The organism is Xanthomonas sp. LMC-A-07, assembly GCF_030208825.1.
Classification (GTDB): Bacteria; Pseudomonadota; Gammaproteobacteria; order Xanthomonadales; family Xanthomonadaceae; genus Xanthomonas; species Xanthomonas campestris.
In genome coordinates this window covers 57,170-114,840 of record NZ_JARVTF010000017.1, presented here as the reverse complement: position 1 = coordinate 114,840, position 57,671 = coordinate 57,170, and the positions used below count along the sequence as shown (strand labels likewise).

Annotated in this window: 48 protein-coding genes, 1 other RNA gene, 1 pseudogene and 1 riboswitch (1 of these 51 cut by a window edge); of the genes and pseudogenes, 24 read left to right on the top strand and 26 right to left on the bottom strand. The window is 66.3% G+C overall.

Annotated features, from left to right (window positions below; all coding sequences use genetic code 11):
* From QRM89_RS18090 to QRM89_RS18050, 9 genes are all read left to right on the top strand, one after another.
* Positions 1–294, top strand: the 3' portion of a protein-coding gene (locus QRM89_RS18090; protein WP_116902993.1) for a hypothetical protein. Its footprint begins 285 nt before the window's first position; 294 of the gene's 579 nt are visible here — the last part of the coding sequence; its start codon lies beyond the left edge, outside the window; its stop codon occupies positions 292–294.
* Position 295: 1 nt separating this feature from the next.
* Positions 296–853: a cob(I)yrinic acid a,c-diamide adenosyltransferase gene (locus QRM89_RS18085; RefSeq protein ID WP_115572532.1), complete on the top strand. Its 558-nt coding sequence runs from the start codon at positions 296–298 to the stop codon at positions 851–853.
* Between the two features lie 38 nt (positions 854–891).
* Complete coding sequence (locus QRM89_RS18080; RefSeq protein ID WP_285448647.1) at positions 892–1,800, top strand: histone deacetylase family protein; 909 nt, start codon at positions 892–894, stop codon at positions 1,798–1,800.
* A gap of 131 nt (positions 1,801–1,931) precedes the next feature.
* Positions 1,932–4,364, top strand: coding sequence for an LPS-assembly protein LptD (gene lptD, locus QRM89_RS18075; RefSeq protein WP_076056475.1), 2,433 nt, complete (start codon positions 1,932–1,934; stop codon positions 4,362–4,364).
* On the top strand, positions 4,361–5,752 hold the full coding sequence (locus QRM89_RS18070) for a peptidylprolyl isomerase (RefSeq protein WP_285448646.1): 1,392 nt from the start codon (positions 4,361–4,363) through the stop codon (positions 5,750–5,752). Before lptD ends, QRM89_RS18070 begins: the two co-directional genes overlap by 4 nt.
* A gap of 4 nt (positions 5,753–5,756) precedes the next feature.
* Positions 5,757–6,725, top strand: coding sequence for a 4-hydroxythreonine-4-phosphate dehydrogenase PdxA (gene pdxA, locus QRM89_RS18065; RefSeq protein WP_285448645.1), 969 nt, complete (start codon positions 5,757–5,759; stop codon positions 6,723–6,725).
* Positions 6,726–7,287: 562 nt separating this feature from the next.
* A complete protein-coding gene (rsmA, locus tag QRM89_RS18060; protein WP_011036027.1) occupies positions 7,288–8,076 on the top strand; it encodes a 16S rRNA (adenine(1518)-N(6)/adenine(1519)-N(6))-dimethyltransferase RsmA in 789 nt (262 codons plus the stop codon).
* A gap of 77 nt (positions 8,077–8,153) precedes the next feature.
* Positions 8,154–8,537: a Co2+/Mg2+ efflux protein ApaG gene (gene apaG, locus QRM89_RS18055; protein ID WP_011036026.1), complete on the top strand. Its 384-nt coding sequence runs from the start codon at positions 8,154–8,156 to the stop codon at positions 8,535–8,537.
* A 28-nt stretch (positions 8,538–8,565) separates the two neighbouring features.
* Positions 8,566–9,552: a symmetrical bis(5'-nucleosyl)-tetraphosphatase gene (locus QRM89_RS18050; protein ID WP_116923406.1), complete on the top strand. Its 987-nt coding sequence runs from the start codon at positions 8,566–8,568 to the stop codon at positions 9,550–9,552.
* A 44-nt stretch (positions 9,553–9,596) separates the two neighbouring features.
* Here the strand turns inward: QRM89_RS18050 and QRM89_RS18045 are convergent, their stop codons facing one another.
* The 7 genes from QRM89_RS18045 to QRM89_RS18015 all read right to left on the bottom strand — a co-directional run bounded on the left by QRM89_RS18045 (position 9,597) and on the right by QRM89_RS18015 (position 14,765).
* Positions 9,597–10,091 carry a dihydrofolate reductase gene (locus QRM89_RS18045; protein ID WP_274391402.1) on the bottom strand — a complete coding sequence of 165 codons (495 nt, stop codon included), beginning with the start codon at positions 10,089–10,091 and terminating at the stop codon, positions 9,597–9,599.
* Positions 10,092–10,163: 72 nt separating this feature from the next.
* Entirely contained in the window at positions 10,164–10,958 is a 795-nt protein-coding gene (locus tag QRM89_RS18040; protein WP_274391401.1) for a thymidylate synthase, read from the bottom strand.
* Positions 10,955–11,845, bottom strand: coding sequence for a prolipoprotein diacylglyceryl transferase (gene lgt, locus QRM89_RS18035; protein WP_040941750.1), 891 nt, complete (start codon positions 11,843–11,845; stop codon positions 10,955–10,957). The genes QRM89_RS18040 and lgt overlap by 4 nt, the downstream gene beginning before the upstream one ends.
* Before the next feature lie 53 nt (positions 11,846–11,898).
* Entirely contained in the window at positions 11,899–12,390 is a 492-nt protein-coding gene (locus QRM89_RS18030; RefSeq protein WP_274391400.1) for a TPM domain-containing protein, read from the bottom strand.
* Positions 12,390–13,295 carry a TPM domain-containing protein gene (locus tag QRM89_RS18025; protein ID WP_274391399.1) on the bottom strand — a complete coding sequence of 302 codons (906 nt, stop codon included), beginning with the start codon at positions 13,293–13,295 and terminating at the stop codon, positions 12,390–12,392. Before QRM89_RS18025 ends, QRM89_RS18030 begins: the two co-directional genes overlap by 1 nt.
* Positions 13,296–13,647: 352 nt before the next feature.
* A complete protein-coding gene (locus QRM89_RS18020) occupies positions 13,648–14,268 on the bottom strand; it encodes a LemA family protein (protein WP_011036019.1) in 621 nt (206 codons plus the stop codon).
* 116 nt (positions 14,269–14,384) lie between these two features.
* The gene (locus tag QRM89_RS18015) at positions 14,385–14,765 is read right to left on the bottom strand and encodes a diacylglycerol kinase (RefSeq protein WP_057673203.1); all 381 of its coding nucleotides are present in this window, start codon (positions 14,763–14,765) and stop codon (positions 14,385–14,387) included.
* Positions 14,766–14,949: 184 nt separating this feature from the next.
* On the opposite strand from QRM89_RS18015, the gene QRM89_RS18010 reads away from it, so the two are divergent.
* A complete protein-coding gene (locus QRM89_RS18010; RefSeq protein ID WP_285448644.1) occupies positions 14,950–15,651 on the top strand; it encodes an SGNH/GDSL hydrolase family protein in 702 nt (233 codons plus the stop codon).
* 359 nt (positions 15,652–16,010) lie between these two features.
* Here the strand turns inward: QRM89_RS18010 and QRM89_RS18005 are convergent, their stop codons facing one another.
* The 3 genes from QRM89_RS18005 to QRM89_RS17995 all read right to left on the bottom strand — a co-directional run bounded on the left by QRM89_RS18005 (position 16,011) and on the right by QRM89_RS17995 (position 18,905).
* Positions 16,011–17,282, bottom strand: coding sequence for a HAMP domain-containing sensor histidine kinase (locus QRM89_RS18005; RefSeq protein ID WP_012439181.1), 1,272 nt, complete (start codon positions 17,280–17,282; stop codon positions 16,011–16,013).
* 141 nt (positions 17,283–17,423) lie between these two features.
* Positions 17,424–18,137 (bottom strand): response regulator transcription factor, encoded by a 714-nt coding sequence (locus QRM89_RS18000; RefSeq protein ID WP_014506728.1) that lies wholly within the window; start codon positions 18,135–18,137, stop codon positions 17,424–17,426.
* Positions 18,138–18,236: 99 nt separating this feature from the next.
* Positions 18,237–18,905, bottom strand: a complete 669-nt coding sequence (locus tag QRM89_RS17995; protein WP_285448643.1) for an arylesterase — start codon at positions 18,903–18,905, stop codon at positions 18,237–18,239.
* Between the two features lie 103 nt (positions 18,906–19,008).
* On the opposite strand from QRM89_RS17995, the gene QRM89_RS17990 reads away from it, so the two are divergent.
* From QRM89_RS17990 to QRM89_RS17960, 7 genes are all read left to right on the top strand, one after another.
* Positions 19,009–19,617 carry an ATP-binding cassette domain-containing protein gene (locus tag QRM89_RS17990; RefSeq protein ID WP_256267867.1) on the top strand — a complete coding sequence of 203 codons (609 nt, stop codon included), beginning with the start codon at positions 19,009–19,011 and terminating at the stop codon, positions 19,615–19,617.
* Positions 19,614–22,097 carry an FtsX-like permease family protein gene (locus QRM89_RS17985; RefSeq protein WP_014506726.1) on the top strand — a complete coding sequence of 828 codons (2,484 nt, stop codon included), beginning with the start codon at positions 19,614–19,616 and terminating at the stop codon, positions 22,095–22,097. Before QRM89_RS17990 ends, QRM89_RS17985 begins: the two co-directional genes overlap by 4 nt.
* 148 nt (positions 22,098–22,245) lie before the next feature.
* Positions 22,246–23,148: a TauD/TfdA family dioxygenase gene (locus QRM89_RS17980; RefSeq protein WP_285448642.1), complete on the top strand. Its 903-nt coding sequence runs from the start codon at positions 22,246–22,248 to the stop codon at positions 23,146–23,148.
* A 45-nt stretch (positions 23,149–23,193) separates the two neighbouring features.
* A complete protein-coding gene (locus QRM89_RS17975) occupies positions 23,194–24,237 on the top strand; it encodes an ABC transporter substrate-binding protein (protein ID WP_285448641.1) in 1,044 nt (347 codons plus the stop codon).
* Between the two features lie 3 nt (positions 24,238–24,240).
* Positions 24,241–25,080 (top strand): ABC transporter ATP-binding protein, encoded by an 840-nt coding sequence (locus tag QRM89_RS17970; protein ID WP_285448640.1) that lies wholly within the window; start codon positions 24,241–24,243, stop codon positions 25,078–25,080.
* Positions 25,077–25,958: an ABC transporter permease gene (locus QRM89_RS17965; RefSeq protein WP_285448639.1), complete on the top strand. Its 882-nt coding sequence runs from the start codon at positions 25,077–25,079 to the stop codon at positions 25,956–25,958. The genes QRM89_RS17970 and QRM89_RS17965 overlap by 4 nt, the downstream gene beginning before the upstream one ends.
* A gap of 88 nt (positions 25,959–26,046) precedes the next feature.
* Positions 26,047–26,400, top strand: coding sequence for a DMT family protein (locus tag QRM89_RS17960; RefSeq protein WP_011036007.1), 354 nt, complete (start codon positions 26,047–26,049; stop codon positions 26,398–26,400).
* Positions 26,401–26,642: 242 nt separating this feature from the next.
* Here QRM89_RS17960 and QRM89_RS17955 read toward each other — a convergent pair.
* The 4 genes and pseudogenes from QRM89_RS17955 to QRM89_RS17940 form a co-directional block, all read right to left on the bottom strand.
* A pseudogene (locus tag QRM89_RS17955) lies at positions 26,643–27,509 on the bottom strand (DUF6607 family protein); the annotation flags it as partial.
* Positions 27,510–27,537: 28 nt separating this feature from the next.
* Complete coding sequence (locus tag QRM89_RS17950) at positions 27,538–28,179, bottom strand: Hemin transport protein (RefSeq protein ID WP_285448638.1); 642 nt, start codon at positions 28,177–28,179, stop codon at positions 27,538–27,540.
* A 5-nt stretch (positions 28,180–28,184) separates the two neighbouring features.
* Positions 28,185–30,416 carry a TonB-dependent hemoglobin/transferrin/lactoferrin family receptor gene (locus QRM89_RS17945; RefSeq protein ID WP_285448637.1) on the bottom strand — a complete coding sequence of 744 codons (2,232 nt, stop codon included), beginning with the start codon at positions 30,414–30,416 and terminating at the stop codon, positions 28,185–28,187.
* 144 nt (positions 30,417–30,560) lie between these two features.
* Positions 30,561–30,800, bottom strand: coding sequence for a hemin uptake protein HemP (locus tag QRM89_RS17940; protein WP_172666304.1), 240 nt, complete (start codon positions 30,798–30,800; stop codon positions 30,561–30,563).
* Here QRM89_RS17940 and QRM89_RS17935 point away from each other — a divergent pair.
* Positions 30,747–31,088, top strand: coding sequence for a hypothetical protein (locus tag QRM89_RS17935; RefSeq protein ID WP_285448677.1), 342 nt, complete (start codon positions 30,747–30,749; stop codon positions 31,086–31,088). The two genes, QRM89_RS17940 and QRM89_RS17935, sit on opposite strands and share 54 nt — an antisense overlap.
* A gap of 190 nt (positions 31,089–31,278) precedes the next feature.
* Here QRM89_RS17935 and QRM89_RS17930 read toward each other — a convergent pair whose 3' ends face one another.
* Complete coding sequence (locus tag QRM89_RS17930; RefSeq protein WP_285448636.1) at positions 31,279–32,247, bottom strand: aldo/keto reductase; 969 nt, start codon at positions 32,245–32,247, stop codon at positions 31,279–31,281.
* A 593-nt stretch (positions 32,248–32,840) separates the two neighbouring features.
* Here QRM89_RS17930 and QRM89_RS17925 point away from each other — a divergent pair.
* Positions 32,841–34,139, top strand: coding sequence for a nucleoside transporter (locus QRM89_RS17925; RefSeq protein WP_011036001.1), 1,299 nt, complete (start codon positions 32,841–32,843; stop codon positions 34,137–34,139).
* A gap of 80 nt (positions 34,140–34,219) precedes the next feature.
* On the top strand, positions 34,220–35,176 hold the full coding sequence (locus QRM89_RS17920) for a ribokinase (protein ID WP_285448635.1): 957 nt from the start codon (positions 34,220–34,222) through the stop codon (positions 35,174–35,176).
* A 9-nt stretch (positions 35,177–35,185) separates the two neighbouring features.
* On the opposite strand, the gene QRM89_RS17915 is transcribed toward QRM89_RS17920, so the two are convergent.
* Positions 35,186–35,332: a hypothetical protein gene (locus QRM89_RS17915; RefSeq protein WP_285448634.1), complete on the bottom strand. Its 147-nt coding sequence runs from the start codon at positions 35,330–35,332 to the stop codon at positions 35,186–35,188.
* Between the two features lie 389 nt (positions 35,333–35,721).
* Between QRM89_RS17915 and dusB the strand changes: the two genes are divergently transcribed.
* Positions 35,722–36,720 (top strand): tRNA dihydrouridine synthase DusB, encoded by a 999-nt coding sequence (gene dusB / locus QRM89_RS17910; protein ID WP_285448633.1) that lies wholly within the window; start codon positions 35,722–35,724, stop codon positions 36,718–36,720.
* Positions 36,721–36,871: 151 nt separating this feature from the next.
* On the opposite strand, the gene QRM89_RS17905 is transcribed toward dusB, so the two are convergent.
* Positions 36,872–37,963: a metal-dependent hydrolase gene (locus QRM89_RS17905; protein WP_285448632.1), complete on the bottom strand. Its 1,092-nt coding sequence runs from the start codon at positions 37,961–37,963 to the stop codon at positions 36,872–36,874.
* Between the two features lie 234 nt (positions 37,964–38,197).
* On the opposite strand from QRM89_RS17905, the gene metK reads away from it, so the two are divergent.
* A complete protein-coding gene (metK, locus tag QRM89_RS17900) occupies positions 38,198–39,409 on the top strand; it encodes a methionine adenosyltransferase (RefSeq protein WP_011269998.1) in 1,212 nt (403 codons plus the stop codon).
* Between the two features lie 969 nt (positions 39,410–40,378).
* Here metK and QRM89_RS17895 read toward each other — a convergent pair.
* Positions 40,379–41,710, bottom strand: a complete 1,332-nt coding sequence (locus QRM89_RS17895) for a histidine-type phosphatase (protein ID WP_285448631.1) — start codon at positions 41,708–41,710, stop codon at positions 40,379–40,381.
* Positions 41,700–44,471, bottom strand: coding sequence for a TonB-dependent receptor (locus QRM89_RS17890; protein WP_285448630.1), 2,772 nt, complete (start codon positions 44,469–44,471; stop codon positions 41,700–41,702). Before QRM89_RS17890 ends, QRM89_RS17895 begins: the two co-directional genes overlap by 11 nt.
* A gap of 335 nt (positions 44,472–44,806) precedes the next feature.
* Between QRM89_RS17890 and QRM89_RS17885 the strand changes: the two genes are divergently transcribed.
* Positions 44,807–44,989, top strand: coding sequence for a hypothetical protein (locus QRM89_RS17885; RefSeq protein WP_285448629.1), 183 nt, complete (start codon positions 44,807–44,809; stop codon positions 44,987–44,989).
* A 196-nt stretch (positions 44,990–45,185) separates the two neighbouring features.
* Here the strand turns inward: QRM89_RS17885 and QRM89_RS17880 are convergent.
* The 7 genes from QRM89_RS17880 to QRM89_RS17850 form a co-directional block, all read right to left on the bottom strand.
* A non-coding RNA gene (locus tag QRM89_RS17880) (sX9 sRNA) lies at positions 45,186–45,260 on the bottom strand.
* Positions 45,261–45,320: 60 nt separating this feature from the next.
* Positions 45,321–46,583, bottom strand: coding sequence for an OmpA family protein (locus QRM89_RS17875; protein ID WP_285448628.1), 1,263 nt, complete (start codon positions 46,581–46,583; stop codon positions 45,321–45,323).
* 126 nt (positions 46,584–46,709) lie between these two features.
* Positions 46,710–48,773, bottom strand: coding sequence for an alpha/beta fold hydrolase (locus tag QRM89_RS17870; RefSeq protein ID WP_285448627.1), 2,064 nt, complete (start codon positions 48,771–48,773; stop codon positions 46,710–46,712).
* Positions 48,770–49,807 (bottom strand): DUF4105 domain-containing protein, encoded by a 1,038-nt coding sequence (locus tag QRM89_RS17865; RefSeq protein WP_115529883.1) that lies wholly within the window; start codon positions 49,805–49,807, stop codon positions 48,770–48,772. Before QRM89_RS17865 ends, QRM89_RS17870 begins: the two co-directional genes overlap by 4 nt.
* Positions 49,804–50,376, bottom strand: coding sequence for a TetR/AcrR family transcriptional regulator (locus tag QRM89_RS17860; protein ID WP_161961844.1), 573 nt, complete (start codon positions 50,374–50,376; stop codon positions 49,804–49,806). Before QRM89_RS17860 ends, QRM89_RS17865 begins: the two co-directional genes overlap by 4 nt.
* An 80-nt stretch (positions 50,377–50,456) precedes the next feature.
* On the bottom strand, positions 50,457–53,171 hold the full coding sequence (gene ppc, locus QRM89_RS17855) for a phosphoenolpyruvate carboxylase (RefSeq protein ID WP_285448626.1): 2,715 nt from the start codon (positions 53,169–53,171) through the stop codon (positions 50,457–50,459).
* Between the two features lie 277 nt (positions 53,172–53,448).
* Complete coding sequence (locus tag QRM89_RS17850; protein WP_115539667.1) at positions 53,449–55,956, bottom strand: prolyl oligopeptidase family serine peptidase; 2,508 nt, start codon at positions 55,954–55,956, stop codon at positions 53,449–53,451.
* Positions 55,957–56,078: 122 nt separating this feature from the next.
* Positions 56,079–56,193, top strand: a riboswitch (S-adenosyl-L-homocysteine riboswitch).
* A gap of 30 nt (positions 56,194–56,223) precedes the next feature.
* On the opposite strand from QRM89_RS17850, the gene ahcY reads away from it, so the two are divergent.
* A complete protein-coding gene (gene ahcY / locus QRM89_RS17845) occupies positions 56,224–57,666 on the top strand; it encodes an adenosylhomocysteinase (protein ID WP_011035988.1) in 1,443 nt (480 codons plus the stop codon).
* The last annotated feature ends 5 nt before the right edge of the window (positions 57,667–57,671 follow it).

The window sequence follows — 57,671 nt, the reverse complement described above, 5'->3', positions numbered from 1 at the left end:
GCCGGCGGCACATGGCTGCGTCGGCACTACCACGGCGCGCAGTGGAGCGCGCTGGCCAAGCTGGTGCCCGCGCTGCTGATCTCGGTGGCGCTGTGCCAACTGATCGCCCAGGGCAGCTTCTACTGGATCAGCGCCAGCGTGGCCGAGCCAACCCTCGCCGGCTGGTTCAAAAACTACACCGACTGGCTGTGGCCCTACCTGCGCAGCGCAGCGCTCTACGTTGCCGCCGCAGCGGTGATCCAGGTGGTTGCAGAGCGCCTGACCAGCCCACACGGCCAGGCGCAGGCCGGCTGAGATGGGCAACCGGCTCTCCCGCATCTATACGCGCACCGGCGACGACGGCAGTACCGGCCTCGGCGACGGCAGCCGCACCGGCAAGGATGCGCTGCGCGTCAACGCCTACGGCACTGTCGACGAGGCCAATTCGGCAATCGGCGTGCTGCTGGCCGCACCCAACGTGCCTGAACCTGTCGCCGCCCTGCTGACCACCGTGCAGCACCAGTTGTTCGACCTGGGCGGCGAGTTGTGCATCCCGGGCCATGCGGCCATCGACGCCGACGACATCGCCGCGCTGGAACGGCAGTTGGACCATTTCAATGACAACCTGCCCGCGCTGAAGGAATTCATCCTGCCAGCCGGGGGCGAAGCTGCCGCGCGCTGCCATCTGGCGCGCACCATCGTGCGCCGCGCCGAACGCGAAACCGTCGCGCTGTCGCGGCAGGAGCCGGTGCGCAGCGAGGCGATCGGCTATCTCAACCGCTTGTCGGACCTGCTGTTCGTGCTCGCCCGTGTGCTGGCACGCGCCGATGGGCAGCAGGAAGTGCTGTGGCGGCATGACCGCCGGCGCGGCTGACCATGCGCATCACCGCGCGGACAGGCTAGATTGCTCCCATGTTGGTCTTCACCCATCCCGCCTGCCTGGGCCACGACGCCGGCCCCGAGCATCCCGAAAGCCCCGCACGGCTGACCGCCGTGGTCGAGGCCCTGCGCGCAGCGTTTACCGACCTCGACTGGCGCGAAGCGCCGCTGGCCAAGCTCGGCGACCTGTGCCGGGTGCACGAGCGCGAACAGGTCGACGCGGTACTGGAGACCAATTTCCAGGGCTACCACCAGCTAGACGTGGATACCTTGATGTCGCCGGGCTCGCGCGCCGCCGCGCTGCGTGCGGCCGGGGCTGGCATTGCGGCGGTGGATGCGGTGATGCAGGACGGCGCAGGCACGGCCTTCTGCGCGGTGCGCCCGCCCGGCCATCACGCCACCGGCCAGGTCTCGATGGGCTTTTGCCTGTTCAACAACATCGCCGTGGCCGCCGCGCACGCCCGCGACCGGCACGGGCTGGAGCGCATTACGGTGGTGGATTTCGATGTCCACCACGGTAATGGGACCCAGGCGATCTTCGAACGCGACCCAACCGTGCAATACCTCAGCACCCACCAGTCGGGCTTGTACCCGCACTCGGGCGGTGTGCATGAGCGCGGCATCGGCAACATCCACAACCTGCTACTGCCTCCCGGTAGCGACGGCCTGCGCTTTCGCAATGTGTGGGAAGACGAGATGCTGCCGCTGATCGACGCCTTCCGCCCGCAACTGATCCTGATTTCCGCCGGCTTCGACGCGCATCTGCGCGACCCGTTGGCCGATCTCATGCTCGACGCCGACGACTTTGCCTGGCTGACCGCTGCGCTCCGCGCACTGGCCAACCGGCATGCGCGCGGCCGGGTGGTGTCGATGCTGGAAGGTGGCTACGACCTGCAGGCGCTGCGCGAAAGCAGCGTGGCTCACGTCGGCGCACTGCGATGAATCCGGCGGCGCCAGCGCGGTGCCCGGCTGCCATGGCGATGAACCTCGCCCCCCTTCCGCGGGGACTCTTCATTGCCCCTATGCGGGCTATACGGCAAGCTAGCCGCCATTTTACTGGTTGAACTTCACGCGTGCGCCGAGCTCTCCGCCTGCTGCCCCTGCCCTTGAGCATTGCCATTTGCCTGCCGGCAATGGCTGCCGACAAGCCGTTGAACTGGGGACTGTGCCCGGCCGTGGACCCGCTGCCAGGCTTTGACGGCGCGCCCGCCGCCGATCCCAAGGCCGCAGAAATGCGCCAGCAGTTGCCCACCGACATCGAAGGTGACCAGCTTTCCGGCACCAGCACCACCCCGCAGTACCAAGGCAACGTCGCGCTCAAGCGCGGCGACCAGTTCCTGGGCGCCGACAACCTGCGCATGGACACCGAGACCGGCAATTACATCGCCGAGGGCAATGTCCGCTACCAGGACACTTCCTTCCGCATGGTCGCCGACCGCGCCGAGGGCAACCAGGACACCGACAGCCACAAGGTCACCAACATCCAGTATCAGCTGGTGGACCGGCGCGGCAACGGCGGTGCCGAATCGGTGGACCTGCAGGGCCAGGTCGGGCAGATGCACCGCTCCACTTACACCACCTGCGACCCGTCGCAGCCGATTTGGCGCGTGCGCGCTCCCGAAATCGATGTCGACAACGACGAAGGGTTCGGCACCGCGCGCAACGCCGTACTGCAGATCGGCAAGGTGCCGGTGCTGTATTTCCCGTGGTTCAAGTTCCCGATCGACGACCGCCGCCAGACCGGTTTGCTGTTCCCGCAGTTCGGCCTGTCTGGCCGTAACGGCTTCGACTATCTGCAGCCGATCTACCTGAATCTGGCACCGAATTACGATGCCACCTTGCTGCCGCGCTATATGAGCAAGCGTGGTTTCATGTTCGGTACCGAGTTCCGTTATCTGTATGACGGCGGCCGCGGTGAGATCACCGGCAATTACCTGCCTAACGACGACTTACGCAAGAAAGACCGCGGCAGCGTGTTCTACAGCGGCTACCACAACGTCAATAAGTATTGGCAAGCACGCGCCAGCATCTCTTGGGTCAGCGACACGCGTTATGTCGAGGACTTCACCAGCCGTTTGAACGGCATGGGCTCGGCCTCGAGCTTGCAGAGCACCGTCGGCATTTACGGCACCGGCGAGAACTGGACCGCGGGCGTGATGGCCGACCGCTGGCAGCTCACCGATTACACGCTGGATGAGACCGCGCTGCCGTACAACCGTCAGCCACGCGCTTATTTCACCTGGGAAAAGCCGTTTGGAATTTTCGAGGCGGGCATCTATGCAGAAGCCGTCCGCTTCACGCATGACGATTCTTACCAAGTGATCCGGAGACCGAACACCGATAACGGCAACGATAACAATGGCGACGACTACGTTCGCACCAACATCGTCAACCGCGATTACGCTGGCGGCTCGCGCCTGGATGTAAAGCCCTATATTTCGATGCCGTTGTCTGGCGCCGCCTGGTTTCTGACACCAACGGTGGCGTGGCGTTACACCGCCTACCAACTCGACGACAAGCTGGCCAACACGCTTCCGTTGACCGGCAACCGCTCGCCAACCCGCAGCCTGCCCATCGCCTCGGTTGACGCCGGTCTGTACTTCGACCGCGAAACCACGCTGTTCGACACCAAGTACCTCAATACCCTGGAGCCGCGCGCTTACTACCTGTATGTGCCGTACCGCGAACAGACCGACCTGCCGGTGTTCGACACACGCCCGTTCACCTTCAGCTATGGCCAGCTATTCCGCGACACGCGCTATACCGGTGCCGACCGACAGAACGACGCCAACCAGCTGACCCTGGCAGTGACTTCGCGTTGGTTGCGCCAGGACGATGGCCGCGAAAAACTCTCGTTGAGCGCAGGCCAGATCCTGTATTTCAACGACTCACGGGTCACCATCAACAACAGTACAAATGCCGCCGCTGGCAGCGAGCAGACCATTGAACAGGGCAAGTCCGCCTGGGTGGCCGATGCCAACTACATGATCAACGACCGCTGGTCGATGGGCGCCACCTACCAGTGGAACCCCAACTCGCGCAAGGAAGATCTGGCCAGCCTGCGCACGCGCTACCTGCTCAACAACGACGGCATCATCAACCTGGCGTACCGCTACCGTCGCAATCCCACTGACAATACTGACCAGCTCGAACAGGCCGACTTCTCCTTCCTGTATCCGATCAATCCCACCTGGAGTGCGGTCGGTCGGTATTACTACTCGCTGCTGGACCACCAGCCGCTGGAAATGATCGGCGGCGTGCAATGGGACAGCTGCTGCCTGGCGGTGCGCGCCCTGGTGCGCCGGTTCGTGCGCAACCGCGATGGCGAGATGGACAACTCCATCCAGTTTGAGTTCGTGCTCAAGGGCCTGAGCTCGTTTGGCCAGAACACGGACCGCACTTTGCGCCGTGCTATTCTCGGCTATTACCGCGACGACCTCTACCTGGTCCCGCCCAGCAACACCACGACTAATCCGGACGATTACGATCCGAACTTGATTCCATGACCAAGCCTTTCTCTGTACTCCTCGCCTCGCTGCTGGTGATCACCAGCACGGTCTCGCCGCTGGCCTCGGCACAGCAATCCCAGCCGCTGGATCGCATCGCTGCCATCGTGGATGAAGACGTGGTGCTGCAGAGCGAGCTTGATCGCGCTGTGCGCAACGTCAAGTCGCAATACGCCGGCCGCGACAACCAGCTGCCGCCGGACGACGTCCTGCAGCGGCAGGTGCTCGAGCGCCTGGTGCTAGTCAAGTTGCAGGTCGGTCGCGCAGAAGGCAGCGGTATCCGCGTCAGCGACGAGGAACTGAACCGCGCCATCGCCAGCATCGCCCAGCAGAACGGCACCTCCGTGGACGGTCTGCGCCAGAAGCTGGCGGCCGACGGCATGGGCTACGCCGATTTCCGCGCCTCGGTGCGCGATGAAATCATCGTGCAGCGCCTGCGCCAGAGCTTTGCGCAGAGCCGCATCAGCGTGAGCGAAGGCGAAGTGGACACCGCACTGGCCCAGCAGGCCACGACCGGTAGCCAGTACCACCTGGCGCATATCCTGGTCGGCCTGCCGGAAGGCGCCACGGCCGAACAGATTGCCACCGGTCAAAAGAAGGTCGATGGCGTCAAGGCCTTGATCGACAAGGGCGAGCTGGACTTCTCCGCAGCTGCGGTGCGTTATTCGGATAGCCCGAATGCACTGGAAGGTGGCGACCTGGGCTGGCGCAGCCTGGACGAGATTCCCAATGCATTCGCCCAACTGATCCGCGACATGCAGCCTGGCCAGGTTGCCGGGCCGCTGCGTGGCCCCAGCGGTTTCCAGTTACTCAAGCTGGTGGAAATGCGCGACGCCAATGCCGGCGGCGAGAAGAAGGTCGTCACTGAGTACAACGCACGGCACATCCTGGTGCGTATCGGCGACAACCAGACCGAGGCGCAGGCCAAGGCGAAGATCGACACGCTGCGTGCGCGCATCGTGGGCGGCGCTGATTTCCAGGCAACGGCGAAGGAGTCCTCCGAGGACACCAACAGCCGCGGCCAGGGTGGTGACCTGGGCTGGTTCCCGGCCGATGCGTTCGGCCCGGACTTCGGCAAGCAGGTTGAAGGTCTGACCGATGGCGCGGTGTCCGAGCCGTTCCGTACTCAGGCCGGCTGGCACATCGTGCAGCGTGTTGGTACACGTCAGACCGATGTCAGCACGGAAAACCAGCGCGCCCAGATCCGCGAGACGATCGGTCGTCGCAAGCTGGAAGAAGAGTACAACCGCTACCTGCAGGAACTGCGTGGCGAGGCGTTTGTGAGCTTCCGCACCGGCGACCGCGCCGATGCCGATGCCACCGCAGCGCCCGCACCAGCGGCTGCACCCGCCGCACCGACGCCGCCGCCGGCCCAGCCGACGCGCTAAGCCGATGGTCCCCTCGCTCGCGCTGGTGCCAGGCGAGCCGGCCGGGATCGGGCCGGAACTGTGTATCCGGCTCGCCCAGCAGCCGCGCTCGGATGCCCATCTGATCGCTTACGCCGATCCTGACACCCTGCACAGCGCCGCCAAGGCGCTGTGTTTGTCTGTCCGCCTGCTCGATCCCGACCAGCCCGCACGCCTGCCCGGCGATCTGCCGCTGCATCCGGTCCGTCAGGCCGCCCCTACTCGCTTCGGCACGCCCGATCCCGCCAATGCGGCCGCAGTGATTGCCGGCTTGCTGGGAGCGGCAGGCGACTGCCTGTCTGGCAAGCTGCAGGGCATCGTCACCGGCCCGGTGCACAAGGCCGTGATCAACGCTGGCGGCATTGCCTACACCGGCACCACCGAGTTGCTTGCCGCACAGGCCGGCTGCCCGGTGGTGATGATGCTGGCCAATAGCATCGTGCGGGTGGCACTGGTGACCACTCACTTGCCACTGCGCGCAGTGCCGGAGGCGATCACCGCCGAGGCGCTGGCGCGCTGCCTGCGTATCACCGCCGCTGCCATGCAACGGGACTTCGGCCTGGAACATCCGCGCATCGCCGTGCTCGGTCTCAACCCGCATGCTGGCGAAGACGGGCTGCTCGGCCGCGAAGAATTGGACGTCATCATTCCGGTGCTCGATCAATTGCGTAGCGAAGGCATGCAGCTGATCGGCCCGCTGCCGGCCGACACCGCCTTCCTGCCGCAGAAGCTCACCGGCTTCGATGCGGTGGTGGCGATGTATCACGACCAGGGGCTGCCGGTGCTCAAGTACAGCGGATTCGAGCAGGCGGTGAACATCACCCTCGGCCTGCCCTACCCACGCGTGGCGGTCGATCACGGTACCGCGCTGGAACTGGCCGGGCGCGGGGTGGCCGATCCCTCCAGCCTGCTCGCCGCGACGGCGCTGTGCGCACGCCTGGCTGGACGCAGCTGATTCGAAAGATCGGGGCCGCGCAGCGGCAGACCCGGTTCAGCACGTGAGCGAACGCCGCCGGGTCGGGAACGCGCTTCACCGATACCACCAGCCATGCGTTTGTTGCTGTGCCACTCCGGTCTGAGGTCAAGGTGGCATTAGGGCCGAGAGTCATTTGCGTTTGCAGGCGAGGCATCGCCGGCATGTTCAAGGTGATTTCCGTCAGCGGCCTTTACCGCGCGGCCACTTGTGCGGAACGTGATGCACTGAATGTCGGGCAGAGCCGCGCTCTACTTTAGCGTGTCGCAAACGCCGCACGCAGGGTGGGCACACCGCGCCCTACCGCATCGGAGTGGCGATGTGCCCAACAGACGCTCGCATCCTCCAAGCCAATTAGCACTGCGCCTTCCTGCATCAGCCACTAGCTGGGTGGCGCGTCTGTCGCACGGATGCTGCCTGGCGCTCACCCGCAGCGGCGCAAATCAGTACCCGTCCAAGGCCAACAGCGCCAAATCAATCAGCGTGTCCGTGGGCGCACCAGGCGCGTGCCGCGGGCATGCCCGCGCTCCGTTAAACTCTGCACATGAATTCCTCTTTCAGCGCACCGGCCAAGAAGTCGCTCGGCCAACACTTTCTTGCCGACCGGTATTACATCGACCGGATCGTCCAGGCAGTGGACCCGCGCCCCGGCCAGCATCTGGTCGAAATCGGCCCCGGCCAGGGCGCGATCACCTTTCCGCTGCTGCGCAAGCACGGCGCATTGACCGTGATCGAGTTCGACCGCGATTTGATTGCGCCGCTGACCGACGCCGCTGCACCGATCGGCCAGCTGCAGATCATCCACCGCGACGTGCTCGCCGTAGACTTCACCGCAGTGGCCGATGGCACCCCGATCCGGCTGGTCGGCAACCTGCCCTACAACATCTCCTCGCCGATCCTGTTCCATGCGCTGGACCATGCCGGCGCAGTGGCCGACATGCACTTCATGCTGCAAAAGGAAGTGGTCGACCGTATGGCGGCCGGCCCGGGCAGCAAGGTCTATGGGCGGCTGAGTGTGATGCTGCAGGCCTATTGCGAGGTGACCGCGCTGTTCGTGGTGCCGCCGGGCGCGTTTCGCCCGCCGCCCAAGGTGGACTCTGCCGTGGTACGGCTGGTACCGCGCGATGCGGCCAGCGTGTTGATCAAGGACCGCAAGCGCTTTGCCGATGTGGTGCGCGCCGGCTTCGGGCAGCGCCGCAAGACCTTGCGCAATGCCCTGTCCACGGTCTGCGAACCGGCGCATTTCGAGGCCGCCGGGGTGCGCCCGGACGCGCGCGCCGAGCAGCTGGAGGTAGCCGATTTCATTCGTCTAGCCAATGTCGAGCTGGCTTGAATCACCGCGCCCGATGCGGCGCGAGACAGACCGCACGCACTCACCTCAAAGTACAGAACACCCTCTAAACTTTCCCCATGCAAGATGATCCGCGCTACCGGGTCGAGGTCGAGGTGTCACCACGCTTCCTCGCCCATCAATCGACTCCGGAAGAAGGCCGCTACGCCTTCGCTTACAGCATTCGCATTCAGAACGCCGGCGCCGTGCCAGCGCGGTTGATTGCGCGCCACTGGAAAATCACCGACGCCAACGGCCGCACCGAGCAGGTGGATGGCGAAGGCGTGGTCGGCGAGCAGCCGCGGTTGCGTCCTGGCGAGGCCTTCCACTACACCTCCGGTGTGCTGCTGGAAACCGAACAGGGGCAGATGCAGGGTTACTACGACATGGTGGCCGACGATGGCACCGAATTCACCGCGCCAATCGCCGCCTTCGTGCTGAGCGTGCCGAGGACGCTGCACTGATGGATGCTGCATTGAGGGAGCACGCGCGATGAGCGTCTGGGCAATTGGCGATCTGCAGGGGTGCTACGACATCACCCAACAGCTGCTGGAAAAGATCCGGTTCGACCCGGCCCAGGACACGCTGTGGTTCTGCGGTGATCTGGTCAACCGCGGTGGGCAATCGCTGGAAACGCTGCGCCTGGTGCACTCGTTGCGCGCGCATAGCGTGGTGGTGCTTGGCAATCACGATCTGTCGCTGCTGGCGATTGGCGCGCGCTCGGAAGAAGAACAACGCAAGGTCAATCCGGACCTGCAGCGCATCGTGCTGGCAGAAGACCGCGACGTACTGCTCGACTGGCTGCGCATGCAGAAGCTGGCGCACGTGGACCGCGAGCTGGGCTGGATGATGATCCATGCCGGGCTGGCGCCCAAGTGGACCACGCAGATGGCCGAAAAGCATGCGCGCGAAGTCGAGCAGCAGTTGCAGGGCGGCGGCTATCGCAAGCTGCTGCGCAACATGTACGGCGATCAGCCGGGCTGGTCGCCGGGCCTGAGCGGGTACGACCGCAGCCGCGCGATCATCAACCTGTTCACCCGCATGCGCTATTGCACGCCCCGTGGGCGCATCGCCACCGACGACAAGGGCACACCTGGCACCCAGGCCCAGGGCCTGTACCCCTGGTTCGAAGTGCCGGGGCGGGTGGAGCGCGATCTCAAGATCGTCTGCGGCCACTGGTCGGCGCTGGGGCTGACCATCACCCAGGGCGTGCATGCCATCGATACCGGTGCGGTGTGGGGCGGCAAGCTCACCGCCTTGCAGCTGGATACCGACGAACTGCGCGTGGTGCAGGTGCCCGGTCGCGAGGTCACTGCGCCGGCAACGGCGCCGCGTGCACCGCGTCGCCCGCGCGAACGCCAGGGCCGGCAACGCGCACGCGGTGGGCGTGGTGGCGGCAATGGCAATGGCAATGGCAATGGCAATGGTGGCAATGCTGCTGCACCCGCTGCAGCGCCGGGCGACGCGCCCCAGGAGTGAGCCCGTGCACGCGTCGGTGCCGCCGGCCCGACGCCAGGGGCCCATCAGCGGCGCTGGTAATCCACGAAACTGAAAGCGAAGGCGTGCCGCGCGTCGGCCGCATGCGCGCTGCGCTCTGCGGGCACCCACACCGCCGGATCGATCGGAGGGAAGTGCGTATCGGCGCCCTCGACGGCCGTGTCCACTTCGGTAACCGCCAGCAGATCGGCGCGCTCCATGGTCAGGCGGTACACCTCGCCTCCCCCGATCACGCACAGCTCCTGCGCACCGTCCTGCGCCGCGCGTTCGATCGCCTCGTCCACCGAGGCCACTGCATGCATGCCCTCGAAGGGCACTTGCCCAGAACGCGTCAGCACCAGATTCAGGCGCCCTGGCAGCGCACGGCCCAGTGACTGCGCAGTCTTGCGCCCCATCAGGATCGGCTTGCCCAGTGTCAGCGCCTTGAAGCGCTTCAGGTCATCGGGCAGCTTCCACGGCAGATCGTTGTCGCGGCCGATGGCGTGGTTGCGGTCGAAGGCGACGATGAGCGAGAGTTTCATGTGGGCAATGACGTCCGTTCAAACAGAGCGTCAGCGTAGCGCAGCGCCTGTCGAGGCCTTGCGCTGCATCGCTCACACCGCCACGGGCGCCTTGATGGCCGGATGCGGGTCGTAGCCGTCAATGGCGATGTCCTCGAAACGGAACGCGAACAGGTCGGTGACATCCGGGTTCAGGCGCAAGGTTGGCAACGCGCGCGGAGTGCGCGTCAGCTGCTCGCGGGCTTGTTCGAAGTGGTTCGCGTACAGATGCGCATCGCCCAGCGTGTGCACGAAGTCGCCCACGCCCAGGCCGGTGGCCTGCGCCACCATGTGGGTCAGCAACGCGTAGCTGGCGATGTTGAACGGGACGCCCAGGAAGATGTCACCGCTGCGCTGGTAGAGCTGGCAGCTGAGCTTGCCGTCCACCACGTAGAACTGGAACAGGCTATGGCAGGGCATCAAGGCCATCTGCGGCAACTCGCCGACATTCCAGGCACTGATCACCAGCCGGCGCGAGTCCGGGTTGCGCTTGATCTCGTCCACCAGCCACTGCATCTGGTCGATCTCGACGCCGTCCGGGCCGGTCCAGCGCCGCCACTGCTTGCCGTAGACCGGGCCGAGGTCGCCGTTGGCATCGGCCCACTCGTCCCAGATGCGGACCTGGTTGTCTTTCAGGTACGCGATGTTGGTATCGCCCTGCAGAAACCACAACAGCTCATGGATGATCGAGCGCAGGTGCAGCTTCTTGGTGGTGACCAGCGGAAACCCAGCATTGAGGTCGAAGCGCATCTGCCAGCCGAACACGCTGCGCGTACCGGTGCCGGTGCGGTCGGACTTCTCGGCGCCGTGCTCGAGCACGTGCTGCAGCAGATCAAGGTACGGCTTCACTTGGCCGCCTCCACACCTGCTGCGGTCGGCACCACTGGCTGCAGCACCGGCGCGCGGCGCGACAGCGCCAGCAGCACCAGGCCCACGCCGATCAACGGCAGGCTCAGGATCTGCCCCATGGTCAGCCAGTTGAAGGCCAGGTAGCCCAGCGGTGCGTCGGGGACGCGGACGAACTCCACGATGAAGCGGAACACGCCATACAGCAGCGCGAACAGCCCCGACACCGCATAGCGGGCGCGCGGTTTCATCGAGAAGGTCCACAACACCACGAACATCACCACGCCTTCGAGCGCGGCTTCATACAGTTGCGACGGATGCCGGGCGAAGCGGTCCAGCGCGCCGGCCGCGTACTGGGCCTGGAGTTGCGCGGGCGACCAGTCAGCCAACTCCGGCGCATGCGGGAAGATCACGCCCCAGCCGGCCTGAGTGAACTTGCCCCACAACTCGCCGCCGACAAAATTGCCCAGCCTCCCGAATCCCAGGCCCAACGGCACCAGGGGCGCGACAAAATCCATGACATCGAAGAAATGCAGGCGGTGCCGGCGCGTCCACAGGCCGCAGGCGATCAACACGCCCAGCAGCCCGCCGTGGAAGCTCATGCCGCCTTCCCACACCTTGAACAGGATCAGCGGGTTGGCCAGGAAGGTGTCGAAGGCATAGAACAACATGTAGCCGATGCGCCCACCCAGCACCACGCCGAGCATGCCGTAGAACAACAGGTCGGAAAATCCGTCCATGTCCACGCCGGGCAGGCGGCCGCGCAGGATGCGCGAGCGGCCCAGGGCCCAGGCGGAAAAGAACGCGGCCAGATACATCAACCCGTACCAGTGCACCTGCACCGGGCCAAGCGAGAAGGCGATGGGGTCGATGGCGTGCAGATAGATCATGCGGACCGCGGATCACGTAGAGCGAGGCCGCTATTCTGACATCTACGGCGTCCTCAGCCGAGGACGTGCGGCCGATTGGGCAGCTCGTCTTCATGCTGGGCCTGGGCAGCGGCCGGGAAATGCGCGCACAGCAGTTCGGTCACCGCCTCCACTCCCGCCAGCACCGCGGCCTCATGCTGACCATCGCGCAGGAACTGCTGCATGCGCCGGCAGACCTCGGCCCAGGCCGCGTCCGGCACCAACACACGCAGCCCACGGTCGGCCACCACTTCAATGGCATGGTCCGCTAATAGCAGATAGATCAGCACACCGTTGTTGGCTTCGGTATCCCAGGTGCGCAGCTGTGCGAACGCCTGCTCGGCACGTTGGCGAGCGCCCTGACCGCGCCAGAGCGCCGCCGCCGACAGATCCGCCTCCACCGCCACCATCACCTGACCGGTATGCAACTGCTCGCTGGCCGCGATCGCCGCGGCGATACTGTCCATGCTGCGCGGCGGAAAGCTGCGGTGCGCCGAGGGCGCAAACATGTGTCTGATCCAGCGCATCACCAGCTCCCCGAGGCGCCACCGCCTCCCGACGACCCACCACCCCCGCCCCAGCCGCCACCGAACCCGCCGCCGCCAAAGCCACCGCCGCGCCCGCCACCACCGAAACCACCAAATCCGCCGCCCCAACCGCCACCACCGATGGAGCGGCCGCCCGAACCGGACGCCAGGCCAACGACCAATCCGGCGACCGCCGCGCCGATGCTGGCAAACACCAGTGAGGTCAGCAGCAACGCGGCCGCGCCGGCCGCTGCACCGCTTAGCACTCCGCGCACCGGCCGCGGCAATGCCCGCAGGAACACCCGCGCGATCAACGCGACGAACACGCCGATAAACAGCGCCATGACCCAACTACCGCTGTCGCTATCGCTCAGATCGGACGCATGCCCGCTCACCGGCGCGGGCAAGGCCTCGCCTTCGATCAGCCCGGCCAGCGTGGCGGTGGCGTCACGGATGCCGCCGCCGTAATCGCCCTCGCGGAATCGCGGCGCCAGGTACTCCTGGATGATGCGGTTGGCCACGATGTCGGGAATCGCCCCTTCCAGGCCGTAGCCCGGTTGAATCCTCACCCGGCGATCGTCCTTGGCCACCAGCAGCAGCACGCCATCATCCACGCCCTTGCGGCCAATCTTCCATTGGTCGAACACGCGCTGGGTGTATTGCTCGATCGCCTCCGGCTGGGTGGTCGGCACAATCAGGATCTGCAACTGCGCGCCCTTGCGTTGCTGCAGGGCCAGCGCCTGTTGTTCCAGCTGCTGGAGTTGGGCGGCATCCAGCGTGCCAGTGGTATCCACCACCGGCGAGCGCAACGGCGGGATGGCGGCGAGATCCTGCGCGACCACCGTGGCCGGCAGCAGCGCGCAGAGCAGCCACAGCATCCACAAGGCATATCGACGCTGGGGCATTACAGACTCCAAAGGGCGGCATTGCCCATCGAAATGACTGCCACGTTTTCAGGCACATGGCGCGTGAGGCCTGGCGCCGCGCTGTCGAACATGGCCGCATACCACCGCGGGCAATAACGAGACAGAAACAGCGAGCCGTGCGTGGCGGCTGACCTGGTGACAGTGTTTGAACGAGCGCGTTCGTCGATGTGCCCACTGCGAAGTCGCGTAACAGCGCGATGGGCATTGGCTTCACTGCACAGACCGATGACGCGATCCCTAGCCTCCACCAAAGCGCCACAAGTACTGCCAAGACCGGCCGGCCGCCTCATCGACGGCCAGCCATCTGCTCGCTGCCCACCACTGCGCCGCATTACTGCGCAGGCTGCGGTTGCTGCTGCGGTGCCGGCTGCGTGCCGAAATTCACCTCCGGCGCGCGCGAAATCTGCGCCTCGTTTTCCACGCTGAAATTCGGCTTGGGCTGGTAACCGAAGATCTTGGCGGTGATCACCTGCGGGAACGAGCGGATGTAGGTGTTGTAGTCCTGCACGGTCTGGATGTAGCGGCCGCGCGCCACGGTGATGCGGTTTTCGGTGCCTTCCAGCTGCACCTGCAAATCACGGAACGATTGGTCGGACTTGAGCTGCGGGTAGTTTTCGCTGACCACCAGCAAGCGCGACAGCGCACTGCCCAGTTCGCCCTGCGCCTGCTGGAAGCGCTTGAGCGAGGCTTCGTCGTCGGCATTGACCTGGATCTGGCCCACCCGCGCGCGCGCGTTGGTCACTTCGGTCAGCACCTGGCGCTCTTGCTGGGCATAGCCCTGCACGGTGCGCACCAGGTTGGGAATCAGATCGGCGCGGCGCTGGTACTGGTTGAGCACCTCCGACCACCCCGCTTTGACGCCTTCTTCCTTCTGCTGGATCGCGTTGTAGCCGCAGCCGGACAGCGAGGCGGTGAGGACCAGCAGCACCAGGGCGCGAATCAGGACGGGCATGCAGGCGATTCCATGACAAGGGATCGCGAGCATGCCACGGCGCCAGTCAAGCCGGCATGCACATCCCGGCATGCGGTGCGGCCAGCCGCTTCACAGCCGCCACCACGCTGCCGCACTCAGAACAGCCGCGGCAGCAGGATCAGGCCCCAGCACAGCAACACGTTGATCAGCAGCACGAACACGGCGGCCGAGCCCATGTCTTTGGCGCGCCCGGCCAGCACGTGGTGTTCCGGGCCATACCGCTCGATCACTGCCTCGATGGCCGAGTTCAGCAACTCCGCAGCCAGCACGATCAGCAATGGCGCAATCAGCGCGATGCGTTCCAGCCCCGAATTCCCTAGCCACAGCGCCAGCGGTGTCAGCAGCGCGGCCAGGCAGACTTCCAGGCGGAATGAGGATTCATGCAGCCACGCGGCACGCAGACCCTGCCACGACCAGACCGCCGCCTTGAGCATCCGGCGCGGGCCGCGCGGCACGTGCCCCAGTTGATCGGCCATCCGTCAGCGCATCCGAACGCTGGTGCAGGACAAGGATTGGATCAGGGACATGGGGAGGCCGTAGCAGCGGAAAGTGCGAATCTTGCCACCGCGACGGTTCCGGCCGCCAGTCGCGCCCGGATTTGCCGCTGCAGCCGCGCTGCCGCACCATGCGCAGTCCGCTCCACGTTGACAGGTCTGCCCGATGAAACAACTGCCCTTGCGCGCGCTGTTGTGCGCACTCGCCATTGCGTCCAGCCCCCTGCAGGCCGCCGCGCCGCCTGCCGCGCCACAGGTACCGGCACAGGTTTCCAATGCGGCATGGGAACAGGACATGCAGCGCTTCGCGGCCAGCGATGCGCAGCAACCGCCGCCCAAGCACGGCATCGTGTTCGTCGGCAGTTCGTCGATCCGTTTCTGGGAAACGCTGGCGCAGGATTTCCCCGGTAAACCGGTGATCAACCGTGGCTTTGGCGGATCGGAAGTGCGCGACAGCACCTGGTACGCCGACCGCATCGTGATTCCCTACGCGCCGCGCCAGGTGGTGTTGTATGCCGGCGACAACGACCTCAACAGCGGGCGCAGCCCGGAGCAGGTGCGCGACGATGTGGTGGCTTTCGTCACACGCATCCGCGCCGCACTTCCCGAGGCACGCATTGGCTACCTGTCGATCAAACCCAGCCCGTCGCGTGCACAGCTACTGCCGGCGATCGTGCGCGCCAACCAGCTGATCAAGCAGGCATTGGCCAACGTGCCGCGGACCGACTACATCGACATCTATACGCCGATGCTGGACGCCACCGGCAAGCCGCGCCCGGAGCTGTTCCGCGAGGACATGCTGCACATGAAGCCGAATGGTTATGCACTCTGGCGCAAAGCGGTGGCGCCGGTGCTGGAGCGCAAGTAACGCTGGTCTTCAGGCAGCGCCCCTTGCGAGGGGCGTTGCTGGAATGACTCGCTGGTCCGGTCCGTAATTTGGCGTTGAGAGCATGCACTGCGCGCCAGGTAGGCCTGCGCCACGTACGGCAACCGCTGATTGCTCAACGCGCTGCATTTACTTCGTGCGTCGCACTGTCGAGATGCTCATCCGTCAACACAGGCCTGCACCCTCCTCAGGCTGAGGCGCTGACACAGCGAGGATGCGTGCCCCGGGCATCTCGCTCTCTACTGTAGCCATAGCGAGTTCGCTAAGACACTGCAGCGACGCATACACGGTAGCGATAAGCAGATTTGCCGCTATTTCCTGCGAACCAGCGTCAGACCCACCTACGCCACTACGACCGCAACAGAAGTACCGACGCCCGCCTCGCTATGCAGCTCGATGCGCCAGCCGAAGCGATCGCACAGCCGGCGCACGATCGATAGCCCCAGTCCGGTGCCTTGCGGCCGGGTCGGGTCGGCGCGGAAGAACGGCTCGAACGCACGCGCACGCGCCTCCTCGCTCATGCCGATGCCGGTATCGCGCACCACGATGCGGTCCTGGGTGACTTCCACCTCGATGCTGCCAGTGTCGGTGTAGGCACAGGCATTGCGCAGCAGGTTGCTGAGCACCACCCGCATCACCCGTGGCGGCGCAAACATCTGCAGGCTGCGGTCGCCCACCATGTGCAGTGAGACCGGCTTGTCGCCCAGCAGTTCGCGCGCATTGTCCACTTCCTCGCTGGCCAGCTCGGCCGCATCGAAACTTTCGCTTTGCGGGTCGATCTCGGCTTCGCGCGCCAGGATCAGGAAGGCATCGATCACCGCTTCCATGTCGCGTCCGGCGCGCTGGATGCGGCGCAGGCTGCGCTGCGTGCGCGGTGCCAATTCTTCATCGGCTAAGGCCATGTCGCTGGCGACCCGGATCACCGTCAGCGGCGTACGCAATTCATGGCTGGCATCGCGGGTGAAGTTGCGTTCGCGCGCGACGTGGTCGCTGACGCGGCGGCCCAGCTCGTGCAAGGCAGCGGCGAGCTGCCGGGTCTCGCCCTGCATTTCCACCGGCAACCGCTCGGGCGAGAGCTCGTCCACATCGGGTTGGCGTGGATCCCACTGCGCCACGCGGCGCGCCAGCCAGGTCACCGGCGACACCAGCTGTTTGGAAAGACGGTAGGTAAACCACGACACGCCATAGATCGCCAGCAGCACCAGGATCGCCGGCACCACGCCGAACCACAGCGTCAGATGTGCAGCACGCGAGCGTGGAAACACCAGATACAGCCGCCCTTCCGGGCGCTGGTCGACATACACCAGCGCATCGGCGGCGGCCACTTCACGGAAGCCGGGCGACAGCAGACGCAGCGACTGCGGCACATCATCACTTGCAGGGCCGGCAGGATCGAAATAGCCGCGGATGTTACGTGTATCGGGCGGGCGATGATCGGGTGCGCTGCGGTACATGCGCCAGAAATGCACGGCCTCGTCGGCCAGCACGGTACGCACCAGGCTGTATTTGATGACCAGCGAGATCAGATAGCCGCCCAGCATGATCGCCAGGCTCGCCAGGACGACCTGCAACAAAAATGCGATGCGGATTTTTCGCGGGAGCCCGTGCGGCATTGCGGCATCCAGGAAGATCGCCGAAGTATAGGCAACACTTCCGTGAGCCCGTCGTGCAACCAACCGGCAGCACGCGGTGACGAGCGGCGCGTGGGCGCCTTGAGGAACAGCCGGCTGCCAGGCGGCAGCCGGCCAGCGACATCAGGCCATCGGCTGTGCGATGTCGGCAATGCGATAGCCAGCGCTCTGCACGGTGTGCAGCAGCGGGCGATCGAACGGCTTGTCGATGATCTTGCGCAGGTTGTACAGATGGCTGCGCAAGGTGTCCGAGTCCGGCAGGCCGTTGCCCCAGATCTCGCGTTCGATTTCCTGACGCGTCACCACGCGCGGCGATTCGCGCATCAGGATGGTCAGCAGGCGCAGACCGATCGGCGACAGCTGCAGCTCGGTGCCGGCACGGGTGGCGCGCATGCTGACCGGATCCAGCACCAGGTCGGCGACCTTGAGCACTTCCGAACCCACCTGGCGGCGCTCGCGACGGATCAGGGCACGCAGGCGTGCTTCCAGTTCCTGGATCGCGAACGGCTTGGTCAGGTAGTCGTCGGCGCCGAAGCCCAGACCGGTGAGCTTGTCGTCCAACGTGTCGCGTGCGGTCAGCATCAGCACCGGGGTCGACTTGCGTGCGTCGTTACGCAGGCGGCGGCAGACTTCGATACCGTCCAGGCGCGGCAGCATGAGGTCCAGCACCACCACGTCATAGCTGTTTTCGGCGGCCAGACGGTAGCCGTCCAGTCCGTCCACGGCATAGTCGACCTCGAAGCCGCGGCCTTCCAGGTACTCGCCGATCATTTCTGAGATATTGCGATTGTCTTCGACGACCAGCACGAGGCCGGACGTTTCCTTGGTCTGACGCATGGACTTTCCTCGGTCTTCAGCTTTGTGAAACATGCCGGATTGGCGGTGGAAATGGCGTGAAGACTTCGCGTCGGATTCGGGTCGCTCGAGGCCGCTTGCTCAGGGCCTGAGCAGCGGCTGCAGTGCTGGCCAGACCGTTTCCAGCACCTTGGGCTGTGCGGCGGCGGTGGGGTGTAGACCGTCGGCCTGCATCAGGCCCGGCTGCAGGGCGACCTTCTCAAGAAAGAACGGCACCAGCGCGGTCTGGTATTGCTTGGACAGGTCGGCATAGGTCGCTTTCAACCGCTCGCGATAGGCCGGGCCATAGTTGGGCGGCACATCGATGCCCAGCAGCAAGACCTTCGCGCCCGCCTGACGGCTGAGCTGGATCATCTTCTCCAGGTTGCCCTTGAGCTGGGCCGGCGTGAGGCCGCGCAAGGCATCGTTGCCACCCAACTCGATGACGACCACGCCGGGGCGGTGCTTTTGCAGCAGCCCAGGCAGCCGGGTCAAGGCGCCGGAGGTGGTTTCGCCGCTGATGCTGGCATTGACGACCGGCGGTGGCGTCGCCATGTCACGCTTCAGGCGCTGGTCCAGCAGGGTGACCCAGCCGGACTGCACCGGGATGTTGTGCGCGGCGCTCAGGCTGTCACCCACCACCAGGATCGGCGCGGCAGTGGCCGGACTTTTGGCAGAGGCAATCCCCGGCGCAAGCAGGGAGAGTGTCAGCAGCCACAGGCTCATCACGCTGTACCGCAGTGTTCTTTCACGCATTCGGAGATTCCTCATCGACAGTCTGGCCCCCCACTCCAGCACCCGTACCGCCATCGACGTCCGCGAGGTCGGCAAGTCCGTCAGCGGACCGGAGGGAACACTCCACATCCTCGACAACATCAGCTTGACGGTCAGTGAAGGCGACAGTATCGCCATCGTCGGCGCCTCGGGGTCAGGCAAGACCACCCTGCTCGGCCTGCTCGCCGGGCTGGACCTGCCCAGCCGCGGCAGCATCGCGCTGGCCGGGCAGGACCTGGGCCAGCTCGACGAGGAGGCGCGCGCGGCCCTGCGCGCCCGCGAGGTGGGCTTCGTATTCCAGAGCTTCCACCTGCTGCCAGCGCTGACGGCCGAAGAGAACATCGCGCTGCCGTTGGAACTGGCCGGGCGCGAAGATCCGGCGCGGGTGCGCGAGGTGCTGCAGGCGGTCGGCCTGAGCGCGCGTGCGCGGCATTACCCACGCCAGCTCTCCGGCGGCGAGCAGCAACGCGTGGCGCTGGCGCGCGCGTTCGTGGCCAAGCCGCGCATTCTGTTTGCCGATGAGCCCACCGGCAGCCTGGACCAGGCCACCGGCGCGCAGATCAGCGACCTGCTGTTCGCGCTCAATGCCACCAGCGAGACCACGCTGGTGCTGGTCACCCACGACATGACCCTGGCGCAGCGCTGCCGCCACATCTACCGCATCGATGGCGGGCGCCTGCACGCGCAGCAGCCCGGCGCGGCGGCATGAACGTCCTCAAACAGGCCGCACGTGCGGTGCGCCGCGAGTTCCTGGCCGGCGACCTGCTGACCGTCTTTGCCGCGCTGGTGCTGGGCGTGGCGGTGATGACCGCCGTGGGCACGCTGGTGGACCGCGTCACCCTGGCGCTGACATCCAGCGCAGCCGAAGTGCTGGGCGGCGACCTGGGCGTCACCGGGCGCCAGGAGATTCCCGCCTCCTTTGCCGACGAAGCGCAGCGGCGCGGGCTGCAGACCACCCGCCTGGTCAGCTTCCCCAGCGTGTTGTTCCATGGCGAATCCAGCCAGATGGCCAACATTCGCGGCGTCGGCGCCGGGTATCCCCTGCGCGGCGAGCTGCTGGTATCCAAGGACGCGGCAGGCACGCAAGCGCAGGCATCTTCGGCACCGCCGCCGGGCCAGGCCTATGCCGATCCGCGCCTGCTCGATGCGCTGGGTCTGCGCGTTGGCGAACAGCTGGAATTTGGCGCCGGCCATCTCACCATCACCGGCGTGTTGCGTGCCGAACCCGACGCCTCCGGCGAGCTGATGCAGCTGTCGCCGCCGTTGCTGGTCAACCGCGCAGATATCGATCGCGCCGGACTGCTCGGCCCGGGCAGCCGCGCCTCCTACCGGTTGATGTTTGCCGGTACGCCGCAAGCCATTGCCGACCTGCGCGCCTGGCTCAAGCCGCGCGCCAGCGAATACCGGCTGGTCGGCATCGAAGACACCCAGCGCGGCATGCGCGCCGCGTTCGACCGGGCGGGCCGTTTCCTGGCCCTGTCGGCGTTGCTGGCGGTGTTGCTGTCGGGCGTGGCAACCGCGCTGGCAGCGAACCGGTTTGCGATGCGCCGCATCGACACCGTGGCCGTGCTGCGCTGCCTGGGTGCGCGCCAGCGCGACATCCTGGCGATGCTGTCGCTGCAGTTGCTGTTGACCGCGATCCCGGCCTGCCTGGTGGGCATCGGCCTGGGCATGCTGGCGCAGGAAGGCCTGGTGCAGGCGCTGGGCAGCCTGATCCCGAACCGGCTGCCACTGCCGCAGGCCACCCCGGCCCTGGCGGGCGCGGGCATCGGTTTGGTGCTGCTGCTGGGCTTCGGGCTGCCGCCGCTGTTGCGGCTGCGCAATGTGCCGCCAATGCGCGTGCTCAACCGCAGCTTTGCCGCCGTGCCGCCGAGCTCCTTGCTGGTCTACGCCGCTGCGTTGGCGGCAACCCTGGCGCTGACCGTCTATGCCACCGGCAACCTGGTGCTGGCCGGCTGGGTATTGGGCGGATTGGCCGCACTGGCCGTGGTGGCGATGCTGCTCGGCCTGGGCCTGCTGGCGGCACTACGGCCGATTCAGCACCGCCTGCGCGGCGCCTGGAAGCTGGGCCTGGCCTCGCTGACCCGGCGCCGGGGGCTGAGCGTGGTGCAGTTGGTGGGGCTTTCGCTGTCGTTGTGCGCGCTGTTGTTGCTGGCCGTGGTCGGCCCCGGCCTGCTCGGGCAATGGCGCGACCGCCTGCCGGTGGACACGCCCAACTACTTCCTGATGAACATCCAGCCCGAGCAGACCGAACCGGTGCTGCAAACCTTGCGCAGCCTCGGCGTGGAAGGTGCAGCGGTGGAGCCGTTTTCGACCGGGCGGCTGGTGGCGATCAACGACAAGCCACCGCTGCGCGGCGATCGCGATCCGCAGGACGATGGCGACGGCGACAACCGCCCGGTGAACTTCTCCTGGCGGCATGCCTTTCCGCCGGCAAACACGTTATTGCAGGGGAAATTTTGGAGTGCCGACAGCACGGCGCCGGAGGCCTCGGTGGAAGAAGGCTGGGCGCAGCGCTACCAACTCAAGCTGGGCGACCGCATCACCTTGTTGCTGGGCGAACAACAGCGCAGCTTCACCGTGACCAGCATCCGCAAGGCCGATTGGGATTCGTTCCGGGTCAACTTCTTCCTGCTGCTCAACCAGGGCGCCGTGGGCGATGCACCGTACAACCTGATTTCCAGCTTCCACCTGCCGCCGGGCAACGCGCCCAAGCTGGCCACGCTCAGCCGCGATTACCCGAACATCTCGGTGCTGGATATCGACGCCATCCTGGGCCGGGTGCGCGAGGTGATTGATCAGGTGGCGCAGGCGGTGCAGTTGGTGATGGGCTTCAGCCTGCTGGCCGGCGTGCTGGTGTTGCTGGCGGCATTGCAGGCCACCGCAGGCGAACGCCGTTACGACAGCGCCGTGCTGCGCACGCTGGGCGCACGGCGCGGCCAGTTGCGTGGTGCGGTGCTGGTGGAATTCGGTGCGTTGGGCCTGCTGGCGGCGCTGTTGGCAGTCACGGCCGCAGCGGTGATCGGTGCAGTGGTCGGGCAGCAGGCGTTCGAGATCGCGCTGACTCCGGATTGGCCACGCCTGCTGATTGGCGGCGCGTTCGGCCTGGCGCTGAGCCTGCTCGCCGGTTGGTCCGGGACGCGGCGCATTTTGTCCACGCCACCGGCGTTGGCCTTACGCACGCAGTAACACCCCGGCGGACCGCCGTCGCTGCATATATCCGCAGTGCATGACGAAGTTGCCAATGGTTGGTTCGCAGCCTGGCAACGACTGCCTAGAGTGAGGTGTCTGGTCGCCGGCATGCCGGCGGCCCTTCATTGCCTCCGAGGTGTTCGTCATGGCCAGTGCCACATCCGCAGCGCGCGCGCCCATACCGCGCGGCCACGCGTCCGGCGTGCAGATCGTGCCCTTCGATGCGCCCCTGGGTGCGGAAGTCATCGGCCTGGCGTTGTCGCAGCCACTGGATGCAGACACGTTCGCGCGCATTCACCGCGCGCACCTGGACCACCACGTGCTGGTGTTCCGCGATCAACGCATCACCCCGGCGCAGCAGGTCGAATTCAGCCGGCGGTTCGGCCCGTTGCAGATCCATGTGCTGCGCAATTTCCAGCTGTGCGGGCATCCGGAAGTGCTGGTGGTGTCCAACATCAAGGAAAACGGCCAGCCCATCGGGCTTGGTGATGCCGGCCATTACTGGCACTCGGATCTGTCGTACAAGGAAACGCCTAGCCTGGGCTCGCTGCTGCACGCGCAGGAGCTTCCGGCCGAGGGTGGCGACACCTTGTTCGCCAATCAGCATCTGGCCTGGCAGACCCTGCCAGACACACTCAAACGCGCGGTGGAAGGCCGGCAGGCCGAGCACAGTTATCTCGCCAAGTACGAGGAACTGCGTGCGCGCAACCCGTGGCGCCCGGCGTTGACGGCCGAGCAGATTGCCGAAGTCACACCGGTGCAGCATCCGATCGTGCGCACGCACCCGGAAACCGGCCGCAAGGCGCTGTTTGTCAGCGAACACTTCACCACCCGCATCGTCGGCTTGCCGGACGACGAAAGCCACGCGTTGCTGCAGGCGCTGTTTGACCACAGCACGCGCGACGCGCTGGTGTATCGCCACCGCTGGCAGCCGCACGACATGGTGTTCTGGGACAACCGCTCGGTGATGCATCTGGCGGCCGGCACGCCAGACCATCTGCGTCGCCGGCTCAATCGCACCACCATCGAAGGCGACGTGCCGTTCTGACCTGCACGCACGCCGTTTCCCTCCCCTTCCCCACTGGAGCGTCGCATGCGCTTGACTGTTGTTGGTGACGCTATCCCCCATCGCCGCAAGACACCCCGCCTGGCCTGGCTGCTGCTGGCCGCGTTGCCGCTGCTGCACAGCGCGCACGCGCAGGCCGAAGGAAAACTGCGCATCGCCAAGCAATTCGGCATCGTGTATCTGCTGCTGGACGTGGCGCAAGACCAGAAGCTCATCGAGCAGCAGGGCAAGGCCGCCGGCGTGGACATCGATGTGCAGTTCCTGCAGCTGTCTGGCGGCGCGGCCGTGAACGATGCCTTGCTCACCGGGTCGATCGACATTGCCGGTGCCGGCGTCGGCCCGTTGTTCACCATCTGGGACCGCACCCGTGGCCGCCAGAACGTGCGCGGCGTTGCATCGCTGGGCAACTTTCCGTACTACCTGATCAGCAACAATCCGCGTATCAAGAGCATCGGCGACTTCACGCCACAGGACCGCATCGCGGTGCCGGCCACCGGCGTGTCGGTGCAGTCGCGCTTCCTGCAGCATGCCTCGCAACAGCGCTGGGGCGACAAGGGCACCCATCAGCTCGATCCGCTGCAGGTGGCGTTGCCGCATCCGGATGCCGCGGCGGCCATTATTCGTGGCCGTACCGAGATCACCGCGCACTTCGCCAGCCCGCCGTTTCAGGAGCAGGAACTGGCGCGCAACCCGGCCGCGCATATCGTGACCAGCTCCTACGACATCGAAGGCGGCCCATCGTCGGCCACGGTGTTGTACGCCACCGAAAAGTTCCGCCGCGACAACCCCAAGACCTATCGCGCCTTTGTCGCTGCGCTGGATCAGGCCGCACGCTACGTCACCGCGCATCCGGAGCAGGCCGCCGACATCTTCCTGCGCCGCAACGGCTCGGGCATCGACCGCGCGCTGGTGCTGCAGATCCTCAAGGACCCCAAGGTGCAATTCACCGTGGTGCCGCAAAACACGCTAAAGCTGGGCACCTTCATGCAGCGCAGCGGTGCGATCAAGCAGGTGCCTGCCAAGGTGGGCGACTACTTCTTCGACGACCCGTTGATCGCGGGCGGGAGCTGAGTGATGACCACCGCCGCGCCACTGCTGCAGGTCGATAACGTCAGCCTGGAATACGCCTCCGCGCAGCGCGTGGTCCGTGCCACGCATCGGGTGCGTTTCGACGTGCACGCGGCGGATCGCTTCGTGCTGCTTGGTCCGTCGGGCTGCGGCAAATCCACCTTGCTCAAGGCGGTGGCCGGCTTCGTGACGCCGCGCGAAGGCCAGATCCGGCTAGATGGCGCAGCCGTCACCGGGCCGGGGCCGGACCGGGTGGTGGTGTTCCAGGAATTCGACCAGCTGGCGCCCTGGAAGACGGTGCGCGAGAACGTGGTGTTCGGCCTGCGCGCCACCCGCACCCTATCGCGCGCCGAAGCACGTGAGCGCGCCGACGAGAGCCTGGCGCAAGTGGGACTGACCGGTTTTGCCGATGCCTACCCGCACACCTTGTCCGGCGGCATGAAGCAACGCGTGGCCATTGCACGTGCGCTGGCGATGCGCCCGCGCGTGCTGCTGATGGACGAACCGTTCGCCGCACTGGATGCGCTCACCCGTGCACGCATGCAGGAGCAGGTGCTGGAGTTGTGGGAACAACTGCGCTTCACGCTGCTGTTCGTCACCCATTCCATCGAGGAAGCATTGGTGGTGGGCAACCGCGTGCTGCTGTTGTCGCCGCATCCCGGCCAGGTGCGAGCCGAACTCAACGCGCATGCGTTCGGCCCGCAGAGCGCCGGCAGCGTGGCGTTCCAGCAGACCGCGCAGCGCATTCACCGGCTGTTGTTCGATCTTCCCGATGCCGCCCTGGACGATGCCAAGGTGGCGCCGCTGCGCAGGCCGGCCGTGCTTCAACGCGAGGCCTTGCCATGAGCACGCGCAGCACGGCGTTGCCGGCCACCCCGCCGGTGCGGCCGGAATACGAAGTCGCGCTGCAGTCGCTGGATCCGGCGCTGCTGCAGGTGCATGCACAGGCGCGTTGGCAGGCGCCTGGCTGGTTGCGCAAGGCGCTGGTGCTGGCGGTGCTGGTGGCCGCCTGGTACGTGGCCGCGCGCGTGGTGGCCGACGATCTGATGCTGCCAAGCCCGTGGCAGACCGCGCAGGCGTTCTACACCGGCCTGCTGTCGGGCGAATTGCTGCGCCGGGTCGGCACCTCGTTGCGGGTGCTGGCACAAGGCTACGTGGTGGGCGTGGTGCTGGCCTTCGTGCTGACCGCATTGGCCGCCTCCACGCGCTGGGGTCGCGATCTGCTGGGCACGCTGACGGCCATGTTCAATCCGCTGCCGGCGATCGCGCTGCTGCCGCTGGCGCTGCTGTGGTTTGGCCTGGGCACCGGCAGCCTGGTGTTCGTGCTGGTGCATTCGGTGCTGTGGCCGCTGGCGCTGACCACCTACGCCGGGTTCCAGGCGGTGCCGGACACCCTGCGCATGGCTGGCCGCAACTACGGCCTGCGCGGCCCGCGCTACGTGGTGCAGTTGCTGATTCCTGCGGCCCTGCCGGCGATCCTGTCCGGGCTGAAGATCGGCTGGGCATTTGCCTGGCGCACCCTGATCGCCGCCGAGCTGGTGTTCGGTGCCACATCCGGGCAAGGCGGGCTGGGCTGGTACATCTTCCAGAACCGCAACGAGCTGTACACCGACCGCGTGTTCGCCGGCCTGGCCATGGTGATCGCGTTGGGGCTACTGGTGGAGGGCGTTGTGTTCCAGGCGATCGAACGACTGACGGTGCGCCGCTGGGGCATGCAACGCTGAACCCTGCTGTGGCCCAGGCCGGCATGGTCGCGTGCGCTTAACGAGGCTGGCTTATGCTGCCCGCCCCGTCCTGCCGCCGCCTGCCGTCATGCCTACCGCGCCCTTCACCGCCTACCTGTATCCGATCCTGCTGCTGCTCGCCAGCAACGTCTTCATGACCTTCGCGTGGTACGGGCATCTGAAGTACAAGAGCACGCCGCTGATGATCGCGATCCTGGTCAGCTGGGGCATCGCCTTCTTCGAATACTGCCTGCAGGTGCCGGGTAACCGCCTGGGCAGCGCGGTGTATTCCGCGCCGCAGCTCAAGGGCATGCAGGAAGTGATCACCCTGCTGGTGTTCGCCGGGTTCTCGACGTTCTACCTGGGCCAGTCGTTGAAGTGGAACCACTGGGCCGCGTTCGGGTTGATCCTGGTCGCGGCGTTTTTGATGTTCAAGGAATAAACCCGTCTTGCACGTAGGAGCGCGCTTGCGCGCGATGGGCCGTACTCGGGAATGCCCTTCGCGCGCGAGCGCGCTCCTACGATACCGGCATGTCTGGTTGGCGATGCACGCCTAGTTCGCTGGTTCCACCCCACTGTGTGAGAACCACATCGATGCAGTGGAATCACTGGGCCGCGTTCGGGCTGACCCTGGTGGCGGCGTTCTTGATGTTCAGGGAATAAACCCGTCTTGCACGTAGGAGCGCGCTTGCCGCCCTGCACCGTCTCGGCCTGTTCGAACATCGGCATGATCATCGCCATGCCGTCCGGCTTGGTTTTCAGATGCAGGCCCGGCGGTGTGTCGAGGAACTTCGCCCAACGCGCACGCACCTTTGTCCAGTAGCCCTGCGTGCCCTTCCAGTACGCATAGGCCGGCGCGAAGTCCACCTCGGTGGTCTTGCGGTAGTCGTTGAAACCGAACTCGCGGGCGATGGCGTCCTGGCTGCCATCGGGCTTGCGCAGCACCTTGGTGTTGAACTGTTCGTGGGTCCAGCCGTTGGGCGTGAGCGTGTGTCGGTTGATGACCGACAACGCGTTGTAGTCGCTGCGTTTGGTGTATTCGCGGCGCGGCAACGGGCGCCAGCTCAGGTCGCTGGTCCAGGTGGGATGTCCCTCGGCATAGTCCCAACGGCCAGTGCCGCAGTAGCGCGGGGCATCGCTGACTTCGAACACGCATTGCGTCCACGCTCCCTGTGTCACGGCCGCAGGCAGCGCGCGCACCTGCCAGGTCTGTTCGGCACTGAACTCGAAACGTTGCGGTGCTTCATAGGTCCAGTCCTGCCGCCAGTGCTTGGTCACATGCTTGGTTTTCTCGTCCACTAGCAGATGCTGCAGCACCACCTTGCGCGGCGAATCCTCCACCACGATGACCACTTCGTTGGCGCCACTGCGCATCGCCGAGGCGCGTTCGTAGCCCGGCTTGAGCAGCACGGTCTCGTCGAAGGCAAAGTCCACGGCGTACTCGCCCTGCATCGCCAGGATGCTGGCACGGTCACGCTGGGTATCGGCGGCAGCCGCCAGCGGCAACAGCGCCAAGGCCGCGGCAAGATAACGGGGAAACGCTCGGATCATCGGAAGGCTCGTCTATAAAGGGTGAACGTCAGCGGCGCAGCCGCAACAAGGAGGCCGTCATGGCCTGCGGATCACTGCCGGTGCCCGGTGCATTGGCGCTGGCAGCAGCATGGCGCAGGGCGGCGGCGCGTGCGCAGCAGCAATCATCCACCGCCACGCGGCCGTCGATGCCTTCTTCGCGCGCCAGGCGTGCGGCCACTTCCGCGCCGAGCGCAGAGACGCTGGCCAGCGTGGCGCCGAGCGGGCGATCGCGGCTACTACCGGCATGCAGCCGCAGCGCGCTCAGCCGCCAGCTGTCGCCACGCATGCGCCCGGCCAGACGCCGCCACAGGCGCTCGCCCACGCCTAGCCCCTGGCCGTCGATCGGCAACGTCGGCAACCGCGAGACCAGCCGATCCCAGGCCAGAAAATCGCTATCGGGCAGCAGGCACAGGCGCCAGCAGCTGCTGCCGTCAGCATCGAAGAACCAGATGCTTTCGCGCAGGCCATCGCTGTCGACCTGGCGGAACGCTGCCGCCGACACCGCATGCTGCCAGCCATCGCGTTCATCGCCGAGCAAAGGGCGATAGATGCACAGCACCGTGCCCAGGGCCATCAGCTGTCGCGGCTGCGGCAAGGCACGATGGGCAGTGCGCGCATGCGCGAGCGGCAATGAGTGGGCGATCGGCATGGCGGCTACCAGCTCACGGCGAGGCTGACCGAGGCGGTACGCCGGGCGCCGGTGAAGCGATCAAGCACCGTGCTGCTGTCCAGCGTGCCGTTGGGCAGCGCGTTCCAGTCGACATAGCGGCGATCGGCGAGATTGAAGATACCGGCGGTGACCTTGGCACCCGGTGCGAATTCCCAGTGGCCCATCAGGTCCAGCGTGGCGTAACCGGCAGGCGTGTAATAGCTGGCCAGTTGCGGGCGGCGCTTGCGCGCCACGAACGTGCCGATCAATTCCGCACCCCAGCGCTCGCTGTCGAACGCCACGCCCAGCGTGCCGCGCAATGGGTCGACCGAATTGAGCGGCGTGTCGTCGGTAAGGTTGTCGCCTTGCGAATACGCCACCGCGCTATTGACCGACCAGCCCTGCCAGCCGGCCAGCGCGCCCAGGTCGACACCGGCACGCGCCTCGGCACCCTTGATCACCACATCGTCCACGTTGCGCGACTGGAACAGCAGCAAGCCTTCGGCGTTGACGCCGGCCGGTGCATACGATTCGATGAAGTTGCGGTAATCGGTGTAATACACGCTGACCCCGAGGTAGCCCACGGTGTCATTGAAGCGCAGGCCGAGCTCGCCACCGCGGCTGGTTTCCGATTTCAGGTCCGGATTGGCGATGGCGGTGTAGCGCGCCTGCAGATTGGTGAAGCCGATATTGACGTCGTTGTACGGCGGCGCGCGAAACCCGTGCGCATAGTTGGCATACGCCGACCACGCATCCGAGAACCGCCACACCGCGCCGAACTTGGGCGACACCTGCTGCTCGTCGATGGTTTCGGCGGCCACGCCCGGATTGTCCTGGCGGAAGATGTCATCCACGCGCGGCGACAGCCGGAAATAATCCACGCGCACGCCGGGAATCAGCGACAACCGCCCGTCCAGCAGCCGCATTTCGTCCTGTGCGTATACGCCCAGCTTGGTGGTCTCGCTCATCGGGAAATCGCGCACGGGGAACAGGTCCTGCCCCACCAGCTTGCTCACCGCACCGTTGGCCAGGTTGAGCGAATACCCATCGCGCTTCTCGCGGGTGTCGGTCCAGGAGCCTTCCAGCCCGTAGGTGATGTCGTGCCGCAGCGTGCCGGTGTCGATCGCCTTGTGCGCATTGACCAACAGGCCGTAGACGCGTTGGTCGAAGTGATGTTCGTTGTGCCGGCGCGTGTTGTTGCCGCGCAACTCGTCGGTGCGCTGCAGGCTTGCGCTGTCCTGGCGGTAGAGCTGCCAGAACAGGTCGTCGGCAAGCGCGGTATCGAGCGCATCCAGTTCGTGGCGCAGCGACACCCGCGCGCGGGTCTGATGGTCGCGGCCGTCCTGCGACAGGATGCGTTGCGATGCGCTGGGGCTGCGCGCATCGATACCGCTCAACGCCTCGATGCGGCCGTCGTCCTCATTGCCCTCCACGGTGAGCTTGAAGCGCTGCTGCGCGTTGGGCGCATACACCAGCTTGCCCAGCACGCTGCGGCCATCGACCTGCTGCGGATTGGGTGCGGTGCGGGTGTAGTTGCGGCTGCGGTTGTCGCCCTGGTTCTGCGCTTCCTGGCCCTGGCGATGGCTCACCGCGACCATGCTGCTCCAGCGCTCGCCACCGAATGCGCCGGTGGCGCCGGCGAACAGGCCGTTCCAGTCGCCTTCGTAGCCGAACTTCAATCCCACATAGCTGTGCTTGTCGGCGCTGAGGTAATCCGACGGATCCTTGGTCACGAAGGCCACCACACCGCCCAGTGCATCGGAGCCATACAGCGAACTGGCCGGGCCACGCACCACCTCGACCCGCTTGAGCGTTTCCAGGTCCACGAAATTGCGGTTGGCGTTGAGATAACTGCCGAAATTGAAGGTGTCCGACACCGGCACGTTGTCGACCAGGATCGCCACGCGGTTGCCATCCAGACCGCGGATGCGCACGCCGCTGGCACCGGTGAAGCGCCCGCTGGTGCTGGTGACCGACACGCCGGGCGTGTAACGGAACAGATCCTTGAGCTCGCGCACCAACTGGTTGTCCAACTGCTCGCGGTCGATCACATCCACGGTGCCCGGCACCTCCACCAAGGCGCGCTGGGTACGCGTGGCGGTGACCTGCAGACGGTCGAAGTCATGCACGTCGCGCGCTGCGGCAGCGCCGGCACCGGCCTCGGCGGCAATGGCGCACAGGGGAACAACGGGCAGCGCCAGTGACAGCGCAACCACCAGCGGATGCAGGCGGATCATCGGTAACCTTTGGGAGAACCCTCGGCCACGCAGACGGCGATCGCCGCGACCGTTGGCCGAGGGTGGAGAGAGAACGCACGGACGGCGATGGCAACGCCCGTGGCAGGCGGCGGAGGCGCGCGCAGGCGCGGCCTTCGCCGGGACTTACTTGGTCAGGATCAACTTGTCGTTGCTGGTGTGGCGCAGGCGATAGATGCGGTCGCCGTGCTGGATCAGCACTTCGCGACGGCCCTTGAGCAGCGCCTCGCTGCTGATGAGGTCTTCGGCGGGAACGGCACGCGGCGCAGCGCGGTCGCGCAGGTTGACCGGTTCGGAGCGGAGCAGCACGGGGTGAGCGGTCATGATCTGGATCTCCAGTCGGTTGGCCAGACAAATAATAACCATTCTCATTTATTGATCAAGAGCCATTCTCATTTGAATGGCTGGATCTTTGCATTGGGTCATGTTTTTCGATTGGAATTATCAATCGAAACTCGGCATCTGGCGTGCATGTGCGCAGCGAAGCGCATCTCGTATGCCGCATCAGGCTTGCGGCAACGAGCCGCTGCGTGGCTGGCAGTGGCTCAGGCAAGACCCTATCGCCGGACCTGGTGTCCTGCGGTCATGGTCGCTCACTACGGCAACGATGGACTGCTTGCCATTAATGGCGCGCGCAGCGCTCGCACCAGCTGACCGACACCGCCGCTCAGCGCTGGATCTGCGGGCGGAATTGGGGACGCGCGCAGGCCGTGCGTGCGTCCAAACCGGCCTGGGCGGGACCATGCGCTCGACGCCAGCGGCCGGGCCGTTCCGGAAACAAACCACCCGTTGGCCAGGACCCCAACACCGCCACCAAGCGCTGCGACGTCCCAGCCGTGCCGCTTCAACGCGTGGCTGCGTCCACCTGCGCCCAGCCGGCGGCATCCACCTGCTCCAGGGTCTGCAATGCGGCCAGGTTTTCTTCCAGTTGCGCGACCCGGCTGGCGCCGAGGATCACCGTGGACACATGCGGGTTGCGCAGGCACCAGGCGATCGCAAGCCGCGCCGGCGACTGCCCCAGCTCGGCCGCCACGGCGCTGAATGCACGCGCGCGCTCGAGCCGCCGGCTTTCCGGTGTGCCCAGCACTTCGTCCTGCAGCCAGGCATTGCCGGGCTGGCCCAGGCGGCTGTCGGCATCCACGCCGGCGTTGTACTTGCCGGTCAGCAGACCAGAGGCCAACGGCGACCAGATCGTGGTGCCCAGGCCGGCCTCGCACAGCGGCGCGTATTCCTGCTCCAGGCGGCTGCGGTGCAGCAGGTTGTACTGCGGCTGCTCCATCGCCGGCGCATGCAGGTGTTCGCGCGCGGCGATCTCCAGTGCAGTGCGCAGCTGCTCGGCGCCCCACTCGGAGGTGCCCCAGTACAGCACCTTGCCCTGGCGGATCAGCGCGTCCATGGCGCGTACGGTTTCCTGGATCGGGGTGTCCGGGTCGGGTCGGTGGCAGAAGTACAGGTCCAGGTAGTCCACCCGCAGCCGGCGCAGCGCGGCATGGCAGGCGTCGGTGACGTGCTTGCGCGACAATCCGCGCTGGGTGGGCCGCGGGTCGCCCACCGCACCGAAGAACACCTTGCTGGACACGCAGTAGCCATCGCGCGGCAGCCGCAGGTCGCCGATCACATCGCCCATGACCTCCTCGGCGCGCCCGCGTGCATAGACCTCGGCGTTGTCGAAGAAATTGACCCCGTTGTCCCACGCTGCGGCGATCAGGTTGCGCGCCTCGCTGCGGCCGATCTGCTTGCCGAAGGTGACCCAGGCACCGAACGACAAGGCCGACAATTGCAGCCCGGTGGATCCCAGACGACGGTAATGCATTGGCAGACTCCAGCAGCCTCCGGCGCACCGCGCCCCGGACCGGCGTGCGCAGTGTAGGAGATGGCGTTGGATTGGGGATTGGGGATTGGGGATTGGGGAATCGGGAATCGGGAATCGGGAATCGGGAATCGGGTGCAGCGTTGCAGGTTGGCGGCGAGCCAGCCAGGCACCAGAGACCAAGCGCTGCCCGAAATGTGTGGGCAGCCTGGTGGCCGCAGGCGAACGCCGCCCGCTTGTGGGTCCGGGTTGCACGCATGCGCGGCTGCCGGCATCCACCTCCACATCTTCCAGGCGTCACCCCGGCGCTTCAAACGCATTTCGCTCAGTTGCGCACATGCTCCGCTCACTCGAACGGCCGGCGCTCCTGAAGGCCATCAGCGCGCCGCCCCCCCCACCTTCACGCCACGCGCCAGCACCCGCAGCGCACCGGCCGATTTGCGCACGGCCGCCGGCACCGCGGCACCGGGCGCGATCGCCCTGCCCGATGCGCCACGCTCTGCGGCCGGCGGCGGCGTCTGAACACCCCTCGCCTTGCCCACCGACACCCCCTGCTCTAGGCTTCTCGTTTTGCCGTCAGCAGCCCGGGGATTGGAATGGTCGAAGGTTTGGGGAGGATCGGGTTCGGCCTGTTCGGTCTGGTGGTGCTTATCGGCATTACTTGGCTGTTTTCGACCAACCGCCGTGCGATCGACTGGAAGCTGGTCGCCACCGGTCTGTTGTTGCAGATCTCGTTCGCCGCGCTGGTGTTGCTGGTGCCGGGCGGACGCGACGTGTTCGACTCGCTGGGCAAGGGGTTCGTGAAGGTGCTGAGCTTCGTCAATGAGGGGTCCACCTTCATTTTCGGCAACCTGATGAACATCGACAGCTACGGCTTCATCTTTGCGTTCCAGGTATTGCCCACCATCATCTTTTTCTCTGCGCTGATGGGCGTGCTCTACCACCTGGGCGTGATGCAGGTGATCGTGCGGGCGATGGCGTGGGCGATCACCAAGGTGATGCGCGTGTCCGGCGCCGAAACCACCAGCGTGTGCGCCAGCGTGTTCATCGGCCAGACCGAGGCGCCGCTGACGGTGCGCCCGTATATCCCGAAGATGACCCAGTCCGAGCTGCTGACCATGATGATCGGCGGCATGGCGCACATCGCCGGCGGCGTGTTGGCCGCGTACGTAGGCATGCTCGGTGGCAGCGACCCGGCGCAGCAGGCGTTCTATGCCAAGCATCTGCTGGCTGCCAGCATCATGGCCGCGCCGGCAACGCTGGTGGTGGCCAAGCTGCTGGTGCCGGAAACCGGCACCCCGCTGACCCGCGGCACGGTCAAGATGGAAGTGGAAAAGACCACCAGCAACGTCATTGACGCGGCCGCGGCCGGCGCCGGCGATGGCCTGCGCCTGGCGCTGAACATTGGTGCGATGCTGCTGGCCTTCATTGCGCTGATCGCGCTGATCAACGCGCCGCTGACCTGGCTGGGCGAGATCACCGGCGCGGCCGCCGCGCTGGGCCGCCCGACCAACCTGTCGACCATCTTCGGCTACGTGCTCGCACCGGTGGCCTGGGTGATCGGCACGCCGTGGGCGGACGCGACCACGGTCGGTTCGCTGATTGGGCAGAAGGTGGTGATCAATGAGTTCGTCGCCTACACCGAGCTGTCGCAGATCGTGAAGGGCCAGGTGCCCGGCGTGCGCCTGAGCGAGGAAGGCCGGCTGATTGCCACCTATGCGCTGTGCGGCTTCGCCAACTTCAGCTCGATCGCGATCCAGATCGGCGGGATCGGCGGCCTGGCACCGGAACGCCGTCACGATCTGGCCAAGTTCGGCCTGCGCGCGGTGCTCGGCGGTTCGATCGCCACGTTCATGACCGCTACCATTGCCGGGGTGCTGTCGCACTTCGGGTGAGGCGGCGCCGGTTCATCGGCGTGCCGGTCTAATCACTGCACGCCACGTGTCATCTTAGTCATTCAAGCAAGCAGGTATTTATGAGTTCGGTCGTCGTTGTCGGGTCCTTCAATGTCGATCACGTGTGGCGCTGTGATGCACTGCCCGCGCCGGGTGCCACCATCGCCGGTCGCTACAGCACCGGTCCCGGCGGCAAGGGGTTCAACCAGGCGGTTGCGGCCGCACGTGCCGGCGCCAAGACGCACTTCCTGTGCGCGCTGGGCGACGATGCCGGCGGCGCACTGGCGCGTTCGCTGGCCGCACAAGATGGGTTTGCACTGATCGCCGAGCCCAGCAATGAGCCCACCGGCACCGGCGGCATCTATGTCGATGCGCATGGCCGCAACACCATCGTGATCGGTGCCGGCGCCAATTCGGTGCTGAGCGCCGGGTTTGTCGACAACCAGCGCCCGCTGGTGACCTCGGCGCGCGTGCTGCTGACGCAGCTGGAATCGCCGGCAGAAACGGTGGAATCGGCGCTGGCGCTGGCACGCGAATGCGGCGTGCTCACGGTGCTCAACGCCGCGCCGGCCAACGCGCCGACCTCGATCAGCCTGCTCAAGCTTTCCGACGTACTGACGCCGAACGAAACCGAATTCGCCGCGCTGCTCGGCCGCCACGTTGGCGAGCGCATCAACGCCGACGATGTAGCCGCGCTGGACGGCAATACGCTGCATTCGCTGTGCCGCAAGCTGCTGCCAGGCGGCACCGTTGTGGTGACGCTGGGCGCGGTGGGCGCCTTCATTTCGCACGCGGAAGAACAGCTGCGCGGCGACACCCAGGCGCATTACCGCGTGGGCGCGGAAAGCGCGCAGACGGTGGATACCACTGGTGCGGGCGATGCCTTCAACGGCGCGCTGGTGGCTTCGCTGGCGCACTCGCCCAATGCCAGCTTCATCACCCATGTACGCTTTGCCACGCGCTACGCCGCACGCTCCACCGAAGTGGAAGGCGCGGCGACCTCGATGCCACGCATGGTGCCCGAACCGGCGGTGTGAGCCGCAAGCTTACGCGACGACGACGACGACGGCGACCGCAGCGATGCGGTCGCCTTCTGCGTTGAGGGCGCTGGCCGGCACTGCGGCGAACGGCAGGCACATCAATGTCCCGCTCACATCGATTTGAGTAAGGACTGCGTGGGCGCTATGGCGCATCTGTGTTTAAGCGCCTGCATCGGAAGCTGCAGTTGAGCGCGAAGCGCAAGTCGCGGCCTGACGAAGGCAGCCAACTCAACAGACGCGTTGAAGTCCGGCACACGCAGCCATCGCCCGCGCAGCGGCCGCCATGGCCACAGGCACACCGTCCTGCTTAAACACGACGCACATCGCGCAGACCCGAAAACCAAGCGCTCTGACGAGTTACAACTCCCAATGAAGTCAGGCCTACACAGCCCTCCCCACATCGCGGCGATCCATCCCGCATGCGGAGACCACCCAAACACCCCGCACAGCAATCGCTCAGAGCCGAAGGCCGCCACCGCTTTAAAGATTCCCCATTCCCGACTCCCGATTCCCGATTCCCCACCCCAAGCTACAATGCCCGCATGCAGATAGGCCCCTACACCATCGCCCCCAAGGTGATCCTGGCCCCCATGGCGGGCGTCACCGACAAGCCGTTCCGCTTGCTGTGCAAGCGGCTGGGTGCGGGCCTGGCGGTGTCGGAGATGACCATCTCCGATCCGCGGTTCTGGGGTACGCGCAAATCGTTGCATCGTATGGACCATGCCGGCGAGCCGGATCCGATCAGCGTGCAGATCGCCGGTACCGAACCGGAGCAGCTGGCCGAAGCGGCGCGCTACAACGTCGACCACGGCGCGCAGCTGATCGACATCAACATGGGCTGCCCGGCCAAGAAAGTCTGCAATGCCTGGGCCGGCTCGGCGCTGATGCGCGATGAAGACCTGGTGGCACGCATCCTGAGCGCAGTGGTGCGTGCGGTGGATGTTCCGGTGACGCTGAAGATCCGCACCGGCTGGGACTGCGACCACCGCAACGGTCCGACCATCGCACGCATCGCGCAGGATTGCGGCATCGCCGCGCTGGCCGTGCATGGGCGCACCCGCGACCAGCATTACACCGGTACGGCCGAGTACGCCACCATCGCGCAGATCAAGGCCGCGCTACAGATTCCGGTGATCGCCAACGGCGATATCGATTCGCCGCAGAAGGCCGCGCAGGTGCTGCGCGATACCGGCGTGGACGCGGTGATGATTGGCCGCGCTGCGCAGGGCCGGCCGTGGATCTTTGGCGAGGTAGCGCATTACCTGGCGACCGGCGCGTTGCTGCCGCCGCCATCGCTGGCCTTCATGCGCGACACCTTGCTCGGGCATCTGGAAGCGCTGCACGCCTTCTACGGGCAGCCGCAGGGCGTGCGCATCGCGCGCAAGCATCTGGGGTGGTATGCGAAGGATCATCCGCAAAGTGCGGACTTCCGCGCAGTGGTCAATCGCGCCGAAACACCCGAGGCGCAACTCGCGCTGACCCGCGATTATTTCGACGCCCTGATTGCCGGCGTGCCGCCGACGCTGCACGCCGCTGCCTGAGCCAGTTGGCCGTGTTGGCCGTCGGCGCGCCGAGACTGCGCGCAGCGCACGTCACCTGTCCGCAGATGCAACCACACCTGATCGCATCGGCATGCGTGGCACATCGCCCATGCGCCGCGCAGCCGCATGAAACCGTGCTACGAGACCGGTGTTATTGCACCTTGGCCGAGGCCGGCGCAGCGCTGTCATCCAGATCGCCGGTCAGCGCCTTGCCGGTTGGCGCGTGCCAGATGCGGTGCCACATCTGTGCCAGCACCGCGCCGATCTGGTCGCGCGCCACCGGCGCACGGTACGCCGCCTGGACCTGGCGCGGCACGATCGGCTTCCATTGCCCATCATCACGATGGGCGACCACGAAGTTGAAGTTGTAGTCCGGCTCCAGGCCCATGCGCAGGTCGCTGAGCATCAGGTCGTCGTCGACCAGCCGTGCGCGCATGAAGCCGCGATTGAACCAGGTGAGCCGGCGCACCGAGTCGAACGCGGCCACCTCGCCCAGCGCCTGGGTGTTGCTGGAAAAGCCGCGGAACTGCATCGGGCCGCTATCGGCCACCAGCGAACGCTCGCCAATCACGTAGCCATTCGGGGTCATCGCCACCACGCGCCACAGCAGCGTATTGAGCGGCATCGGCACCGAGAAGCGCGGCGCATCGCCCAGCCCCAGCGCAGCGAGCGCGCGGTCGGCCTCCTGGTCGACCAGCTGCTTGGCCAGCAGCGACCAGCCCAGGTAGGCCGAGCTCAGCACCAGCCCGGTAACCAACGCACGCTGGGCCAGCGGCCGTGCGCGCGCAAACCAGGCCACCGCGCAGGCCAGCAGCAGCCACAGCGTGTAGGCCGGGTCGATGATGAACACACTCGACCACATGGCCGGATGCGGCTGCAGCGGCCACCACAGCTGGGTGCCGTAGACGGTGAAGGCATCCAGTAGCGGATGGGTGATCAAGGCCAGCTGGATCGCCCAGAACCAACGCTTGGGCGCACCGGCCACGCGGCCGTCGCCATAGCGCCGAAACAGCCACCAAATGAGCCAGCCCACCAACGGCAGCACGAACAGCGAATGGCTGACACTGCGGTGCACGGTCATCAAGGTGACCGGGTCGTCGGTGAGCGGCAGCAGCGCCAGCGAGTCGAGGTCGGGCAAGGTGCCCAGCGCAGCGCCGGCCAGCAAGGCCGCACGGCGCTGACCGGCCGGCGCGATGGCTGCGGCAATCGCGCCGCCGAGTACGATCTGGGTCAAGGAATCCATCGCCGGATGCTAGCAGGCCGAACCTGCTTGCGCGGTGCCGCCGAAGCCCGACGCGGGGATGTCTGACACCGGCCCCGCATGCAGGTGCAAATCACCTACCCTCGCGCTGGCCGATGCGACCGATGGACGTGGCTTAACCCCACCGATGCCCGTTCAGGCGCACAATGCAACGGTCACCGTGGGCGTGTATCATCCGCACCCATCTTTTCATCCGAATTAAGGGATATAAGCCTGATGTCCAGCTACCTGTTCACCTCCGAATCGGTCTCCGAAGGCCATCCGGACAAGATCGCCGACCAGATCTCCGACGCAGTGCTGGATGCCATCCTGGCCCAGGACAAGCGTGCCCGCGTGGCGTGCGAGACGATGGTCAAGACCGGTGTGGCGATCGTTGCCGGCGAAGTGACCACCAGTGCCTGGATCGACCTGGAAGCGCTGACCCGCAAGGTGATCCTGGATATCGGCTACAACAGCTCCGACGTCGGCTTCGACGGCGAGACCTGCGGTGTGCTGAACCTGATCGGCAAGCAGTCCCCGGACATCAACCAGGGCGTGGACCGCAAGAACCCCGAACAGCAGGGTGCCGGCGACCAGGGCCTGATGTTCGGCTATGCCACCAACGAGACCGACAGCTACATGCCGGCGGCGATCCACCTGTCGCACCGCCTGGTCGAGCAGCAGGCCAAGATCCGCAAGAAGAAGAACTCCGCGCTGTCCTGGCTGCGTCCGGATGCCAAGTCGCAGGTCACCCTGCGCTATGAAGACGGCGTTGCCACCGCGATCGATGCCGTGGTGCTGTCGACCCAGCACGATCCGGGCGTCAAGCAGAAGGACCTGATCGAAGCGGTGCGCGAGGAAATCCTCAAGCCGGTGCTGCCGGCCAAGTGGCTGCACAAGGGCACCAAGTTCCACATCAACCCGACCGGCAAGTTCGTGATCGGCGGCCCGGTGGGCGATTGCGGCCTGACCGGTCGCAAGATCATCGTCGACACCTACGGCGGCTGGGCCCGTCACGGCGGCGGCGCGTTCTCGGGCAAGGATCCGTCCAAGGTCGACCGTTCGGCAGCCTATGCGGCGCGCTATGTGGCCAAGAACGTCGTGGCGGCCGGCCTGGCCGACCGTTGCGAAGTGCAGGTTTCCTACGCCATTGGCGTGGCCGAACCGACCTCGATTTCGGTCACCACCTTCGGTACCGGCAAGATCGCCGACGAGCTGATCGAGAAGCTGATCCGCAAGCACTTCGACCTGCGTCCGTTCGGCATCATCCAGATGCTCGACCTGATTCACCCGATGTACCAGCAGACCGCCTCCTACGGTCACTTCGGCCGCAAGCCGAAGGACTTCACCTACACCGACGGCACCGGCGCGCAGCACAGCGCAACGTCGTTCTCGTGGGAAAAGACCGACCGTGCAGAAGCGCTGCGCGCTGCTGCAAAGCTGAAGTAAGCCGGCTGCTCCCTCGGGAGCGTGCTTGGTAATGCAAATGGGCCGCTGATGCGGCCCATTTGCGTTTTGGCGGCATGGACGTCGTTGGCGAGCTTGTGGCGATGCAGGCGCGGCGTGCCCCGTCTTCGGTTGCCGTGCCGTACACCGCACAGTCTTACGCGCGACGTCTGGCAGTGATGTGCGACGGCTTCGGATAGCGAGGGCGCTTGTGCGCGTGCCGGCATGGGACACGCTGCAAGTACGTCCATGTAGGCTCCCATGCGGCATCCATGCCGCATAGAGTTCCGCGCCGGCACGCGCACAAGCACCGCCGGTTGTGGTCGATGGCGGAAGGAACGGCGTTGCCGGGTTTCCAAGCGATCGCCAACGTAGCGGCGTCACCAGCCACACATGTCGCGCTGATGGCGGCCAGCCTGTTGGCGCAGACCGATCTGTTCCGTATCGGCGTAGCGATGTTTGGAGCGCGACCTTCGCCGGCAAAAAATTCGAGTCGATGCCGCCCTGATAAACAGCGAAATTCGGACACGTCGCGCTTGATCAAAGAAATGTTCGCGGTGCGATCAGCCATGGCACGGCTTGGCAGCGCGGCGTCGCATCCGGGAGCGGGACCGTGTAGCGGCATGGATGCCGCTACCGAGCCTCCATGGACGGATTCACGGCGTGTCCGCTCCCGGATGCGGCGCCGCGCGTATCGACCAACGTCGCGCACGGAGCTACCGGGGATTGCACACGCGCATCCGCCATCAAAGACGCTGCGCATGTAACGGGCTGGGTATGCCCATTGTTAGTCGGTGCAGGCACCTACGCGGCCTATATCTCGCAAGAGGCCTAAAGCCAACATGCATGTGCGCACCAGTAGCTCTCGTTAGCAGCCGAGGCTAAAACCGCGTGCGTCATCCGTTTGCAACATGCCTGCCACGCAGCATCGCCCCACAAATGCGACCAAGCCGCCAACGCAACTCCATCACCTCACGGCGAGGGCTGCAGCTGCCGCTCCAGCGCCTGCGTAAACGCCGGCAACGGGCACGCCATCCGCTGCTCACCAGCGCAAACGCCTAACGCCAACGTCTGCTGCAACGGTGGGTGGTCCAGATCCAGCGGTGCCAATGTGCGCAATTGGTCCAGCGATTGCGCCAGGTACTGCGCGCGCACGCTGCGATGGCCGTCGGGCGTGCGCCACAAACCCAGCACCAACGCGCCACCGGGCGGTGGATCGTCTGCGCCATAACCGGGTAGATGGAAGTGCACGCCCAGCAGACTGCTCAACGCCGCGATATGCGTGTCGCTGCCGACGAAGACAGACACCTTTGGCGCCTGCGCGTCGCCGAAGCGCTGCAGCACCTCGCGCGCCAGCGGCGCACCCGAGCGCGAGGCCATGTAATGCGGCCGCGCATAGATGTCGAACAGCAGCGCGTGCAGGCGCGACACCTGCGCCAGGCGCTCGGGTGTGGCGCGCCCCCAGCCGACCTGCGACAGCGGCATGCCTTCGGCGTATTGCAGCAGCAGTACTTCACCGGTGCCGGAGGTCAGGTCGATCGGCCCGCCCAGTGCCAGGCCGCGACCATCCGCCGAAGGCTTCAGGGTGGACGGCATGCGCGCAAAGTCACAAGGTGTTTTGGTGCAGCCCAGGATCTGCTGCAAGGCCTGCAATTCCGCGGCATGCCCCTGCAGCAAGGCGGCTGGGCCGCCGGTTTCACGCTGGATCGCTGCAACCGCCGCGTTCGCATCGAAGGGCACAGCGCCGGCTTCGATCGGCCGGAACAACGGATCGTTACTCCCGACCGCGCGATGCCCTGCCTGCACGTCGCAGCCGGGCGCCAGGGCGTCGGCCAGCAACGCGCCACTGTCGATGGTGCGTTGGTCGGTATTGGCCCAGACCGTCAGGCCGCCCGGCGCCGGGCAGCCATTGCGGGGCAGCAGCGCCTGTTGCATCAACCACTGCCGCAGATACTCGCCACTCAGCTGCACCGCCTTGCGGCCATGCGGGGTGACCAGGCTCGCTGGCGTGGACCATTGCGGCCACGCTTCGTCGGCGTAATGCGCCGCAGCCGCTTCGCCTTGCAGCGGCGCACGCACGCCGTGCCGGAACACCACCACCACCCGTTCCAAGGTCGCGCTGGCAGCTGACGCCGCCGGGGTCGGCCGTGGTGTACAGCCCAGCGACAGCGCGGCAACCAGCAGCACGCCGAGCGTTTGCCAGCGCAGAAGAGCTGCAGCTGCCCGCGGCCGCGCTGGCCTGCACGCGAACGTCGGTAGTGACTTCAACTCTGCAGCCACCACTGCAGCGGGATCAGAACACATACTTGGCCGTCACCAGGCTGGTCATGCCGGAATCGACGATGTCGGAGATGGCCGTGTTGTCGTGGCCTACGTGCGCCCAGTAGCTGTGCTGCTTGGTGAGGTTGGCCACGGACAGGTCCACGCGCAGATGGTCGGTGGGCGCGTAGCCCACGTGCAGGTCCACGCGGGTGATCGGCTTGATCCACAGGTTGTCCCAACGCGCGCCCTGATTGAGGTAGTCGTAGACCGACACGTATTCGCCGGAATAGTGGTAACTCAGATTCACCGACCACGGGCCTTTTTCGTAGAACACCTCGGCGTTGGCGAGCAGGTCCGGCGCGTTCTGGATGCGCTCGTGCGCGAACCCTTCCTCGCCCAGATCCACGCGCGTGGTCTGGCGCGTCACGTTGCCACCGATGCCGAAGCCGTCCAACGGTGCCGGCAAGCCCTGGAAGGTTTGCCGCACCGCCGCTTCCATGCCGAGCACGCGGCCGTCGCCACCGTTTTGCGGGCGCACGAAGCGCGTGCTGGCGGTTCCACTCTCGCCAGCGTTGGCGGCATCCGAACCGCTTTCGTAGATGTAATCGGTGAGGCGCTTGTAGTAGCCGGCCAGCATGGCGTGGCCGCCCGCATCGTTCTGCCACTCGCCGGACAGATCCACGTTGAGCGACTTGATCGGCTTCAGATCCGGGTTGCCTTCGGTGATGGTGGTCTGGCCATCGGCAGAAATATCGGTGGAGCGGCCGCCGCCGAGTTGCACGAAGGCCGGGCGCGTGTAACTGGTCCACACCGAGCCGCGATAGACCGCGCCATCGCCGTCGGGGCGGTAATTCACGAACACGCTGGGCAGCACCACGTTGTAGCGGGTCTGGTTGTTGGCGAAGGCGCCCGCTTGCTCCACGCCGCCCACAGCGGCTGGCTGCGCCCAGAAGGTGTTGTCGATGCTGGTGTGCTCAAAACGCAGGCCGGGAAGAATTTCCCAGTTGCCGGTGCGCAGCGTGGCCATCACATAGGCCGCGCTCACCGCTTCGGTGGCGCGCATGGTGTTGCAGTTGAGATTGTTGACCGCCAGCCGCCCGCAGCTGTCGAAACTCTCCGGCGTGAGCGTGCGCGCGATCAAGGCATTGAGGGCATCGTTGCTCAGCCGCAGCGTGGGTAGCGCGTACTGGCCCGGGTACACCGCATCGTAGCGCTGCGCCACCAGGCCGGTATCGCGCAGCAAGGTGCCATCGGTGTACTTGGCGTTGGTCCAATCACGGTCGGTGAAGCTGCGCGAGCTGTCCACATACTTCACGCCGAATGCAATCCGGCTCAGCACGCCGTCGTCGAAGTCGTAGCTCACATCGAGCTTGCCGCCGCCCTTGTCCTGGCCGCTGTATTGCTTGGAGATCTGCCCCGTCCGCCGTGCAAACAAGCTGCCGACATCCGAGGCCTGCGCCTGCATCGCCGGCGTCAGCAACGGAATCGGGAAGCCGTCGCCGTCGTAGCTGATGAAGCGGTTGGCACCGTAGGCAAAGTTGGTGGAGCTGTATTGATCGTTGCGCGCGGAGATTTCCACATGGTCCGGGCGATCGTTATTGCCGGTGCCGTAAAACACATTCGGTGCGAACGTCCAGTGCCCCAGCTGTTTCTCGGCACCGAACTGGATGGTGGCCAGGTCTGCTTCTTCCGGGTTGGTTTCGTACCAGTAGCGCACGGCCACGCGATTGATCTGCGGCTGGTAGACGCCGCTGGCACCGATCTGCGTATAGCTGACATTGGCCGGCACAAATTGCGTGTAGCCGGTGTTCTGTTCGGTCTTGGCAAACGCGTAGGTCATGCGGGCGTACAGATGCAGGCTGGGGTCCACGCGCCAGTCGAACGCGGCGTTGCCACCGTAGCGGCGGGTATCGCCTTGCGAATAACCGATGTTCACGCCGGTGCTCTGCAGTGCGTCCTGCGGATCGGTGCCTGCCGCCAGCGCGCCGCTGGCATCGGTGCGGGCAAATTCCCATGAGCCATCGCTGCGCGCGGCAGAGGCGCCTGCCACTTCGCTGTTTACGAAATGGCGCTCGTCGTAGTACGCACTTACGGCCACACCGAACTGACCATCGGCACCGAAGCGCGCATGCCAGTCGCCGGCGGCACCACTGCCCAGCCCGGAATCGCCGTAATCACGCGCGCGGCTTTCCATGCGCCCGCTCAGGGTGATGCTGCCGCCCTGGCGGTCTGGTGAATCGAACGCGCTGGGGGTGCGGTAATCGATGGTGCCGCCGATCGCATCGCCATCCATGTCGGCGGTGGAGGTCTTGTTCAACACGATGGTCTGCAAGCCGGAGGGCGGCAGCAGGCTCAGTTGCACGCCGCGGCTGTACGGCATGCCTTGCGCGACGTTGACGCCGTTGATCAGGTTGACGTTGTATTCGGCATTGAGGCCGCGTACCGAGGAGAACATGCCCTCGCCACGCGCAGCACCGTCGATGCCGCCGAAATACGACTGCCCGGTGTTGATGACATTGACGCCCGGCATCAGCCCCAGCGCTTCGGCCACGTTGTGCACCGCGGTGGTCTTGAGGTCGTCGGCCGAGAGCACATTGACGGTGTTGGTGGCGGCCATCTGCATGTCGGTCGCGTTGTAACGCGTGGCCGCCACGGTGACCTTGTCCAAGGTGGTCATCGCGCCCTGCGCGGGCGCGTTGGCCTGGGTGTCTTGCGCGGCGGCATGGCCAGCCACGATGCACAACGAGAGGCACAGCGCCTGCGACAGGCGCGAGGGACGCAACAACACACAACGACGCATCATGAAAGATCCAAATGTGCAGCGGCCCGCCATGCCTCTACATGACGACCACCGGGAAGTGGGGGCATTCGACGCGGCCGGCTCCTCGGCGCATCACCTGCAAGCAGGCGCGGCGCATGGTGGTCGGGGCATATTTCAGTGCGGTGACGCGTGCGCGATGCGGTGCAAACACGCGCGGGTGATGCGGAATTGCGCACAGTCGATGGCGCGGCAGGTGACGTGCGCCGTTGAAGTGCGCAAGCGGTCACGCTGGCATCGCTCCTGCAATGAGAAAGACCGAATCGCCGGTTTGCGTGCATGAATCTTGATGACTACCAGGTCTCTATTTGAGGAGCTTGGTGCAGCGCCGTGCGTCGCTGCTGCATTGGGTAGTGGATGCGCTGATGCACCGCCGCCGCGTGCTGTTTGCTGTTTGCTGTTTGCTGTTTGCTGTTTGCTGTTTGCTGTTTGCTGTTTGCGAGACAGAAGAGCATCACCGCGAGCATGCGCGACGCCGGCAGTGCCTGCAGGATCAGTCGTGAATTCCCATGACAGCGCATGTATGCGCTTCCGCATCTCAGACGGTCTGATGCAAGTCAGCCTGGATGGAACCTGCAATTCGCTACAGCCGCAACGCAGTGATGACACCAGGCGCGCATCGAAGCCGAGTCACGCAAAACGTGCCCACCGCTGCCACGCACGCAAGCGATGCGTGGCGCGGCGTAGTCCACTAAGCGTGGCTACCAAAACGTAGCGAGCAGCCGTCAGGTGGGTGCGGACGGCGCGGAAGAACCGGAGTGTCCGCCAGTACCTGAGGATTCCGAGCACCGGCCGCGCCCGCCTGGCGGCTGCGCAGTCGTTTTGATCGCTGCGCTAAGTGCGCAGGAACAACTCCACGCGTCGATTGAGCTGGCGCCCGCCCGGATTGTCCTGCCCTTTGACGGTATTGGGCGCCACCGGCTGCGACTCGCCATAGCCCTTGGCACTGGCAGACTGCGCGGTGCCGCGCGTGCGCAACGCGGCGAGCACCGCATTGGCGCGGCGCTCGGACAGCGCCTGGTTGTAGTCATCGCCACCCCTGGCATCGGTATGCCCACGGACTTCCATCTGCGCGACGCTGACCTTGCCGAGTGCAGCCGCCAGTGTGTCCAGTACGCGCGCCGCGTCCGGGCGGATGTCTGCCTTGTCGAAGTCGAAGAGGATGCGGTCGCTCAAGGTGATCACATACCCGCATGGCGCGCCGGGCGGCGCGAACTTCTGCAGCAGCGGAAACCGGCCCGCGGGCGGCACCTTGGGTAGCGGCGGCATCCGCACCTGCTGTAGCGGCGTGCCCACGGTGCCGGTGCCATCGCCATGGTTTTGCACCAGGCCATCGGGGCCGTTCCACAGACCCGAACCGTCGGCGTTGATGGTCACCAGGCCACGCGGCCCGTTCCAGGTGCCGCTGCCGTCGCCGTGGTTATCCACCAGGCCGTGCTTGCCGTTCCAGGTGCCGGCGCCCTTGCCGTCCAGGCTGATCAGCCCGGCCGGGCCGTTGTAGGTGCCCGCGCCCGACGCTTCGACCTGGATCAATGCGCCTTCGCTCTGGCCGTCATCGGCGCTGTTGATGGTGCCGCTGCCATCGGCGTTGACCTGGACCAGGCCGCCATCGACGTTGGCGGTGCCACTGCCGTCGGCCTTGAGCGCGAACAGGCCAGCCGCACTGTTGCGCAGCAGATTGCCGTCGGCATCCACGCTGGTAATGCCGGCATCGTTGATCAGCGTTCCGCCGGTGTCACAGCGCGCCGGTGCCACGCGCACGCCGTCGATCGGGTCGAGGATGTCCTGCAGCGATGCTTCCAATGCGCGCTGCGCCGGAGTTACGCCGGCGATGTCGGGCACCACGATCTGCGGAATGGCCGGGAACTCGGGAACTGCCGGGCTGCTGGCTGGCTCAGCTGCCGGAGCTGGCGCGGACGCAGACGCTCGCTGCGCCACTGGTGCCGATTCCGGCACGGCGGCTACCTGATCCTGCTGCCCCTCCCCGCGGCCGCAGCCCAGCAGCAACATGGGCACCCACAGCACTGCCGACAGCGTCTTGCGCATCGCACCTTCCTTGTTCGAGGAACCGCCTGATAGCACGGGTGCGGTAAACAATGCGCTAAGCCGGGCCTGCAGGCATGCACCGAAGCCTGCGTTGCTGGGGCACCGACGCCGTGCGACGTGTTGCAGCACACCATCACTCAAAAACGCCCCAGGCAATTGCCCAGCCGTGACACGCCGTCAGTGCGTGGCCAGATCGGTCGGTGCGTCGGCAGCCGAATGGGCCGAAGCATCGGTCGGTGGATCCGTCGCGGATTGCACGGCAGCCGGCGCCGGCGACGATGCCGCACCCTGCAACTCTGCGTGCAGGATGCGGCGGATCTCCAAGATCGCCTGCGGCGTTTCCTGCACGCTATGCCAGGACGTCACCACCAGTTCGGAGGCGGCACCGTCCAGATGCGCGCTGCGATATGGCACCAGACCGTCGTCGGACATGGCCAACGGCACCTGCGGTTTTTCGCGGCCGACGATCGTGTGGTAGCGCACCGAGGGCGCGATCGGCAGATCCGCGGCCGCGCGCACGAACGGGTCGGTATCGCGCAGGTTGTCGATGCTGGTCGGTGGCAACAGGCGCCGCTTGCGTTGCGGCTCGCCCGGTGCATCGCGCTCGCTGTTGGCCAGGTCCTGCAGCACATCGCCGAACCGATCCAGCAAGGCGATCGGCAGGCGCACCAGGCGGCCGACGAAGCGCCCCAACCCGCCTTCGGCCAACGGCGTGCCGCGGTGCGGGGCGGCGATGAAGATCGCGCGGCCGATCTGCGGCATCGGCGAAAAATGCAGCAGCGGCGACAGCTTCTGCCGGATCCGCGCACCGCGCTCGCCTTCCAGCCGGTAGTCGGCCAGCAGGCTGTTCCAGATCTGCTCGCCGGACGAAGACACCAGCAAGCGGCCGATCACCCCGCCCATGCTGTGGCCGATCAACACCATGTCGTGCGAGGCCGGCGCATCGCCCTGCGGGTCGAAATGCCGCAGGCTGCGTTGCACCAGTTCCTGGATCTCGGCGCGGTTGACCGCCAGCGGCGCGTTGGTGGGGTAATACACCTGCCAGATCTGATAGTGCTGCCGCAGTGTTTCATCGCCCATCACTTCATTGGCGACATTGACCCAGGCCTCCGGGCTGCTGGCCAGGCCGTGCAGCATCAGCAGCACGCGCCGGTTCGGGTCGTAGGGCTGCATCAGATACAGATGCGGGCGATCGATGCCGCGCGCACGGCCCAGCATCGAGCGCAGCGACTGCGCGGCAAAGCCCGACTTCGCAAGCCACAGGCCGTACGCGGCAGTGAAGTTGGCCGCCAATGGCACGCGCTGGCCATGCAGCATCACTGCGGTCTGGCGATACGGGTCATAGGGCGCGACCGTGGCGCTGTCGGTCTGCAGCACCGCATCCAGCGTGTCGCCTGCAAAACGCAGCAGGACCGTGGCCGGTGCATACGGCATCTCGCTGAAGGTGGGCAACGGCCGCTGCGGGTCTTTTGGCGTGGGCAGCGCCTGCTGCACGGCCAGGCCGGCCGGGTCGCCGACCACCGCCGGGTCTACCTCGGCCACCAGATCTGCACCGAAGCCGTCGCGGCGATAGGTGCTACGCAGCCCGCCGAAGCGCAGCGACGATGCCGCGAACAACGCACGCGGCGTATTGCCATCGCCGGGCAACCGGTAGGCGGCCAAGTCCACATCCACGCGCCAACGCCCCACCGTGGTGGCTGCAGGTGCGCTGGCGCCCGCCTGCTGGGCGCGCACGAACAGGCGTTCGACCACCTGCTGCACGGCATAGTTGTAGTAATCGCGCACCTGGGTCTGGCGGTTTTCGAAGGCACGTTCGCTGGGCGCGCGCGTGGTGAAGAACAGATACGCGTACGCATGCCGCGCCGCTTCCAGCCACGCGTCCAGTGCCGCATCGCTCATCTGTGCGGGTGTGCGCCCGCTCAACGCGATGGCCTGCGTGGTCCACAGCTCGGCCTGGGTGGCCAGCCGGCGCTCATCGCCGATGCCGGCCACCGTGCGCAGCTGTTCGATGCACGGCAGTGGCGTCTTGCGGCAGGTCTTGGGATCCAGCCCGGCCACCTGCAGCGTCTCGCTGCCGGCCTGGCTGAGCGTGCCGGCACTGAGGATGTCGCCGCGGGTCTGGGCGATGTAATCGCCGCTGCTGCGCGCCTTCACCGTGACCATGGCGCAGCCGCTGAGCCACACACAGGCCAGCACGGCCACGCCTGCCACGGCGCGCCGCGCCCAGGTGCTGCGGCTCATCGGTGTGCGCTCGCTACAGATGCCGATGCCGGTGCCTGCGGCATGCCTGCACGGATGCGCACGGAGAAATCTTCGGCGCGGTCTGCGGCGTGCGCACGCGCAGTGAAATGCCCACGTTGCTTCAGCGTGGCGAAGTCATAGCCCGGCATCAGCCCGTGATGGTCGAAGGCGTATTCGTCCGCATAGCCGGACAACAGCAGGCGATGATCCAGCGGCAACGTCGGCCGCAGCTGGCGCACCAGCGCAAACACAATGGTGGTGCAGTTGCTGGTGAGCGTGTTGTAGAACGCCGGCGCGCGGTTCAAGTCGTTGGCCAGCCCCACATACCCCATGAACATGCGGCGCAGGCCGGCCTTCGGAATGTTGAGGCGATACAGATACATGTCCTCGCCACGCACGTTGGTGCGCACGCGCAGGATGTCGCGCTCGTCGGCGGCCACCAGGGTCTCTTCGAAGCTGCGAAAGAAGCCACCCAGCGCGGAGAACGATTCGCCGCGTTCCTTGCGGATCTCCAGCGAGAACACCACGTGCGAGCCATCGTCGAAACCGAACGACACCAACGTGTGCGCAATCGCCGGGCCCATCCAGTACGACAGCGCCAGATCTGCGCTGACCAGATGATCCAGATCGTATTGACGCGTTTCCCAGCGCGGCTGGTAGTCGGTTTCGCTATGCCAGTCGAAGTTGCGCACGTTGTGCAGCGTGACCAGGTTGCCGTGCACTTCCGGGCGCAGACGCTGGGCGACATCGTCGGCCCAGTCGCGGTCCTGGCTGGGCTGCATCAGCCACCACGCCGTGCCCAGCGCCACGAAGGCGGCGGCGAAGATCCCCACCAGCGCCCAGTTCTCGCGCCGGCGCCGCAGGCCCCACAGCGCAGCGAGCGCCATCGCGCACCACGAGGCCACCCACCCGGCGCGCACCACGCCATTGCCGCTGAGCGCGAAATAGATCGCCAACCCGCCCCAGGTGGCGGCCACTACCACCGCAAGCCGCAATGCCCAGCGGCCGATGCGCGTACGCGTGGCCGGTGTCATTGCGTGCCGCCCACCGGCACCGGCATGCCCAGCGCGTGCATCAGCAGATCGGCGGAGCGGTGTGCCAGCCGCTTGCGCTCGGCTTCGTCGCTGCCACGCAGGCAACTGCCCAGCATGTCCATCACCAGGATCAACTGCTCTTCATCCAGATCCGCGCGGCACAGGCCGGCCTGCTTGGCGCGCTGCACGAACGGTAGAAAAATGCCGACCACGCGCTGGTCGACCGCTTTCACCGACGGATGCGCGCGCTCGATCGAACGCCAGAAATCCACCATCGGTGCGGACTGGGCGATGTGTTCGGCCACATCGTGCAGCAGCACGGCCAGACCATCCGGGCGATCGCCCAGGTCGGCCGCCAGCCGCTCCAGTCCATCCAGGCCGCGCTCCATCAGCGCGGTCATCAGGGCCAGGCGGTCGGGGAAATTGCGGTACAGCGTGGCGCGGCCAAGGCCGGCACGTTCCACCACCAGTTCCAGCGGGGCATTGACGCCGTGTTCGCTGAAGACTTCGTCGGCGGCGTCGAGAATCTGCCGGCGGCGGAGCGCGGCATCGGGGCGGGGAGCTATCATGCCGGCATTATCGGACAGATTTGTCCGGTTATGCCAGAGCCCGCTTGCCGAATGCGCGCACTCTCCGACCAACGGTTGGATCAGCCGGTGTTCTGCACGCCCTGCGCCACCCCGTTGACGCATGCCACCAGCGCACGCAGCAGTTCTTCGTCTTCGCCATCGGTGGCACGCCAGCGCTGCAGCAGATCCACCTGCAACACGCTGATCGGGTCGATGTACGGGTTGCGCAGCCGGATCGACAACGCCAGGCGCGGGTCGTGCTGCAGCAACGAGCGCTGCCCGAGCAAAGTCTTGACCCAGTGCTTGGTCAGCGCGAGTTCGTCGCGAATGCGCGGGAAGAAACGCGCGTGCAGCGGGCCGGCCAGGCGCGAGAACAGCTCGGCGATATTGAGATCGCCCTTGGACAACACCATCGCGATGTCGTCCAGGAAGGTGCGGAAGAACGGCCAGTCCTGCGCCATCTCGCGCAGGCTGTCTTCGTGCCCGGCCTCCACCGCGGCCTGCAGGCCACTGCCCACGCCGTACCAGCCGGGGATCACCGCACGCGCCTGGCTCCAGGCAAACACCCAGGGAATCGCGCGCAGGTTCGACAATGCCGCGTCCTGGCCCAGCCGGCGCGAGGGGCGCGAGCCGAGCGTCATGCGTTCGATCACATCGATCGGCGTGGCCAGGCGGAAGTACTGCATGAAATCCGGCGCGCCAACAAAACCGCGATACGCCACCGTGCTGCGCTCGGCCACCAGATCCATCACTGGCCGCCAGGCATCTTCGCGCGGCTCCGGCGCGCGCGGGCGCAGGCTGGACAACAGCACCGCGCCGGTCATCTGCTCCAGCGAGCGTAACGCTAGCGCGCGGATGCCGTACTTGCGATGGATCACCTCGCCCTGCTCGGTCACGCGCAGGCGTCCATCCACGCTGCCGCGCGGCGCTGCATCCAGCGCGCGGGTGGTCTTGCCACCGCCCCGCACGATCGAACCACCGCGGCCGTGGAAGAAGGTCAGGCGCACGCCGAGTTCGGCGGCGGCCTCCAGCAGTTCCACCTGGGCGCGTTGCAGGCCCCAGCGCGAGGCCGCAATGCCGCCGTCCTTGCCACTGTCCGAATACCCCAGCATCACCATCTGGGTGTCGCCGCGCGCGCGCAGGTGCTGGCGATACACCGGGTCGGCCAGCAGGTCCTGCACGGTGCCGGTGCCGCCGCGCAGATCGTCCACGGTTTCGAACAGCGGCACGATGTCCAGCGGCACCGCACCGGCGTCATCGACCAGGCCACCACGCCGCGCCAGCGCGAGCACGGTGAGCACGTCGGCGCGGTTGTGCGCCATCGAAATGATGTAGCTGCCCAGCGCATCGGCACCATGCCGCGTGCGTGCATCGGCGAGCGCGGCGAACACCGCATCCAGCCGCGCGTTGCCTTCGTCGTCCACCTGCGGCAACGTCTGCTCGCCCGCTGCGTATGGGCCGAGCAGACCGGCACGGTGGGTGGCGTCCTGGCTGTCCCAATCGGCTTGCCCCAATGCATCGGCCACTGCGCGCGCATGCACGCTGGATTCCTGGCGCACATCCAGCCGCGCCAGATGGAAACCGAAGCTGCGCACGCGCCACAGCAGGCGGCGCACTGCGAACCAGCCCGCGTGCAAGCCCTTGTTGGCCTGCAGGCTGTCCAGGATCAGTTGCAGGTCGTGTTCCAGCTCGGCAGGCGCGGCGTAGGCGCCGTCGGCATCGTCCAGGGTGGCCTGCAGGCGCGCGCGCATCAGGTCGTTGAGCAGGCGGTACGGCATGTCGCCGTGGCGCGGCCGCGAGCGTGCGGCGGCGTCGGGCAGCAGCGCCTGGTAGCGCTCCAGCTGCGCGCTCAATGCCGGGCTCACCGCCACCAGCGTGGTGGATTGGCTGAGCAGGCTCGCCAGCTGCCACAACTCGTTGAGATAACGGTCCAGCACCGCGCGCCGTTGCGCGTCCAGGGTGCCGGCAATGGTGTGCGCATCCACGTTGGGATTGCCGTCCATGTCACCACCGACCCAGGTGCCGAAGCGCAGCAGGCGCGGCAACGCCGGCGTGCTGCCGTAGGTTTCTTCGATGGCGTGTTCCAGGGTTTCGTACATCACCGGGATGACGCGGTAGAGCACCTGGGTGAGGTAGAAGCCCACGTGCTCGCGCTCGTCTTCAACGGTGGGGCGCACCGGCGAGGAATCGGCGGTCTGCCAGGACGCGGTCAACGCCATGCGGAACCGCGCTGCATCGGTGGCGCGCTCATTGGGCGTGCGCATGCCATCCAGGTTGTCGACCAGGCTGGCGACCATCAGCTGTTCTTTTTCGAGCAAGGCGCGGCGCACCGCCTCGGTGGGATGCGCGGTGAACACCGGCTCCACGTCGATGCGCGGCAGCCATTCGCTCAACTCGTCCAACGTCACGCCCTGCGCCTTGAGCCGGCGCAGCGCATCGTGCAGGCCTTCCGGCTGCGGGGTGTCGGTACCGCTGCGCTGGTAGTCGCGCCGGCGCCGGATGCGGTGCACGCGCTCGGCGATGTTGACCACCTGGAAATAGGTACTGAAGGCACGCACCAACGCCTCGGCGGCGCGCGGTTCGCGGCCTTCCAGCAGCGACAGCAAGCCGGCGGGCGGCGTATCGCTTTCGCGGCGTGCGATCGCGGTGGTGCGGATGCGTTCGATTTCTTCAAGGAAGTCCGCAGACACCTGCTCGGCGAGCAGGTCACCGACCAGGGCACCGAGCCGACGAACATCGTCGCGCAAGGGAACGTCGGGGGTAGCGAAGACAAGACTGCTGCGGTACTCGTTCATCGGAAACGCACACCCTCTTCAAGCGCAAAGTCGTCGAAGACTAACCCAAAAGGATTAGATGATCGCGACAGACGCGACGGTTTCACCTTGAACCATCGCGTTGACGGGCGCTTGAGATGTCTTCGCTATAGGAGCGCGCTTGCGCGCGATGGGCGTTATCGGCAATACCCATCGCGCGCAAGCGCGCTCCTACGTGGAGCCGCCTTGCGTGTGCGGTGTTGCGCAGCGATTGCGCCGATGACGGCACCGTGGAGCGGTGCCGTCTGTAACGCGCGCTTCAGCGCTTGCGCGCAGTGGCTGGGGCGTTGGCCTCGCCCAGCGTCATCTTCAACCACTGCTCGCTCTCGGCCAGCATGTGCAGGATCGACTGCCGCGCACGGTAGGCGTGCGCTTCGTTGGGCAGCATCACCAGCCGCGCGTTGCCGCCCAGGCCCTTGATCGCGGTGAACAGGCGCTCGCTCTGGATCGGGAAGGTGCCGCTGTTGTTGTCGTCCTGGCCGTGGATCAACAGCAGCGGGTCCTTGATCTTGTCGGCGTAGTTGAACGGCGACATCGCCTGATACACCGGTTGCGCCTGCCAGTAATTGCGTTCCTCGGCCTGGAAACCGAAGGGCGTGAGGCTGCGGTTATACGCGCCACTGCGCGCGATGCCGGACTTGAACAAGCGCGTGTGCGCGAGCAGGTTGGCGGTCATGAAGGCGCCATAGGAATGCCCACCGATGGCGATGTGCTCGCGGTCGGTCACCCCACGCCGCACCACTTCATCCACCGCGGCCTGCGCGTCGGCGATGAGCTGCGGCAGGTAGGTGTCGTTGGGTTCGGCATCGCCTTCGCCCACGATGGGCATGGCCGGGTTGTTGAGCACCACGTAGCCGATCGCCAGAAACGCCTGCGGGCCCCAGTAGCTGATGGCATTGAAGCGGTACGGCGAGTCGGTGACCTGGCTGGCGGTGTCGGCACTCTTGAACTCACCCGGGTAGGCCCACATCAGCAGCGGCCGCGGGCCATCGCGTTTGGGGTCGTAGCCGGGCGGCAGCAGCAACGTGGCAGTGAGGTCCACACCGTCATTGCGCTTGTAGCGGATCTGCTCCTTCTGCACGCCGCGCAATTGCGGCAACGGGTGCGCAAAGCGGGTCAGCGCCCGCGGTGTGGCGGCGGTGTCGCCCAGTGTCTGCACGTAGTAGTTGGCCGGCTCCTCGGGCGATTCGCGGCTGAGCAACAGCTGCGTGCCTTGCGCATCCAGCAGCGCGATCGGCGCGGCGTAGGTGGGCGCCTGCGAATGGAACAGCCGCGTGGTGCGTTTGCTCTGCAGCTCGAAGCGGTCCACGAACGGGCGGTCGCCTTCCGGCGAAGCACCTTTGCCGAGCAGGAACAGGCTGTTGCCATCGGCACCGGTCTGCAGCAGCGCATGGCCGTTGTCGTCGGCGATCAGCGCCGGCGTGCCGGGGTCGTTGTAGCGGTCCTGCGAGGAGCGGTCCCACAGCAGTTCCGGCGCGCGCTGTGGTTGATCCGGTGCAATGCGCCACTGTTTGGTGCGGCGGGTCTTCCACCAGCTCTCGCTGATGATGGCCAGGTCGCCGCGGCCCCACTGCACGCCCTCGAACCGGCTGCCGAGCTTGGCCAGGGTGACCGGCGCACGGTTGAACGGCGCGGCCTGCATCAGCACCGCATCACGCACGCTGCTGGCGCGCGCCGGGTCGCCGCCGTCCTGTGCTTCGGCCCAGACCAGGGTGGCCGGCGCATCGGCGCGCCAGGCGATTTCGCGCACGCCGGTGGGTACGGCGTCATTGCCGGTCGGCAAGCCTTCCACCAGCGGCAGTTGCGCGATCTGGCGGACCAGCTTGCCCTGCAGATCCAGCACCTCGATGCGGCGCGCGAACGCGTCCAGCGGCGCCAGATAGGAGAACGGGCGCTCGCTGCGTTCGCTCAACACGTAGCGGCCATCTGGCGACACCGACAGGTGCAGATAGATCCCGGGCGCGGCAATCGGCCGCACCTGCCCGTTCACCCCAACGATCACCGGCTGCGCGGTGGCGTAGTACTCGAACAGCCGCGCATCGGCTTCGTTGCGGAGCAGATCCTGATAGGTGCGGATTGCGCGCACGCCGGCATCGGCACTGGTCTGCTGGATTGCCGGGCCCGCCGGCACCGCGTCGCGGGCGGGCGGTGCGGCCTGGTCACGCAGTTGCTGCTGCACCAGCAACCCACTGCTATCGGGCAGCCAGTGCAGTTCGTCGTTGATGCTGGTGTTCACGTCGGCCAACAGGCGACGCGCCTGCCCTGCCGCCACATCCACCACCCACAGCTCATTGGCACCACTGGCCGCATCCTCGCGGCGGAAGGCCAGAGAGCGTTGGTCGGGCGACCAGGCCAGGTCGGCCAGCGACAACGGCGCCGGCAGGCCCGCGATCTGGCGCTCGCTGCCATCGGCCACCGACAGCAGCCACAGCTTGCTGGCGAAGGAGAACCGGCTGGCCGCATGGGTCTTGGGATGGATGCGCACGCCGGCCAGCTTGAGCTCCGGCTGCGCCACCTCGGCAATGTCCGGCAGCGCCGGCAGCTGCAGCATGGCCGCCAGGTCGCGCCGCGGCGACAGCTGCAGCAACGGCGCGCGCGGCGCGTCCACCACCGCCTGCAGCGCCTTGGACGGCAACTGGTAACCGGTGGTCGGCAAGGACGTCGGCGGGGCCACCGGCTGCGCCAGTGCCGGGACGCTCAGCGCCAGCCAGCCCAACACCACCCAGCCCCGTTGCCACCCCTGCCGCCTGGTGCGTCTCGCCTGCATGCCCTTCCCCGGTGTCGAATGAGGCTTGGACCATAGCAGCCAGGCGGCCCGGCTCCCCCTGTCGTTGGTTGGGGTGGGCGGCAATTCATGCCGGACGGGGGTGCTGCCGATATAATCAGACCCTCGTCGAGGGGCGCTGCGACCGGTACGGCAGACTCATCTGCCACCTGCACGAAAAGTGCGGGCAACAACGGCCAGGCTCGACAGGGATTTTTCGTGAAACGGCGCCCGGAATTGCAGACATTCGCCTGCCTACCGGAGCAACTGATGAACGCTGTCGCAAAAACCGTTCCACATACCGATTACAAGATCGCCGACATCTCCCTGGCCGATTGGGGCCGCAAGGAGCTGGACATCGCCGAGCACGAGATGCCGGGCCTGATGTCGATCCGCCGCAAGCATGCGCAGACCAAGCCGCTGAAAGACGTCCGCATCACCGGCTCGCTGCACATGACCATCCAGACCGCCGTGCTGATAGAAACGCTCAAGGACATCGGCGCCAATGTGCGCTGGGCCTCGTGCAACATCTTCTCCACCCAGGACCACGCGGCCGCCGCGATTGCCGCCACCGGGACGCCGGTGTTCGCCTGGAAGGGCGAGACGCTGGAAGAGTACTGGGACTGCACCCTGGACGCGCTGACCTTCACCCTGCCCGACGGCACCCTGACTGGCCCGGAGCTGGTGGTGGACGACGGCGGCGACGTCACCTTGCTGATCCACAAGGGCTATGAGCTCGAAAACGGCAGCACCTGGGTCGATGAACCGGCCTCCTCGCACGAAGAAGGCGTGATCAAGGCGCTGCTCAAGCGCGTGGCTGTCGAGCGTCCGGGGTACTGGGCGCGTGTGGTCAAGGACTGGAAGGGTGTCTCTGAAGAGACCACCACTGGCGTACACCGCCTGTACCAGATTGCCGAAGCCGGCAAGCTGCTGATCCCGGCCATCAACGTCAACGACTCGGTCACCAAGAGCAAGTTCGACAACCTCTACGGCTGCCGCGAGTCGCTGGCCGATGGCCTCAAGCGCGCGATGGACGTGATGCTGGCCGGCAAGGTCGCCGTGGTCTGCGGCTATGGCGACGTGGGCAAGGGCAGTGCCGCCTCGCTGCGTGCCTACGGTGCCCGCGTCATCGTCACCGAGATCGACCCGATCTGCGCCCTGCAGGCGTCGATGGAAGGCTTCGAGGTCAACACCATCGAATCCACCCTGGGCCGCGGCGACATCTATGTCACCACCACCGGCAACAAGGACATCATCACCGTCGAGCACCTGCAGGCGATGAAAGACCAGGCCATCGTCTGCAACATCGGCCACTTCGACAACGAGATCCAGGTCGATGCGCTGAATGCACTTAAGGGCGTGGAGAAGATCAACATCAAGCCGCAGGTCGACAAGTATGTGTTCGGCAACGGTAACGCGATCTTCCTGCTGGCCGACGGCCGCCTGGTGAACCTGGGCTGCGCCACCGGCCACCCGAGCTTCGTGATGTCCAACTCGTTCGCCAACCAGACCCTGGCGCAGATCGACCTGTGGGAAAAGCGCGACAGCTACGAGAAGAAGGTCTACATCCTGCCCAAGCACCTGGATGAAGAAGTGGCCCGCCTGCACCTGGAGAAGATCGGCGTCAAGCTGACCACGCTCACCAAGGACCAGGCCGACTACCTCGGCGTGGACGTGGCTGGCCCGTACAAGCCGGATCATTACCGCTACTGATCCAT

Coding starts and splice junctions, on each gene's coding strand:
- QRM89_RS17980 (WP_285448642.1), top strand. CDS start 22,246: ATGGCCAGTGCCACATCCGCAGCGCGCGCGCCCATACCGCGCGGCCAC.
- dusB (WP_285448633.1), top strand. CDS start 35,722: ATGCAGATAGGCCCCTACACCATCGCCCCCAAGGTGATCCTGGCCCCC.
- ahcY (WP_011035988.1), top strand. CDS start 56,224: ATGAACGCTGTCGCAAAAACCGTTCCACATACCGATTACAAGATCGCC.
- QRM89_RS18010 (WP_285448644.1), top strand. CDS start 14,950: ATGAAACAACTGCCCTTGCGCGCGCTGTTGTGCGCACTCGCCATTGCG.
- QRM89_RS18070 (WP_285448646.1), top strand. CDS start 4,361: ATGACCAAGCCTTTCTCTGTACTCCTCGCCTCGCTGCTGGTGATCACC.
- QRM89_RS17890 (WP_285448630.1), bottom strand. CDS start 44,471: ATGATGCGTCGTTGTGTGTTGTTGCGTCCCTCGCGCCTGTCGCAGGCG.
- QRM89_RS18005 (WP_012439181.1), bottom strand. CDS start 17,282: ATGCCGCACGGGCTCCCGCGAAAAATCCGCATCGCATTTTTGTTGCAG.
- QRM89_RS17925 (WP_011036001.1), top strand. CDS start 32,841: ATGGTCGAAGGTTTGGGGAGGATCGGGTTCGGCCTGTTCGGTCTGGTG.
- QRM89_RS17915 (WP_285448634.1), bottom strand. CDS start 35,332: ATGCGCCATAGCGCCCACGCAGTCCTTACTCAAATCGATGTGAGCGGG.
- QRM89_RS17945 (WP_285448637.1), bottom strand. CDS start 30,416: ATGATCCGCCTGCATCCGCTGGTGGTTGCGCTGTCACTGGCGCTGCCC.
- QRM89_RS17850 (WP_115539667.1), bottom strand. CDS start 55,956: ATGCAGGCGAGACGCACCAGGCGGCAGGGGTGGCAACGGGGCTGGGTG.
- QRM89_RS17950 (WP_285448638.1), bottom strand. CDS start 28,179: ATGCCGATCGCCCACTCATTGCCGCTCGCGCATGCGCGCACTGCCCAT.
- QRM89_RS18080 (WP_285448647.1), top strand. CDS start 892: ATGTTGGTCTTCACCCATCCCGCCTGCCTGGGCCACGACGCCGGCCCC.
- QRM89_RS17930 (WP_285448636.1), bottom strand. CDS start 32,247: ATGCATTACCGTCGTCTGGGATCCACCGGGCTGCAATTGTCGGCCTTG.
- QRM89_RS18020 (WP_011036019.1), bottom strand. CDS start 14,268: ATGCCCGTCCTGATTCGCGCCCTGGTGCTGCTGGTCCTCACCGCCTCG.
- apaG (WP_011036026.1), top strand. CDS start 8,154: ATGCAAGATGATCCGCGCTACCGGGTCGAGGTCGAGGTGTCACCACGC.
- rsmA (WP_011036027.1), top strand. CDS start 7,288: ATGAATTCCTCTTTCAGCGCACCGGCCAAGAAGTCGCTCGGCCAACAC.
- pdxA (WP_285448645.1), top strand. CDS start 5,757: ATGGTCCCCTCGCTCGCGCTGGTGCCAGGCGAGCCGGCCGGGATCGGG.
- QRM89_RS17860 (WP_161961844.1), bottom strand. CDS start 50,376: ATGATAGCTCCCCGCCCCGATGCCGCGCTCCGCCGCCGGCAGATTCTC.
- QRM89_RS18025 (WP_274391399.1), bottom strand. CDS start 13,295: ATGCCCCAGCGTCGATATGCCTTGTGGATGCTGTGGCTGCTCTGCGCG.
- QRM89_RS17895 (WP_285448631.1), bottom strand. CDS start 41,710: ATGTGTTCTGATCCCGCTGCAGTGGTGGCTGCAGAGTTGAAGTCACTA.
- ppc (WP_285448626.1), bottom strand. CDS start 53,171: ATGAACGAGTACCGCAGCAGTCTTGTCTTCGCTACCCCCGACGTTCCC.
- QRM89_RS17960 (WP_011036007.1), top strand. CDS start 26,047: ATGCCTACCGCGCCCTTCACCGCCTACCTGTATCCGATCCTGCTGCTG.
- QRM89_RS17970 (WP_285448640.1), top strand. CDS start 24,241: ATGACCACCGCCGCGCCACTGCTGCAGGTCGATAACGTCAGCCTGGAA.
- QRM89_RS17905 (WP_285448632.1), bottom strand. CDS start 37,963: ATGGATTCCTTGACCCAGATCGTACTCGGCGGCGCGATTGCCGCAGCC.
- lgt (WP_040941750.1), bottom strand. CDS start 11,845: ATGATCTATCTGCACGCCATCGACCCCATCGCCTTCTCGCTTGGCCCG.
- QRM89_RS17940 (WP_172666304.1), bottom strand. CDS start 30,800: ATGGTTATTATTTGTCTGGCCAACCGACTGGAGATCCAGATCATGACC.
- QRM89_RS18045 (WP_274391402.1), bottom strand. CDS start 10,091: ATGAAACTCTCGCTCATCGTCGCCTTCGACCGCAACCACGCCATCGGC.
- QRM89_RS17870 (WP_285448627.1), bottom strand. CDS start 48,773: ATGAGCCGCAGCACCTGGGCGCGGCGCGCCGTGGCAGGCGTGGCCGTG.
- QRM89_RS17995 (WP_285448643.1), bottom strand. CDS start 18,905: ATGAGGAATCTCCGAATGCGTGAAAGAACACTGCGGTACAGCGTGATG.
- QRM89_RS17920 (WP_285448635.1), top strand. CDS start 34,220: ATGAGTTCGGTCGTCGTTGTCGGGTCCTTCAATGTCGATCACGTGTGG.
- QRM89_RS18050 (WP_116923406.1), top strand. CDS start 8,566: ATGAGCGTCTGGGCAATTGGCGATCTGCAGGGGTGCTACGACATCACC.
- QRM89_RS18000 (WP_014506728.1), bottom strand. CDS start 18,137: ATGCGTCAGACCAAGGAAACGTCCGGCCTCGTGCTGGTCGTCGAAGAC.
- QRM89_RS18015 (WP_057673203.1), bottom strand. CDS start 14,765: ATGGCCGATCAACTGGGGCACGTGCCGCGCGGCCCGCGCCGGATGCTC.
- QRM89_RS18030 (WP_274391400.1), bottom strand. CDS start 12,390: ATGCGCTGGATCAGACACATGTTTGCGCCCTCGGCGCACCGCAGCTTT.
- QRM89_RS18085 (WP_115572532.1), top strand. CDS start 296: ATGGGCAACCGGCTCTCCCGCATCTATACGCGCACCGGCGACGACGGC.
- QRM89_RS17965 (WP_285448639.1), top strand. CDS start 25,077: ATGAGCACGCGCAGCACGGCGTTGCCGGCCACCCCGCCGGTGCGGCCG.
- QRM89_RS17985 (WP_014506726.1), top strand. CDS start 19,614: ATGAACGTCCTCAAACAGGCCGCACGTGCGGTGCGCCGCGAGTTCCTG.
- metK (WP_011269998.1), top strand. CDS start 38,198: ATGTCCAGCTACCTGTTCACCTCCGAATCGGTCTCCGAAGGCCATCCG.
- QRM89_RS17975 (WP_285448641.1), top strand. CDS start 23,194: ATGCGCTTGACTGTTGTTGGTGACGCTATCCCCCATCGCCGCAAGACA.
- QRM89_RS17865 (WP_115529883.1), bottom strand. CDS start 49,807: ATGACACCGGCCACGCGTACGCGCATCGGCCGCTGGGCATTGCGGCTT.